This window comes from Skermanella aerolata KACC 11604 (assembly GCF_000936425.1).
Classification (GTDB): domain Bacteria; phylum Pseudomonadota; class Alphaproteobacteria; order Azospirillales; family Azospirillaceae; genus Skermanella; species Skermanella aerolata.
Genome location: NZ_AVFK01000006.1, coordinates 228,724 through 285,387 on the forward strand (window position 1 = coordinate 228,724; position 56,664 = coordinate 285,387).

Sequence of the window (56,664 nt, forward strand, 5' to 3'; positions counted from 1 at the left end):
GCGCCAGCAGAGCGCCGTCGGTCGGAGCGCCCTCCACGTGCCAGACGCCGTCCTGGCTGGTCAGGCCGGCATCGTTGCACAGCAGGGCGGCGCGGGCGATCTCCAGCAATGCCGGATCGGCGGCAGGGTCCGTGACCGGCGCACCGTCCCTGGCGAAGGCGCCTTCCGGTTCGTAGCCGGTGCCATCGACGCCATAGGCCGCCTCCGCCGTCGCTACCCGGCGTACCGTCAGCTCGTTGCGGGTCAGGGTGCCGGTCTTGTCGGAGCAGATGACGCTGACCGAACCCAGCGTCTCGACGGCTGGCAGCCGGCGGATGATCGCGTTGCGGCGCGCCATGCGGGTGACGCCGATCGCCAGCGTGATCGTCATGACGGCGGGCAGGCCTTCCGGGATAGCGGCTACCGCGATGCCGACGGCCGCCATGAACATGTCGGTCATGGGAAGGCCGCGCAGCCAGACGCCGACCGCGAAGGCGAGCGCCGCGAGCACCAGGATGGCGGCGGTCAGCCAGCGGCCGAACACCGCCATCTGCGCCAGCAGCGGCGTCGCCAGCGTCTCGACGCCGGCGATCATGGTGCTGATCCGGCCGATCTCGGTGGCGTCGCCCGTGGCGACCACCACGCCGGTCCCCTGCCCCATCGTCACCAGCGTCCCGGACCAGGCTGAGGACGTCCGGTCGCCGAGCGCCGCGTCCGGCTCTACCGGCTCGACCGACTTCTGGACCGGCACCGATTCGCCGGTCAGCGCCGATTCCTCGACCTGGAGGTTCCGCGACGATATCAGGCGGAGGTCGGCCGGGACGCGGTCGCCGGACGCCAGATGCACCAGATCTCCCGGCACCAGCTCTTCCGCCGGGATGGTCAGGCGTTTGCCGTCGCGAACGGCGCTGGCGTTGAGCGACAGCATGCTCCGGATGGCGTTCAGCGCCTGTTCCGCCTTGCCTTCCTGGATGAAGCCGATCGCCGCGTTGATCGCCACGACGCCGACGATGACGGCGGCATCGACGATTTCGCCCAGCAGGGCGCTGACCGCGGCCGCGGCGATCAGCACGAGGATCAGGATGTTGTTGAATTGGGCCGCGAACCGCCACAGCGCGCTCCGGCCGGCCGGGGGCGTCAGCCGGTTCGGGCCGTGCCGTGCTAGCCGCCTTGCCGCTTCCTCCGCGCTGAGGCCGTTCCGCCCCGTTTCCAGCCGCTTCAGCGCCTCCTCCGCCGCAACGGCGTGCCAGGCCTCGGCGGGCAGGGGCTGATGGGTTTGGCCTTCTGAAAATCGGGCCTCGTTCAGGGAGGCTTCTTTCGTACTTGAACCGCCGGTCATGATGTCCTCGTAAGGTCTCGGCTTCTGACTTGGATCGGGCCGGAAACGATGCAGGGTGACATCAGGTCGCAGCTTGGACCGGTGCTATCCAGGGATATAGCGCTTTTGTACAGTTCCGGTTTCGTTTGACTTGTCAATCCGTTTCAGATAACTATCTTGTCGTCAGTAGGCCCGACTCCCAGAGAATCTCCGATCATTCTCAAGTGCCCCACCCTGGGGTGCTTCCAAGGCCGATAGCCTCTCCCTCTGCCGCGCAGCCCATCTAACCGCGCCCGGCATGCAACTGCCGCTCCCGTCCCCCACAGGCTCCCGATGAACCTCCAAGAGTTGAAATGTAAGACGCCTGCCGAGCTATTGGCGTTCGCAGAAGAATTACAGATCGAGAACGCCAGTACCCTGCGCAAGCAGGACATGATGTTTGCCATCCTGAAGCAACTTGCCGAAAATGACGTTCCGATCTTCGGGGACGGCGTGCTGGAGATCCTTCAGGACGGCTTCGGGTTCCTGCGGTCGCCGGAATCGAACTATCTGCCCGGCCCTGACGACATCTACGTCAGTCCGAGCCAGGTGCGCCGCTTCGGCCTGCGCACCGGCGACACGGTGGAAGGCCAGATCCGCGCGCCCAAGGATGGCGAGCGCTATTTCGCGCTGCTCAAGGTCAACACGATCAATTTCGACAGCCCGGACAAGGTCCGGCATCGGATCAACTTCGATAACCTGACGCCGCTCTATCCCGAAGAGCGCCTCAACATGGAAATCGAAGACCCGACCAAGAAGAACTTCACCGGCCGGATCATCGATCTGGTGGCGCCGCTCGGCAAAGGTCAGCGAGCCCTGGTCGTGGCTCCGCCGCGTACCGGCAAGACGGTGATGCTTCAGAACATCGCCCACTCGATCGCCCAGAACCATCCGGAAGTCTACCTGATCGTCCTGCTGATCGATGAGCGGCCGGAAGAAGTGACCGACATGGCCCGCAGCGTGCGCGGCGAAGTCGTCAGTTCCACCTTCGACGAGCCGGCCGCCCGGCACGTTCAGGTCGCCGAAATGGTGATCGAGAAGGCGAAGCGGCTGGTCGAGCACAAGCGCGACGTGGTCATCCTGCTGGATAGCATCACCCGCCTCGCCCGCGCCTACAACACGGTCGTCCCCAGCTCCGGCAAGGTGCTGACCGGCGGTGTCGATGCCAATGCGTTGCAGCGCCCGAAGCGCTTCTTCGGTGCGGCTCGCAACATCGAGGAAGGCGGCTCGCTGACCATCATCGCGACGGCGCTGATCGATACCGGCTCCCGCATGGACGAAGTGATCTTCGAAGAGTTCAAGGGTACCGGTAACTCGGAAATCATCCTGGACCGCAAGATCAGCGACAAGCGGACCTTCCCGGCCATCGACATCACCAAGTCGGGCACCCGGAAGGAAGAACTGCTGGTCGACAAGGCCACGATTTCCAAGATGTGGGTCCTGCGCCGCATCCTGATGCCGATGGGTGTCACTGACTCGGTGGACTTCCTGCTCGACAAGCTGAAGCACACCAAGAGCAATTCCGAGTTCTTCGACTCGATGAATCAGTAATATCGAAGGGAACGTGCTTGTTGGGCCACGGCCCAACATCTTCCTGTCAGATTTCAGCTCGTTCAATAAAAAACTCCCTCCCCCAGCAATCCCGGGGGAGGGAGTTTTTTTATGTCGAACCGGCTTTTGATTTATGCCGTCGCGTTGGTCGGCTGCTGGCCGGCGGCCTGACGGCGGTACAGGTCGGTGAAGTCGATCGGGTTGATCATCAGCGGCGGATAGCCGCCGTCGCGGGTCGCATCGGCCACGATGGCGCGGGCGAACGGGAACAGCAGGCGCGGGGCCTCGATCAGCAGGACCGGCTTGATGTGCTCTTCGGCAAGGCCGGTGACGGTGAACAGGCCGGCATAGGACAGCTCCACCAGGAAGGCGGTGTTCTCGCCGATCTTGGCCTCGCAGCGCATCTCCAGGACCACTTCGTACAGCGTCTCGCCGACCTGCTGGCTGCGGACGTCGACGCCGACCGAGACCTGCGGGGCCGGCTGGCCGGGCAGCAGGGTCTGCGGCGCGTTGGGGTTCTCGAACGAGAAGTCCTTGACGTACTGGGCGTTGATGACGATCGGCAGGGCGGTGGGGCGGGTCTGGCCGGCGCCGTTCTGGTCGGACATGGTGATCTCCTCATGCGCGCGCGGGTTTCATCAGGGGGATGCGCGCGGATTGGCGTTGTGGCTAGCACGGAAGAGCGGCGCACCACAACGGCATGCCCGCCGTCGGGTGCGCCAATTTAGCGTCAGGCCGGCTGGGCTTTGGTCAGGCAGACCGAGGAGCCGCTTTCCGGATCGAATTCGACCACCGCGCAGTTGTCGACCTCGTGCCCGGTCATCGCCCGGATGAAGCCCCAGTGGCTGACGGATGCTACGCGGGTATGGTCTTCGAAGCCTCTGGCGATGGCGCGGAACTCGGCCGCGCGCAACGTAACACCGTCCTCGTCGATCTCGGTGTCGGGCCACCAGATCTCCGGGACGTGGTCGAGCGCCAGATGCGGCCAGCGCTTCTGCAATTCTGACCGGGGCGACCCTATGTCGCAGGTAAAGAACGCGTGCTCGCCCAGTACCGGCTGGACTTCGATCGGCAGTTCCAGGACCTCGGCGATGATGGAAGCGGTCTGGAGCGCCCGCGAGTAGGGGCTGGCGATCAGCCGGACCAAGCCGCGGCCGGCAAGCAGGGCTGCGGCGGCAAGGGCCTGGGTGCGGCCCAGGTCGGTCAATCCGGGATCGACGATACCGGGATCGGTGCGGGTCTGGGCGAAGGCGACGTTGAATTCGGACTGGCCGTGTCGGATCAGGAACATGGTGGCGGTATTACCGGCTGCTGTGGGGAGGACGCCAGCGGCTGTCGGGCGGTGGCAGGTCGCGCGGTTCGTCCGTTTGCGCTCCGGATGGCGATCCGGGCGCCGATCCGGGCGGCACTTCGCCGGACGAGGACTTGATCTCGCGGAACTCGCCGTCGATGACGCCGGGCTGGCTGGGGCGGGATGGGTTGGAAAAGGGCTTGGTCGGATCTACCTCCATTCCATCGACGAAGACCCGCATCTGGCCGCGGCGCTGGAAATGGGTAACGAGTCGCTTGCGCAGAAAATTCCGGAACGCGGGGATGAAAAGCAGTGCCCCGAACGTATCCGTAACGAAGCCCGGTGTCAGAAGCAGGACGCCGGCGGCGACGAGACAGAAGCCGTCGAACACCTCGGCGACCGGCAGTTCGTTCCGCGTCAGGGCTTCACGGGCGCGTTGCGCCGTGGCGAAGCCCTGGGAACGAAGCAATGCGGCCCCGGCGAAGGTGGTCAGCAGGATAAGCGCAAGGGTTGGCCATACTCCGATGAGGCCGCCGACCTGGATGAAGACGGCGATTTCGATCAATGGCAGGAGGATGAGTGCGATGAGGATGTACATGCGTGTCCTTGCTCTTTTCCCGGTAACGGCCTATCTACAAAAGGCGAAGTTTGTCGAAACCGGTACGGAATTCGACCGACACAGTACACATACGCTTTCGATGCGGTACAGTTAATATGCGCCCGGCTGACGTTCCAGGGCGAACCGACCAGGATAGATTCAATGGGCGAGGGGTTTTATTTCATCGATATCCTGATTTTCGCCATGATCGCGGCCTTTCTCGTGTATCGGCTGCGCGGCGTATTGGGGCGGCGTCACGGTGAGGAGCGCCAGCGACCCAACCCGTATACTTCCCGGCCTGGCCAGGAAGCTGGAGACAATGTCGTGACGTTGCCCGACAGGGCGCGCGTACCGGTGGACGTGCCGCCGCCTGCCCCGGACGAGCCCTACTCGCTGGCGGCGGGTATCGCGCAGATCCAGGCCAACGACCCGACTTTCGACGAGAAGGGCTTCGTTCAGGGCGCCAAGGCGGCGTTCGGGATGATCGTCACGGCTTTCGCCCAGGGCGATACGCCGACCCTGCGGCCGCTGCTGAGCGACGACGTCTACGACAACTTCGCCGCCGCCATCCGCAGCCGGCAAAGCTCGGGCGAGACCCTGGAAACGACAGTGACGAACATCCGCGAGGCCGACGTGACCGAGGCGCGGATGGACGGAAGGACGGCCTTCGTAACCGTCACCTTCATCAGCGAGCAGATCAACGTGACCCGCGACAAGGACGGCACCGTCATCGAAGGCGATCCGGAACAGCCGCTGGAAGTCGTCGATATCTGGACCTTCGCGCGCAATACCCGTTCGCGCAACCCAAACTGGACGCTGATCGAAACCCGCGTTCCGAGCTGATACGGCTCCCCCTGATCGGACCCACCCAATCGGTTGCGGTCCGCTCTTGCGGAAACCGACACGCCGCTGAACCTGTCCCGACTGAAGCTGATCGCCCAATGCCGACTGGATCGTCCCGGTGGGTCGGCACCGCCCTTGCGGCGGTGCTGATCGCATTTCTGACCGCCTGCGCGCCCGAAGCTCCCAAGGAACCGGTTCCGCCGAAGCTGACGATCAAGCCGGTCCGGTTCGAGGACCTGGAAGGATGGCGCGTCGACACCCAGGCCGGAGCCCTGGACGCCTTCGCCCGCTCCTGCGCCAAGCTGGTCATCCAGCCCAAGGAGCGCGCCCTTGGCGTCGCCGGCACCGTCGCCGATTGGGTGGCGCCCTGCACCGCCCTGGCCCAGGTCCCGCGCGGCGACGACTCCATCGCCCGCACCTTCTTCGAGACTTGGTTCCTCCCCTATTCGGCTGCCGACAACGACAAGCCGGAAGGCCTGTTCACCGGCTATTACGAGGCCGAGCTGCGCGGTTCGTCCCGTCCTGCCGGACGTTACTCCGTGCCGCTCTATCGTAAGCCGGACGATCTGGTCATGGTCGACCTGGGCGAGTTCCGCGACGCCATGAAGGGCGAGCGGATCGCCGGCCGGGTCATCGACGGGCGCCTGCGGCCTTACGAAGACCGCGCGAAGATCGAAGCCGGCGCCCTCAAGGGTCGCGACCTGGAAATGGTCTGGGTCGACGACCCGGTGGACGCCTTCTTCCTGCATATCCAGGGTTCCGGCCGCGTCGTCATGGAGGACGGCAGCGAGATGCGGGTCGGCTATGCCGGGCAGAACGGCCACCCCTATGTCGCGGTTGGCCGTGAACTTATCGCGCGCGGCGCCCTGACGAAGGAAAACGTCTCGATGCAGTCGATCCGGGAATGGCTGCACGCCAATCCCGGCGAGGCCGCCGGGCTGATGAACAAGAACCCGTCCTTCGTCTTCTTCCGGCCGCTCGACGGCGAGGGGCCGCTGGGTGCCCAGGGCGTCGCCCTGACGCCGGGGCGCAGCCTGGCGGTCGACCGCTCCTTCGTCCCCTATGGCCTGCCGGTCTGGCTCGACGCCCAGGATCCGCTTGACGGCAACGTGCGCCTGCGGCGGCTGTTGGTGGCTCAGGATACCGGAGGAGCGATCCGCGGCCCCGTGCGCGGGGACGTCTTCTGGGGCCATGGGAGCGACGCCGAGTTACGGGCCGGCAAGATGAAGAGTCCGGGACGCTATTTTCTGCTGATCCCCCGGACGGCCGCGCCAGTCGGGTAAGGCGGCGCGGATAAGGCGAATCGGCTGACGCGGATTGCCGCACGGACAGTCGATGCCTGTTGCCCCCTGTGGTATGACCACCTAATTAGACGGCGCACGGGACGATAACGGCGGGAAAACTGCGCGGCCAGCGCTTCAGGAGCCGCAGGGACGGAAGAACAATGGAAAACAAGACCAAGACCCCTCGCGTGGGGCTGTTCGTTACTTGTCTGGTCGATCTGTTTCGACCGACGGTCGGCTTCGCCGCCGTCAAACTTCTGGAAGCCGCCGGTTGCACGGTGGAAGTGCCGGCCAGCCAGACCTGTTGCGGTCAGCCGGCCTATAACTCGGGCGACAGGGCGGATACCAAGGACATCGCCCGCGCCGTGATCAAGGCTTTCGAAGAGTTCGACTACGTAGTGGCCCCGAGCGGATCGTGCGCCGGTATGATCAAGGAACATTACGGCGAACTGTTCGCCGATGAGCCGGAATGGGCTCAGCGCGCCGCCCATCTGAAGCACCGCACCTATGAGCTGATCTCGTTCCTGGTCGATGTCCTGGGCATCGAGGCGGTCGATGCCGAATACACCGGCACCATCACTTATCACGACAGCTGTTCGGGTCTGCGCGAGTTGGGCGTGAAGCAGCAGCCGCGCACCCTGCTGCGGTCGGTCGGGGGATTGACCCTGACCGAGTTGCCCGGCGCGGAGGTCTGCTGCGGCTTCGGCGGCACCTTCTGCATCAAGTACCCGGAAATCTCCAACAAGATGGTCGGCGAGAAGACCATCGATATCGCCCGCACCGGGGCCGATACGCTGCTGGCCGGCGACATGGGCTGCCTGCTCAACATGGCGGGCAAGCTGAAGCGCGAAGGGTCCGATATCAAGGTGCGGCACGTCGCCGAGATCCTGGCCGACATGACCCGCGACGTTCCCCCGATCGGAGACACCCGCGGCGCCTGATCGGCGCTATAGTCGGATACCGCCTTCAAGCCTGTTAAAGCACCGAGGAACGCCTGAGATGCAGAGCACGAGCCACGCTTTCAAGGACAATGCACACGGAGCGCTCGCCGACGAGCGCTTGCAGAAGGCCCTGGGCAAGATGAAGGTCGGCTTCCAGGACAAGCGGACGCGGGCGGTAGCACGCCTGCCCGAGTTCGACACCCTGCGCGACCAGTCGCGCGACATCAAGAACCATGTGCTGGAACACCTGGACCTGTACCTGGAGCGGTTCGAGGCCAACGTCATCGCCAATGGCGGCAAGGTCCACTGGTGCAGGACACCGGGCGAGGCGCGCGACGCCATCGTGGAAATCTGCCGCTCGGTCGATGCCAGGATCGTGACCAAGGGCAAGTCGATGATCGCGGAGGAGATCGAACTCAACGATCACCTGGAGAAGAACGGCCTGGAGCCGGTCGAAACCGACCTCGGCGAGTACATCATCCAGCTCCGGAAGGAAGCGCCCAGCCACATCATCGCCCCCGCCGTCCACCTCAACAAGGAGGACGTGGCAGAGAGCTTCATGAAGGCCCACGACAAGCTGGACCCGAATCGCTCGCTGGAGGAGCCGCGCGCCTTGGTGAACGAGGCGCGCGAGATGCTGCGCCAGAAGTTCCTGGCCGCCGATGTCGGGATCACCGGCGCCAACTTCCTGATCGCCGAGACCGGCTCTACCGTGATCGTGACCAACGAGGGCAACGGCGACCTGACGCAGACGCTGCCGAAGATCCATATCGTTCTCGCCAGCCTGGAGAAGATCGTCCCGACGCTGGAGGACGCAACTACCATCCTGCGGGTGCTGGCGCGCTCGGCGACCGGACAGGAGTTCTCGTCCTACACGACCTTCTCGACCGGACCCCGCCGGCCCGGCGACCTGGACGGTCCGGAGCAGTTCCATGTGGTGCTGCTGGACAACGGGCGGACGGCCATGCTCGGCACCGAGTTCCAGGAGATGCTGCGCTGCATCCGCTGCGGCGCCTGCATGAATCACTGTCCCGTCTACGGCGCCGTCGGCGGCCACGCCTATGGCTGGGTCTATCCCGGTCCCATGGGATCGGTGCTGACGCCCGGCCTGATCGGTGTGCAGGAGGCAGGGCACCTGCCCAACGCCTCCACCTTCTGCGGCAAATGCGAAAGCGTCTGCCCGATGCGGATTCCGCTGCCCAAGATGATGCGGCACTGGCGGGAGCGCGAGTACGAGAAGAAGATGTCGCCGCAGGCCTTCCGCAATGGGCTCGGCATCTGGGCGTGGTTCGCCAAGCGGCCCGATATGTACCGGCTAGGTTCCAGGATCGCCATGGGGGTCCTGGGCATGCTTGGCCGGCGCAAGGGCAAGTTCCGCTCTCTCCCGCTGGCGGGGGGCTGGACCGACTGGCGCGACATGCCGGCGCCCGAGGGCAAGACGTTCCATCAGCTTTGGGCGGAGCGGCAGCAGGGCAAGGCCAGCACCGGTGCTGCCACGACGGCTTCCTCCTCCAGCGACCGGAAGGCGGCCTGAACCATGTCCGAAGCCCGTACCCAGATCCTAACCAGCATCCGCCGCTCCCTGAAGCGGGACTCCGCATCGCCCGAGATGGTTTCGACGGTGGAGAACCGGCTGAAGGCCCATGCCCGCAACCTGGTGCCCCAGCGCTCCAACCTGTCGCCGTCGGACCGGATCGACCTGTTCGTCTCGATGGCAACGGAGGTCGCCGCCACGGTCGAGCGCCTTCCCAACCTTTCCCGCGTGCCCCATGCGGTAGCCGATTATCTGGCCAGCCAGAACCTTCCGGCGGAGGTCAAGGTGGCGCCCGATCCGCAGCTCGCGACGATCCCCTGGGACAAGCGGCCGACCCTAACCGTCACGACCGGCCGGGCAGCCGACCGCGACCTGACCAGCGTGACCGCGGCCTTCTCCGCGATTGCCGAGACCGGGACCCTGATGATGCTGTCGGGACCGGAACATCCCACGACGTTGAACATGATGCCGGATACCCATATCGTCGTGCTGCGTGCCGATCAGGTGGTCGGCAGCTACGAGGATGGTTGGGATGCGGTGCGCCGGCGTGATAAGGAAATGCCGAGGACGGTGAACTTCATCACCGGTCCTTCGCGGACCGGCGACATCGAGCAGACGCTTCAGCTCGGTGCCCATGGCCCTCGCCGGCTCCACATCCTGCTGATTGACGGCCCAAGCGTTTGAACGGCGCGGCGGCGGGTGACCCGGAGTCCTGATGATTAGAATACCACCCCGCCGCCGCCGCTCGGTCACGAAGGAGGAACATAGCCTGTGGCGCACCGTCATGCGCGATACCGAGCCCTTGCCCGGACGCGAGCTTGACGAAGAGCCTCAGCCTTCCTCCCTCCTGACCGTTGACCCGGTTTCGGTGCCGGTCCCGGGCATCGTGGCCTCGCCGCAGCCGACCGTGCCTGTTCAGCCGCGAACGATGCCCCTGCCCCAGCTCGATCCCTCGCGGTCTGCCGGGATCGACCGGCGGACTGACGACCGGCTTCGGCGCGGGCGGGTCGGCATCGACGGGCGGATCGATCTCCACGGAATGACCCAGTCCCAGGCGCATGCCGCCCTCAACTCCTTCGTCCTTCGGGGCTGGCACGAGCAGCGCCGATGCCTGCTGGTCATTACCGGTAAGGGTTCGACGGGGCGCGGCTCGGGTGGCCAGGGTATGGGCGTGCTTCGGCAGGTGGTGCCGCGCTGGCTGAACGAATCGCCTTTGCGCCCGCTCGTCCTTGCCATCCATCGTGCCCAGCCGAAGGACGGCGGCGAGGGTGCGCTTTATGTCTTGTTGAAGCGGCGGCGTTGATTTCGTGACTCCCTTCGGTGCCCATATTCGTGAGCTGCGCGCCAAGCGCGGTGTCACGCTCAAGCAGATGGCCGATGAGCTGGAGGTATCCTCCGCCTATCTGTCGGCCCTGGAGCACGGCAAGCGCGGTCAGCCCTCGATCATGCTGGTCCGCCAGATCTGCGCCTATTTCGAGATCTTCTGGGACGAAGCCGAAGCGCTGGAGCGGCTGGCGGAGATGAGCCATCCGCGCATCGTCGTGGACACGTCTGGCCTGTCGCCGAAGGCGACGCTGGTCGCCAACCTGCTGGCGGATCGCATCCGCACATTGGACGAGGGCGCCATCGACCGGCTGCTAGACGTGCTGAATCGGTAGGCGTTTTCGTTCAACTTTTGGGCCAATACCGGAGCGTCAGTTCGTCGTCACGGCACCGATGGCATCATCGGAACGTTGAAGCTTAGGACGATGCGAGGAGATGGTGATGATCCGACGGTTGGGTATTGTCCTGGGAGCGGTCCTTGTCCTGGCCGGCTGTGCCAATCCCCGGAGCGAGGCGGCGGCGCGGGCCGGTACGGAACTGGTCGGGATTCCGAAGGAGATGCTGTATTCCTGCGCCGGAGTGCCGGACCGGGAGCAGCAGGTCGGTGACAGGGAGCGGATCACCTATGTCAGGGGCTCGACATACACCCATGTCGAAGTCGACAACGACGACATCGTAATCGGTGGCCGCCGCCTGTTCCGCCCCCAGACGACCGTCCACCGCCAGAACTTCCAGTGCGAGGCGACCTTCACGCTTCATGACGGCGTGGTTGAAAAACTGGACTATTCCGAAGGTCGCGACCTGGAACTTTGTGGGACGATCGTCGAGACCTGTGTCGCGGTGGTCCCGGCGCCGCGTTGAATGACGCCGGGTTTCCGCCCGGCGTCATTTCTTCCTGACGGCACCGCGTGTTTCACGTGAAACGTCACGGCAGCAGGATCGACGACCCCTTGGTGGCACGGCTTTCCAGAGCCCGATGCGCTTCCGCCGCGTCCTTCAGCGGGAAGGTCTGGCGAACCTCGATCTTCACCTCGCCGCTGTGGACGACATCGAACAGGTCGGCGGCACTGGTCATCAGGTCGTCCCGTTTCGCCGTATAGACGAACAGTGTCGGGCGGGTGACGTAGAGCGAACCTTTGCCTGCCAGGATACCGAGATCGAGTGGCGGCACCGATCCGGACGACTGCCCGAACAGCACCATCAGGCCACGCGGCCGTAGGCAGTCCAGGCTGTTCATGAAGGTGTCCTTGCCGACCGAGTCATAGACGACAGGCACGCCGGCCCCCTCGGTGATCTCCTTGACCCGCTCCACGAAGTTTTCGCGGGTGTAGACGATGGGATGGGTGCAGCCGTTCTCGGCGGCAAGCGCCGCCTTCTCGTCGGAACCGACGGTGCCGATAACCGTGACACCCAGCTTGCGTGCCCACTGGCACAGGATCAGCCCGACCCCGCCGGCGGCGGCATGGACCAGGATGGTCTCTCCTGGCTGGACGGCATAGCAGGAGCGGAGCAGGAACTGGGCCGTCATGCCCTGAAGCATCATGGCGGCGGCCTGCTTGTCGTCGATCCAGCTTGGCAGCGGAACCAGCCGGTCGGCCGGCATCAGGCGCGCTTCGGAATAGGCGCCGAGCGGTCCTCCCGCATAGGCGACGCGGTCGCCGGGCGTGAAGCTGGTAACGCCCTCGCCGACCGCTTCGATCACGCCAGCCCCTTCCAGACCGGGGATGCACGGCGTCGGTGCTGGATAGAGACCACTCCTGTGGTAGATGTCGATGAAGTTGAGACCGACGGCGGTATGCTTCAGGCGAACCTGTCCGGGGCCAGGTTCACCGACCTCGATCTCCTCCCACTTCAGGACTTCGGGTCCACCCGGTTGATGAAACCTGATCGCATGAACCATCTTGCCCTACCCTTCTGTTTTCTTGGTTGAATGTGCCGATCAGGCCTTCAGGTGTTCCGTCAGGAAATCGGCTGTCCGCTGATTGGCGAGATCCGCCGATGCCTTGTCGTAGTGCGCGCCGCCGATGCGGGCGAAGGCGTGGTCGCAGCCGGGATAGAAGTGGACTGCGGCGCGGTTGACCTTGGACAACGCTTCGCGGATCTGCTGCTGGGACTCCGGCGGGACGAACTGGTCCTTCTCCGCGACGTGGGCGAGATAGGGCTTCGTGATGGCGCTCGCCTCGTCCAGGTTCTTCTCGATCCCGACGCCGTAGTAGGAAACTGAGCAATCCGCGTTGGAGCGGGTCGCCATCAGATAGGCGAGCTTGCCGCCCAAGCAGTAGCCGAGGGTGCCGACCGAGCCGTTGCAACCCTCGACCTCGCGCAAATAGTTCAGCGAGGAGATCAGGTCATCGACTCCCTTGACCTCGCTGAAGCCCTTGTACAGTTCGAACGCCTTGGCCCATTCCGCATCGGTCTTATCGGTGATCTGGATGCCGGGTTCCTGGCGCCAGAAAAGGTCCGGGCAGAGGGCGAAATATCCTTGAGCGGCAAGATCGTCGCAGAGGTCGCGCATCACGTGGTTGACGCCGAAGATCTCCTGAGCCACGACGATACCCGGACCGGTTCCACTGGCGGGCTTGGCAAGGTATCCGGTGAATGTGCCGCCGTCGGCCGCGTTGATTGTAACGTCGGTCATAACGCCCTTCTCTTTGCTGGAAAATTGAGTTGTGGGTTCAGCTGACGCGTGGACGATATAGGCGGAAAAGCGGCTTGTCACGCAACTGGTTAACCAAATATGGCGTCACGCAACCGGTTCGGCGGCCATTGCCATTTCATGGTTCAGCAGCCAGTCCTTGGTGGTCAAGCCGCCCAAGCCCGAGTAGCCGCCCTTCCCCGCTCCCGCGACGACGCGGTGACAAGGAATGACGATGGGCAGCGGATTGCGTCCGCAGGCGCCGCCGATGGCGCGGGGTGCCGATTCCAGCTGGCGGGCAAGGCCGCCATAGGTCGCGGTCTTGCCGCACGGGATCTCCACCATGGCCGCCCAGACCCGTTTCTGGAACAGGGTGCCATGGGGCTGCATCGGAAGATCGAAGCCGGGCCGTTCGCCGGCGAAATACTGGTGGAGCTGGCGGGCGGCTTCTTCCAGCACCGGGTCGGCATCGGCATGGGAGCCGGCGAGATTCCAATCCAAAGCCGTCAGAGCCCCGGCACTGCTGCTCAGGGTCAGCTTGCCTAGTGGGCTGTCGATGGTCAGGCGCTTCACGTCAGGGCGTTCGGCACCAAGGCGTTTGGCATCAGGGCTCCCCATGGCGTCACCTCCGTGTCAGGTTGATCTTCAGGTCGCCGGCATCGGTGATCGGCGCTGAACAGGTCATGTTGACGCAGACATAGGCCGTCGCCTTGCCGCCCGCCATGCCTTTGCCGCTGGCCGGATGACCGTCGGGCAGTTTGGCATCGGGACCCAGGATCGTCATCACGATATTGGGCGCCGAGGTATGCCGCACCGCGTCCAGCATGGCCTCGGTATCGGCAGCATCCGGCTCGCCCACGACGACGAGCTGGATCGCGGAGTATAGAAGCTCTGTGTTGTTCAGCAGGGTGGAAAGCGGGAAGAAGTTGCGCGACAGCTCACCGGAGAACGCCTGCACGAGTGCTTCGGCGCGTTGGCGCCAGTCCTCCTCTCCCGTCAGGTGGAATAGCCGGGCCAGCACACCGACCATCGTCCCGTTGCCGGCAGGAACCGCATTGTCATGGGCTGTTTTGGTGCGGACGATCAGCCGCTCCGCGTCGTCGGCGGTGAAGAAGTAGCCGTCCTTGTCCGCATCCCAGTAGTGCCGGTCCAGGATGGCGACCCACTCCCTGGTTCGATCGAGAAAGCGGTTCTCGCCGGTCACCTCGTACAGGGCAAGTGCCGCTCTGGCCATATTGGCGTAGTCGTCGAGCGACGCCGGGTTCTTGAGGGTGCCATGACGCCATGTGTGATGCAGCCGGCCATCCTTGCTCATGGTGTCGGCTACGAAGTCGAAGGCCTGCACGGCGGCATCGATCCAGGGCTGCTCGCGGAAGGCGAAGCCGCTCCGGGCAAGGGCCGCGATCATCAACCCGTTCCAATCCGCCAGCACCTTGTCGTCCCAGCCGGGATGGATGCGCCGTTCCCGGACCTGCCACAGGATGGAGCGCAGGCGCGCCAGTCCGGCCTCCTGATCCTCATCGCCGAGTTCGAGGTTCGCTGAGCGGTTCAGGATATTGGACTCTTCCCAGTTGCCGTGCTTGGTAACGTCGTAGACGAACTTGAAGGTCGCGGCATCCGGCCCGAGCACGCTGTCGATCTCCTGCTCGGACCAGACATAGAACCGGCCCTCCTCTCCCTCGCTATCGGCATCGAGCGTGCTGGCGAAACCGGCGACCGGTTTGCCGTCGGCGCCCAGAGCGCGCATCTCCCGCAGGACCCATTCGACGGTTTCGCGGATGCGCGCCTCGAATAGCTTATCGCCGGTCTCCTGCCAGACCAACGTCATCAAGTCGATCAGCTGGGCATTGTCGTACAGCATCTTCTCGAAGTGCGGGGCCAGCCACTTGTCGTCGGTCGAGTAGCGCGCGAAGCCGCCGCCGAGATGATCGTAGATCCCGCCCTGGCACATCTGGGTCAGCGTGTTGGTCACGGCTGTTTTGAACGGCATCCGCTCCGTCCGCTTCCACGCGTGCCACAGCAGCGTGAACAGGGACGTCTGCGGGAACTTGGGCGCCGACCCTATGCCGCCGTGGAAGGGGTCGACCTCCCGTACCAGACGCTCCGCGACCTGATCGAAGATGCCGGGCAGGATAGCGCCGCCGGATTGGTTCTCTGCCAGCTTTGCAAGAGACTCACCCAGTGCGGTGACGTTGCGGGAGACCTTGTCCGGCTCCTGGTGGAAGGTCGAGGAGACGCCGCGCAGCACTTCGGTAAAGCCGGGGCGACCGTATCGTGTCGTCGGCGGGAAATAGGTTCCGCCCCAGAACGGTTCGCCTTCGGGTGTCAGGAACATCGTCAGCGGCCAGCCGCCGTGCTGGCCGAGCAGCGCCAGGGCCGACTGGTAGATCGTGTCCAGGTCGGGCCGTTCTTCCCGGTCCACCTTGATGCTGACGAACAGATCGTTCATCACGGCGGCGATCTCTGGGTTCTCAAAGCTTTCATGGGCCATTACATGGCACCAGTGACACGCGGCATAGCCGACCGACAGCAGGATGGGTTTGCCTTCGGACCGGGCGCGCTCGAACGCGGCCTCTCCCCATGGCATCCAATGCACCGGATTGTCCTTGTGCTGGAGCAGATAGGGACTGGTCTCATGGGCCAGCAGGTTTGCGGACATGGTGCTCACCTTTTGTTGGTATCGGATTGTTGGTGTCGAACAGGCCGAGACGTGCAGGTGCCGTCGTTGCGCTCGCATATCCTGGCTGTATAGTGAAGCGCGCCGACGTGCGCTCTCAACCCCATTCTTCGATGGGCCGCCAAGCCCGACGTCGAATCCAGTGACAATCCATCAGGGGCCTGAAGCATGAAGATCACCGTCGACATCGATTGTACCCCCGAAGAGGCCAGACATTTCTTTGGACTGCCGGACGTCAAGCCGATGCAGGACGCCCTGATGCAACAGATCCAGGACCGGATGAGTGCCAATCTTCAGGCCATGGAACCAGAAGCCATGCTGAAGACCTGGCTGCCCGCCAGTCTCCAGGGGTTCGAGCAGATGCAGAAGATTTTCTGGAACCAGATGACGAACGCCATGGGCAAGGACGGCAAGAAGTGAGTGATCCGACACTTTTCTACACCAGCCATGTTTTCTGCTGCACCAATCGCAGGCCCGACGGCCACAAGCGAGGTTCCTGCGCCGAAAGGGGATCGGAGCCGCTGCGGAACTACATGAAAGCCAGAGCTAAGGAGTTGGGGCTGGAGCCCAAGATCCGCATCAATTCCGCCGGATGTCTGGAACGGTGCGAGCTGGGGCCGACGATGGTGATCTATCCCGAAGGCATCTGGTACACGTACCAGACCAAGGAAGACATCGACGAGATCCTTCAGACGCACGTGGTCGGCGGCGGACGGGTCGAGCGGCTGATGCTTCAGCCGAATGAAACCGAGCCGCGCTCCGCAACACCCGTCTGAGTTCATCGTGGTCCCAACCATCTTCGCGCCGGCCACGGCGCCGGGCCGTGGCGGTGTCGCGATCGTCCGGGTATCGGGACCGCTGGCTGGAACGGCCCTCACGGCCCTGACCGCCCGCCCCTTGCCCGCTCCCCGCATGGCCGCCTTCGTCCGGATGACGGTTCCGGAGAGCGGCGAATTTCTCGACCAGGGATTGGTGCTTTGGTTTCCCGCTCCCCACAGCTTCACCGGCGAGGACGTGGCGGAGTTCCATGTCCATGGCGGGCGGGCGGTCATATCAGGCGTGATCGACGCGCTGGCCAGCCTGCCGGGACTGCGGATTGCCGAACCGGGCGAGTTCAGCCGGCGCGGCTTCGAGAATGGTAAGTTCGACCTGACCGCCGCCGAGGCCATCGCCGATCTGGTGGACGCCGACACGGCGGCGCAGCGGCGGCAGGCCCTGCGTCAGATGGAAGGCGAGCTTGGCCGGCTCTACGATGGCTGGCGTCACCGGCTGACAAGGGCTCTGGCGCACCTCGAAGCCGACATCGACTTTCCGGACGAGGACCTGCCCGAGGGCGTGGGCGTCATGGTGCGCCCCGAACTGGAAACGATGGCGGGCGAAATCGCTAGCCATCTCAACGACAACCGGCGCGGCGAGCGGCTGCGCGACGGCATCCACATCGCAATCTTGGGAGCACCGAATGCCGGCAAGTCGAGCCTGCTGAACGTGCTGGCGCGGCGTGAAGCCGCGATCGTTTCCGAGCGAGCCGGGACGACCAGGGATGTCGTGGAAGTCCATCTCGACCTCGGCGGGTTCCCTGTCGTGCTGGCGGATACCGCCGGCTTGCGTGAAGCCGCCGACGAGATCGAGTCCGAAGGGATCAGGCGGGCGCTTGACCGCGCCGCCAACGCCGACCTGAAGCTGGCGGTGTTCGATGCCACTGCGTTGCCGGAGCTTGATGCCCAGACGATTGCGGTGGTGGACGATCAGACGCTTGTCGTGCTGAACAAGGTGGATAGTGCATCAGGAGGCATGATCCAGCAGATCGTCGGGCAACAAACGATGCCGGTTTCCGCCCGTACCGGAGAAGGCTTGGCCGACTTGCTTCAAGCCTTGACGGATGCAGTGCGGACCCGGTTCGAAGCGCCGGGCGTGCCGGCACTGACCCGCGCCCGTCATCGCGGCGCTTTGGAAGAGTGTGCCGCGTCGCTTCAACGTGCCATGACCGCCGACTTACCGGAGCTTGCCGCCGAGGATGTCCGGCTTGCCAGCCGCGCCTTGGGCCGGATTACCGGCCGCGTCGATGTCGAAGACTTACTCGATGTCATCTTCAGGGACTTCTGCATCGGTAAATGACGTGTGTTTCACGTGAAACACCGCATTGCACCCGCCTCTTCCTTTGACGCCGGGCACTGAAAACCATAGAGTGCCCGCCATGCGGAACTATGATGTGATTGTGGTCGGTGGCGGCCACGCTGGTTGTGAAGCGGCTGCGGCGTCGGCGCGCATGGGCGCGCGTACGCTCCTTGCTACCCACAAGCTTGAAACTATCGGCGAAATGTCCTGCAACCCTGCCATCGGCGGGCTGGGCAAGGGCCATCTAGTGCGGGAAATCGACGCGCTCGACGGCATCATGGGCCGGGTTATCGACCGCGCCGGTATTCAGTTCCGCATCCTGAACCGAAGCAAAGGGCCTGCCGTCCGGGGTCCCCGTGCCCAGGCCGACCGCCGTCTCTACCGTGAAGCGATGCAGGTGGAACTGGCGGGGCAACCCAATCTCGAGCTGTTGGGCGACGCCGTCGAGGACTTGATCCTGAACGACGACGGCAGCGTTTCCGGTGTGATTACCGCCAGCGGCGCTTCGATTAGCGCCGGCGCCGTCATCCTGACGACGGGTACATTCCTGCGCGGGTTGATCCATCTTGGCGAAGAGAAGATCCCGGCGGGCCGCGTCGGCGAAGCTCCTTCCCTCGGCCTGTCCGAAACGCTCAGCCGTGCCGGGTTCCCGCTCGGTCGACTCAAGACCGGCACACCGCCGCGTCTCGATGGACGGACCATCGACTGGACCGGTTTGGAATGCCAGCCGGGAGACGATCCGCCGCCACCCTTCTCGACCCTGACCGACAAGATCACGACTCCCCAGGTTCCCTGCCACGTCACCTGGACCACTCCGCTGGTCCATGAAACAATCCGGGCGAACCTGCACCGGGCGCCGATGTACTCGGGCCAGATCCAGGGCGTCGGCCCGCGCTACTGTCCCTCGATCGAGGACAAGGTCGTCCGGTTCGCCGATAAGGAACGGCACCAGATCTTCCTGGAGCCGGAGGGATTGGACGACGACACGATCTACCCGAACGGAATTTCGACCTCCCTGCCCCGCGACGTTCAGCTAGCATTGCTCAAGGCCATCCCGGGCCTCGAACACGCCGTGATGATCCGCCCCGGCTACGCGATCGAATACGACTATGTCGATCCGCGTGAGTTGACGCCGACGCTGGAGACGCGCCGGATGCCCGGTCTTTTCCTAGCTGGCCAGATCAATGGAACGACCGGCTACGAGGAAGCGGCGGCGCAAGGGCTGATGGCCGGCATCAATGCTGCCCTCAAGACCGGTGGCGGCGGGAGCTTCGTGCTCGACCGCGCCGACGCTTATATCGGCGTCCTGATCGACGATCTCATCACGCGCGGCACGACCGAACCCTACCGCATGTTCACCTCGCGCGCCGAATACCGGCTGGTGCTTCGCGCCGATAACGCCGACCAGCGGCTGACCGCGAAGGGAATGGCAATCGGTTGCGTCGGCTCCCTCCGGTCGGACAGTTTTGCCGCCAAGGCTGCCGCGTTGGAACAGGCACGTGCTCTGGTAGCTCGCCTTCAGGCGACGCCAAACGAACTTTCCCGCCAGGGATTGAACGTCAACCATGACGGCGTCAGGCGTTCCGCCGCCGATCTGTTGCGTTACCCGGACATAGATCTGGCGAAGCTCAATCGCCTATGGCCGGAGCTTAAGGAACTGCCGCACGACATCGCCGAGCAGATCGAGATCGACGCCCGCTACGCGGGATACCTCGACCGGCAGGAAGCCGACATCCGCGCCTTCCGCAAGGACGAGTCGCTGCTGCTGCCGGACGATCTGGACGTCGACGCCATCGGCAGCCTATCGACCGAGATCCGCCAGAAGCTCCGGCAGGCCCGTCCTGCGACACTCGGAGCCGCTGCACGCATCCCCGGCGTCACTCCGGCCGCGGTCATCGCCCTGCTCCGTCACGTGAAGCGTCGCGATGTCCGTATCAGCGCCTGACGCCGTGCTGGCCGGAGTTTCACGTGAAACACGTGAGAGGCTGGACCTTTATGCGGACTTGCTCCGCAAGTGGCAGCGCTCGATCAACCTCGTCGGTCCTCGCACGATCGGCGACCTGTGGAACCGCCACTTCACCGACTCGGCACAACTCCTTCCTCTGATCACGCCTGCCGCAACACCGGCAACCCGCGTCCTGGTGGACTTCGGCAGCGGTGCCGGTTTCCCCGGTCTTGTCCTCGCCATCCTCGGTGCCGGTGAAGTCCACCTGATCGAAAGCGACCAGCGCAAGGCCACTTTCCTAAGGGAAGTCGCCCGTGCGACAGGTACTCCCGTTACCGTCCATGCCAAGCGAATCGAGCAGGTTACCCCCTTCCCCGCCGATGTCGTCAGCGCCCGGGCACTCGCCCCCTTGGGCGACCTGCTCGCCTTTGCCGCCCCATTTCTCCGCGCTGACAGCATTTGTCTGTTCCCCAAGGGCCAGATGGCGGAGGATGAACTGTCCGCTGCCTCCAAGACTTGGAATATGACTGTCGATCGGATACAGAGTGTTACGGACTCCAGTGCCACAATCCTGCGCATAAGCCGGGTTTCCCGTGCCTGACGTTTCCCAATTCCCCACCGTCGCTCCAGAGGCCAAGATGTCCCGCGCCCGTGTCATCTCCGTTGCCAACCAGAAGGGCGGCGTCGGTAAGACGACGACCACCGTCAATCTCGCCACTGCTCTCGCTGCCGTCGGCAAGCGGGTCCTCATCATGGACATGGACCCACAGGGCAATGCCTCGACCGGCCTTGGCATCGACCGCTCCCACCGGTCGGTCGGCACCTACGACGTGCTGTTCGCCGAGGTCCGGGTCGAGAATGCCGCGATCGAGACACCGGTCCCCAACCTGTGGGTCGTGACCTCCTCGGTCGATCTATCCGGAGCGGAGATCGAGCTGGTCAGCACCGAACAGCGCGAATACCGGCTGCGGATGGCGCTCGCCCATAGTGCCTTGAACTTCGACTATGTGCTGATCGACTGCCCACCGGCCCTGGGTCTGCTGACGCTCAATGCGCTGGTCGCCAGCGACGCCGTCATGGTGCCGTTGCAGTGCGAATTCTACGCGCTGGAAGGCCTCAGCCACTTGATCCGCACCATCGAGCGGGTCAAGCGCGCCTTCAATCCGGGCCTGGATATCCACGGCGTCGTCCTGACCATGTTCGACAAACGCAACAACCTCTCCGACATGGTCGCGGCCGATGTGCGCGGCTTCTTCGGGGAAAAGGTCTACGACACCGTCATCCCGCGCAACGTCAAGGTTTCGGAAGCGCCTTCCCACGGCAAACCGGTCCTGATCTATGACCTGCGCTGCCCCGGCTCCCAGGCCTATATTCATCTGGCGAGCGAAGTTTTGAAGCGTGAGAAGAAAAGGCTGATTGCGTGATGGATCAGAATAAGCGCCGCTCCAGCCTAGGCCGCGGCCTAAACGCCTTGTTCGGGGAAACCGCACCGGAAGATTTCGAACCCTTGAAGAAGGGCGAAACCCCCCGGCACCTGCCGATCGAGTTCGTGACGCCGGGCCGCTTCCAGCCGCGCCGCAAGTTCGACCAGGAAGCGATTCAGAGCCTCGTGGATTCCGTCAAGGAGCGCGGTATCCTCCAGCCGCTGCTGGTCCGCCAGCACCCTGACGACGGCGCGATCTTCGAGATCATCGCCGGCGAGCGGCGCTGGCGCGCGGCCCAACTGGCGGGCTTGCACCAAGTCCCCGTCGTCATCCGCGAGCTGTCCGACCGGGAAGCGCTCGAGATCGCGCTGATCGAGAACATCCAACGCCAGGACCTGACGGCGCTGGAGGAGGCCGAAGGCTACAAGCGCCTGATGGACGAGTTCGGCCATACCCAGGAAGTCCTCGCCAAGGCGCTGGGGAAAAGCCGCAGCCACATCGCCAACATGCTGCGCCTGCTGACCCTGCCGCTTCAGGTCAAGCAGATGGTTCAGGAAGGCTCCCTGACCGCCGGCCACGCCCGCGCGCTGCTGTCGGTCGAAGACCCGGTGGCGACGGCTCAGCAGGTGATCGAGAGGGGCCTGAACGTCCGTCAGGTCGAACAGCTCGCTCGCGAAGCCCATGGCAATACGCGGGAGGACCCGGTCGCCCCGACTGCCGATGCACCGCCGATCGGCCCCGGCCCCGTTGCCCGCGCTGGTTCGGCACCTGTGGTGGCGTCACGGACTGCCAAGGACCCCGATACGATCGCCCTGGAGCAGGACGTCACTAACCGGCTTGGCCTTCGCGTCAGCATCAGCTCGCAAGGCCAGGGCGGCACCCTCAGCATCCAGTACCAGACGCTCGACCAGTTGGACGAAGTGATCGAGCGCCTGACCGGCCGCGCGAGTTGATTCGATGTTTGACCACCGCCCAACCTACGAGTTTCATCACCCGTAGGTTGGGCCGTGGCCCAACAATCTTCCGCGCTACAAAGCGCAATCAGCCAAGCTTCTGCGCCACCAGATCAGACAGCACGACCTCCGGCCGGGCGCCGACATGGCTAATGATCTCGGCAGCGGCGATGGCGCCGATGCGGGCGCTGTCGGTCAGGCTCCTGCCGCTGGTGTAGCCGTACAGGAAGCCGGAGGCGAACAGGTCGCCGGCGCCCGTCGTATCCACCAGACGCTCGATCCTGTCCGCCGGCACCTCGAAGATGTCGTCGGCGGTGACGACCACGGACCCCTTCTCGCTCCGCGTCAGCACGACGGTCTCACAGCGGCCCCGCACCGCCGTGACCGCCTGATCGAAGCTGTCGGTTTCGTACAGCGCCATGATCTCGTGCTCGTTGCCGAACAGGATATCGACATGGTTGTCGACCAGATCGGAGAACTCGGCGCGGTGCCGATTGACGCAGAAGCTGTCCGATAAGGTCAGCGACAGCTTACGGCCGCCGGCATGGGCCAGCTTCGCCGCCTTCAGGAAGGCTTCCTTGGCAAGCGGCTTGTCCCACAGATAACCCTCCAGATACGTCACCTGCGCGCTCTGGATCAGGGCTGCGTCGATGTCGTCCGGACCCAGCTCGACGCAGGCGCCGAGGAAGGTGTTCATCGTGCGCTGGGCGTCGGGCGTCACCAGGATCAGGCAGCGCGCCGTAGGAGCGCCATCGGTCAGGGGAGCGCTGTCGAACTGGACGCCGATTGCGCGGATATCGTGGCGGAATACCCCGCCGAGCTGGTCGTCGCTGACCTTGCCGATATAGGCGCCCTTGCCGCCGAGGGCGGCGATGCCGGCCATCGTGTTGCCAGCGGAGCCACCGGACATCTCGATCCCCGGACCCATCCTGTCGTACAGTTCTTCCGCACGGACGGCGTCGATCAGGGTCATCGCGCCTTTTTCCAGGCTGTTGGTTTCAATGAACGCATCGTCGGCATGGGCGATCACGTCGACGATGGCGTTGCCGATACCGACAACGTGGAGAGAGGCCTGGGACATGCGGGGACGTATCCTTGATCTGCTGAAATGAGAGGACTTGGATCTGGGCTGGAGTATAACCACCGTCATAGGCGGAACAAGTCTCCGTCCTCACCTCCCTTCCCGTCCTCACCCGCGATCACTGCTAGAACGTTCACGATGGTTCCGATGATAAAAGCCCTTGTCCGCGCCGTATCACAGCTTTCCGACCCCGCCGTCAGCCGCGTCGTCTGGCGAAGCGTCGTCGGCGCGATCCTGGGATTCCTCACCGTGGCCGGATTAGTCTGGATCCTGCTGTTCCAGACCCGGCTGACCGATTATCCCTGGCTGGACAACACGATCGACGTGCTGGGCGGCTTGGCGGTCTTTGGACTGGCCTACCTGTTCTTTCCGGCGGTCGTCGTGGCGATCTCCAGCCTCCTGCTGGAGCGGGTGGCCGAAGCGGTGGAGCGGCGGTACTATCCGGGTCTTCCTCCCGCCCACGGCCAAAGCCTTTGGACCGAGATCTTCGGTGCCCTCCGCTTCCTGGTCGTCGTGGTCGCACTCAACCTGCTGGTTCTGCCCGCCTACCTGATTCCGGGCGTAAATCTGATGATCTTCTACGTCCTCAACGGCTACCTGCTCAGCCGGGAATACTTCGAGTTGGTGGCACTTAGGAGAATGACTCCGCAGTCGGCGAGGATCATGCGTAAGGCTCATACGGCGAAGCTGTTCGCCGCCGGAGTCATCGTGGCGTTCTTTTCCACGATTCCCTTGGTCAACCTGATGGTTCCGGTTGTCGCGACAGCGTTCATGGTGCACATTTTCCAGGGGCTCACAGGAAACTTGCAGCGAACCGCCAAAGAGTAATAAAGAATTAACCATGACGGCTCAGTTTAGCGACAGCCGTCATCCACCCTGCCTTTTGGGGGCCATCGATAATGTTTCGACGCAAGTCACCGCCCGCCGGACCGCTGAATACCGAAGGCGCATCGCCGGTTGAGCCGGCTGTATCCGAAGCCGTGGCCTCCGAGCTGCCGCCGCGTTCTCCGTTTGCCGATAAGGGACCCGATATGTCGCCGACCAAGCCTCCCGCATCCAATGCCACCTTCAAGCCCGAGATTCCGCGCCGCGTGGTTGAGATTCCGGGTGCGCCGGTGCGCCGGCCGTTGAGCGAGAGCCTGTCGGCCCCCACGTCCGGGCCGGGTTCCACGGGTGGTTCGTCCCTCTCCTCCGGCTCCAACGAAATGCGCAAGCTGATCGTCGGCCGCGACATCTCGCTCTCCGGCGAGATCACGGCCTGTGACGTGCTGGTGGTGGAAGGGACGGTCGAAGCCAAGCTGCGGGATGGCCGCAACATCGAGATCGCGGAATCCGGCCTGTTCAAGGGCAGCGTCGAGATCGACGAGGCCGACATCGCCGGCCGCTTCGAAGGCGACATCAGCGTCCGCGGGCGTCTGCGCCTGCGCTCCACCGGCAAGATCAACGGATCGATCCGCTACGGCGAGCTGGAAGTCGAAGCCGGAGGCCAGCTCATGGGCGATATCCAGGTGCTGACCGCCAACAGCGGCTCGATCACCCGCGTTCCCGCTTCGTCTGAGCCGGCGACTGCCGAGGCGGCCCAGCCGTCACCCTATGCCGCCGTCCGCACCGGCGGAGCCGAATAAGCGTAAGAAGGGTCCGTCCCTTCGGCAGGCGTTCCAGAAGAAAAGCCCGCCGGCAGCAATGCCGGCGGGCTTTTCCGTCTTCGGGAAAACGGCAGAGGTCAGAACATGTGTCCGCTGCGCTCCGCCTTGGTCCGGAGATAGGCGGCGTTGTGCCCGTTGCTGGGAAAGACATGCGGCACCCTGTCCACCACCTCGATCCCGCAGCGCGCCAACTGGCGCAGCTTGTCTGGGTTGTTGGTCAGCAGCCGCACCTGGGGGAAACCAAGCTGGCGCAGCATCTCGGCTGCGGGAAGGTAGATCCGCTCGTCGGCGTCGAAGCCCAGCATCTCGTTGGCCTCGACCGTATCGAAGCCGTCGTCCTGAAGCTGATATGCCCGCAGCTTGTTGACGAGACCGATGCCCCTGCCCTCCTGCGCCAGATAAAGCACGACGCCGCTGCCGTGACGGGAGATCTCCGCGATGGCGCCGCGCAACTGGTCGCCGCAGTCGCAACGGAGCGAACCCAGCAAATCGCCTGTGAAGCATTCCGAGTGGAGCCGGATCAGGACAGGGCCGTCGTCTGCCGACGGTTCGCCGATGACGATCGCCAGATGCTCGACGCCGCCGTCCGGCGGCCGAAACGCCAATATCCGCGTGTTCTCGGCATCCACCAGCGGGACCGACGCGTCGCCGACCAGCGTCAGGGTCCGTGCGGCATGGGTCTGGTAATCCAGGATGTCGCGTGCTCGCACCATCATCAGGTCGTTCTTGTCCAGCCAGTTTTCCAGCGTGACCCCGCGCGGAAGACGGACGGAAGCCGCCACCACCGCCGGCAGCAGGCGCGCCAGCTTGGCAAGCGCTACTGCGGCGCCCTCGCGGGTTTCAAGCTCGGCCGCTTCGACCGTCATGGCACCGTCGGCGTTCGGACCGGCGCGCCTGGTCGGGTCCACCAAATCGTGAATGACCTCCGCCGTCAACCCGGCGCCGAGTGCCAGCTTCAGCACCGGCGCCGAGGACGTTTGCAATCCGATGGCCGCCGCGCGGGGCCTGGTGACCGCCAGTACCGGGACGGTCCCGGCCATGGCCTTGATCCTGTTCAGCGCCGGAGCGGAGACGGCCTCCACCGAAAGCGCCAGAGCGATGCCGCCCTCCATATCCTCGACGACGACCGGATCGCCCCGGCGCAGTTCGCAGATCGCGCGGTCGACTGCGCGCAGCGCCGTCTGGTCGAGGGGCTGGGAAAGGTCGTCCTGCAACTTCGCGAGCCTGGAGGAGGTCATTTTTTCTTTTCTTGCTGTATCTGAAAGGGTGCCGCGTGTCTTTGGGTAAATCTCATGATGAAGTCCGGCCGCCGGGATCGGACGCGAAAAGTCATTTCGGCTTCCCGGCACCGTTCTTCACCAGCCAAAGCGTATCGACCGTGAAGGAGAAAAGCAAAAGACCAAGTGCCGCTGCCGCCGCAAGGCTGCTCAACGGCTGGACCATGAGAGGCGTCAGGCAGACCAGCAGCACGGCTATCTGAACCACGCAGATCACTCGCCTGCGCTGGCTGAACGGCAGTTCGGCGTTGAGCCAGGGCCATACCCAGCCGGCAGCGACGAAGACATAACGCGCCAGCCCTATCGCCAGGACCCAGACCTCAGCCTTGCCGCTCTGCCACGCGAGCAGCGCCATGATTCCCATCATCAGGGTGTCGAAATTGATGTCGAGATGCTGGCCGTACCTGCTGGCCATCCGGCTGCGCCTCGCAATCCAGCCGTCCACACCATCCAGCACCAGCGCCAGCAAGGCTGCGGCGGAGGCTGCCCACAGGGTCCCGGTGTCAAGACCTGTCACGACTGGCACGGTGCCGCCGAGCAGGCTCGCCACCATGCCGCGCGCCAGGGTGATCCGGTTCGCCGACCCGAAATGTGCATGGGGAGCATGCTTGTCCAGATGGATCAGGCTCAGGACGGCGACCAGGGCGTAGCAGACCGCCACGTAGCCGGTATAGATTTCAGGCAGCCCGCCATGTCCCGCCAGCATCGATGCGGCGCCGATCGTCACCAGCCCTCCGACCACCGTATGCACGGTAACGCTGATCGTCAGTCTGGATGCTGGCGTCGTCGATCCTATGCGACTTCGGAGAGGGCGGTCGGGCAGGCGGTAAGTCATTGCAGATAGCTGGTGTGCAAAACGGATGGGTAAAGGGCATATGCCCTGTCGAAACAGGCGTGCAGGACTTACCTTTTAAGGAGGGCTGTGAAAATCTTGAGAAGGGGATATCTGTCATTGCCGCAAATGATGACCAGCGAATGCCCCGGCTCCCCTTCCCCGCAACCGCCCGACCCGGATACGGTCTGGCGTGCCATACTCGACATCCGTCATGGCGGATCGGCGCCTGCCGATATTCCTGCGCTCACCCATCCTTTGCTCAAGTTGACTCCGGAACGGGATCGGACCGGACCCTGGCAAAGCGCCCGGCCGCTCGATGCCGCGGGAAGTTTCCTGTGCGATCTCTATCTGCCGCTCTGCGCCGCTGCGTCAGGCCGCAGCTATGCCGTGGCGCATCTCGGGCAGAGCCTCGACGGGCGCATTGCGACCCTGTGCGGCGCTTCGCAATGGGTCACGGGTCCGGAGGACATCGTCCATAACCACCGGATGAGGGCCTTGTCCGATGCGGTGCTGGTCGGGGCCGGCACGGTCCGGCACGACGATCCCAAGCTGACGGTGCGTCACTGCGCCGGCGACAATCCCGCGCGGGTCGTCGTGGATACCAATCGCCGGCTGGAGAGCGGCTATGGCGTCTTCTGCGACGGCGCCGCTCCAAGCCTGCTGCTGTGCGCCGAGGATCTGGCCCGTCCTGCCGAACGTGTGGGCGATGCCGAAGTAATCGGCCTGCCGCGCCTTGGGCAAGGGCTTGACCCGGCAAGCATTCTGACGCTGCTGAAAGAACGCGGCTTGCGCTTCGTCTTCATCGAGGGCGGCGGCGTCACCGTGTCGCGCTTCCTCCAGGCCGGCTGCCTGGACCGGCTTCAGGTCACCGTGGCGCCCCTGATCCTGGGCTCGGGAAGACCCAGCTTCACCCTGCCGGAAATCGACACCATCGACGGCGGCCTGCGACCCCGTTCCCGGCACTTCGTCCTGGGGTCGGACATCCTGTTCGATTGCGCTCTCCGTGACTGACGGCGATATCGAACTCCGGGCGACGGCATTCTGGACCGTCGTCCCCGGCCGTGGCGAACTGCGGAGGTCCGTCCTCTCGTCTCCCGGTCCCGGCGACGTGCTGGTACGGGCGCTGGTCAGCGCCGTCAGCCGGGGAACCGAAAGCCTCGTGTTCCAGGGCCGGGTGCCGCCCGAGCTTGCCGGCACCATGCGCTGCCCCTTCCAGGAAGGCGATTTCCCCGCACCCGTGAAGTACGGCTACTGCATGGTGGGCGAGGTGCAGGCAGGTCCGGAGCACCTGATTGGTCGGCGCGTCTTCTGCCTCCACCCTCACCAGGACCTGTTCGTCGTACCCGCCGATATGGCGGTTCCGATCCCCGAAGCGGTCCCGACCGACCGGGCGGCGCTGGCCGCCAACATGGAGACGGCGGTCAACATCCTGTGGGACGCCCTGCCCCCGGTCGGCGCCCGCATCGTGGTGATCGGGGCTGGGGTCGTCGGCTGCCTGACCGCATGGCTGGCCGGGCGCGTGCCGGGAGCGCGGGTCGAACTGATCGACGTCAACCCAGCCCGCAAGGCCGTCGCCGATGCCCTTGGGGTCCGATTCGCCCTCTCTGAGGAGGCGACGGGCGACTGCGACATAGTGATCCACACCAGCGGCAACCCGGCCGGCCTGACGACGGCGCTGGCGCTTGCCGGATTCGAGGCGACCATCGTGGAGGCGAGTTGGTACGGCACCCGCCCGGTGGCGGCTCCGCTCGGTGCGGCCTTCCATCCGCGCCGTCTACGGCTGGTTTCCAGCCAGGTCGGTTCGGTGGCGCCATCGATGCGGTCGCGCTGGAGCTACCGGGACCGGCTGGGTCTTGCACTTGATCTGCTTGAGGATTCCCGCCTTGATATCCTCTTGACCGGCTCGTCAATGTTTGCTGACCTAACGGATGTTTTTCCCCGGTTGACGCTGCATCCGGGCGATGAGCTTTGCCATTTGATCCGCTACCATCGGGCATGAGACCTGACATAACCGATTGAAGAAACACGGAGGACTTGCCCGATGTACAGCCTGACAGTGCGCGACCACATCATGATCGCGCATAGCTTCAAGGGCGCCGTATTCGGCCCAGCCCAGAAGCTTCACGGCGCGACGTTCATCTGCGACCTGGAAATGCGCCGCAGGAGCCTGGATGCCGATGGGCTGATCGTCGATATAGGCATGGCGTCGGCGCTGCTGTCGGAGGTGCTGAAGCCGCTGAACTACCGTAACCTGGACGAGGTTCCGGAACTTACCGGATCCAACACCACGACCGAGTTCCTGTGCGGCGAGATCCACCGCCGCCTGAGTGCCCGGATCATGGACGGTGCGCTGGGAGAAGGTGGCAAGGAACTCGACAGCCTGAAGATCACGCTGCACGAATCCCACCTTGCCTGGGCGACCTACGAGGCCCCGCTTACCCCGGTGGAAGCTGGGAAATGAGCGCCGAACTCCATCTGGTCCTTCCAGGAGCGCTGGATCAGAAAACCGGCGGTTATCTCTACGATGCGCGCATCGTCGCCGGGTTGCGGGCTCGCGGCATCCAGGTCCATGTCCATTCGCTCCCCGGCACTTATCCGCTGGTCGATCAGGAAGCGATCTTCGAGGCCGACCGCGTCCTGGCCGGACTGCCGGACGGCGCCCTTGTCGTGATCGACGGTCTAGCGCTGCCGGGCGTCGCCGGCAGCCTGATGGTCGAGAACCACCGTCTGCGCCTCGTGGCGCTCGTCCATCACCCCCTCTCCCTCGAACTTGGGCTGAGCGAGGCCCAGGCACGCACGCTCAAGCTGATCGAGCAGGGCAGTCTGGCGCGGGTCCAGCGGATCGTCGTAACCAGCCCCGCGACGGCGGAGACGCTGCTCGCCGACTTCCACGTGACTAGGAGCAGGCTGGGCATCGTGGAACCCGGCACCGACCGGCCGGAAGCGCCGGCAGCGGGCTCGGGCACGGATGAATTGAACCTCCTTTGCGTCGCTACCGTCACCCCGCGCAAGGGTCATCTGATCCTGGTGGAAGCCCTAAGCCGATTGACCGATCTGCCCTGGAGGCTGATCTGCATCGGCAGCATCACCCGTGATCCCGTTGCGACCGCCGCTGTCCAGGATGCGATAGCGCGTCATGGGCTGACCGGCAGGATCGCTCTGATGGACGAGATCGAACCGGCGGCTCTTCAGAGCCAGTATCATGCCGCCGACGTCTTCGTGCTGCCGTCCTACTACGAGGGTTACGGCATGGCGCTGGCCGAGGCCTTGTCCCACGGGCTGCCGATCGTCAGCTCGAATGCCGGCGCCATTCCGACGACGGTCCCGGCCGATGCCGGCGTCCTCGTCCCACCCGGCGACGCCGCCGCCCTGGCTGCCGCCCTGCGCCGGTTGCTGACAGATGCAGGTTTGCGGTCCAGCCTGACGGCAGCCGCCAGGGCTGCCGCTTCGGCGCTGCCGACCTGGGAAGACGCGGCCGACAGGTTCGCCGCCGAACTGGCCGGGCTCGAGCCGGCTTTGCGCAGGTCCCTTGCCAGGGCGTGACGACGACGGCGGGGCCATGGGCGCCAGCGGCGGCTTCGATCCCGGCTGGCTCCGGCTTCGCTCTGCCTTCGATGATCCGGCGCGGGTCGAGCGTCTGACCAAGCTTTTTGCCGGCTCGCTGCCTGAAAATCCCCGCCTGCTCGATCTGGCCGCCGGAACCGGCGCCAATCTTCGCTATCTGGCACCCCGCCTTGGGCGCGCCGGTCAGCGCTGGGTGCTTGCCGACCATGACCGGGTGCTTCTGGAAGCGGCTGGCGGGGAAGTGGCGCGCTGGCGGCAGCAAGCCTCCGCCCTTCCTTTCGAGTGGGAATGCCGGCAGGTTGACCTTGTGCGCGATCTCGACGCTCTTGACCCGGCTGCCTTCGACGGCATCGTTTCCACGGCTCTCTTCGATCTCGTCTCAGCCGACTGGGCCGAACGGTTCGTCCACTGGCTGGCGCAGGCTCCAAGGCCCGTCCTGTTTACCCTCAGCGTCGACGGCCGGCTGGCATGGGCGCCGGAAGATCCGGCCGATGACGAAATACGCGGCTGGATCGAAGCTCATCAGGCGACCGACAAGGGTTTTGGACCCGGCCTTGGCCGCCATGCTCCATCGTTGCTCGCCGGGCTGCTGGCGGAACGCGGATTCGACGTCTTCACCGCCGAGAGCGACTGGAATATTGGCCCCGCCGATACCGCCATGCACGGCGCTCTGCTCGAGGGCTATCGGAACGCGGCGCTGGAGATCGCACCGCCGGACCGTGCCGACACCATCGAAGCCTGGACGCAGAGCCGGCTGAAAGACGCGGCACAGAGTGGATTGACTGCACTGGTCGGGCATGTCGATATTTTTGCACGCCCGCGCTGAAAGTCTTTGACAGCATAAGCTCCGGCACAGTATCTAGCGGCTCCGCGCTGCCCAGGTGGCGGAATTGGTAGACGCGCAGGTTTCAGGTACCTGTGGCCGAAAGGTCGTGGAAGTTCGAGTCTTCTCCTGGGCACCATCCTCTCTGAAGGATCCGTGGGGTTTTCCCACGATCCCGGCGCCCCATGTACCCTCCTGGCACCGTTTTTCCGGTGCCGGTTCTCAACAGGAGGATGACATGGCCAAGGCTGTCTGGAATGGTAAGGTTATCGCCGAAAGCGACCGCTTCGAACTGGTCGAAGGCAACGTCTACTTTCCAGCCGATACCATCAAACGCGATTATTTCCAGCCATCGAATACGACTACGGTGTGTCCCTGGAAGGGCACGGCGCATTACCATTCGATAAGCGTCGATGGCGTCGAAAACCGCGATGCCGCGTGGTACTATCCCGATCCGAAAGAGGCGGCTGCCGCGATCAAGGACCATGTCGCGTTCTGGCGCGGAGTCGAGGTTCAGCGCTGAGCCTTCCCGGATTTACATGCCGGGAACCAGACAGGGGTAATAATGACGCCGGGCAAGAAAATTCTGCTGGTCGATGACGATGTGGCATTGCGCCAGTCCCTGGCCGAGCAACTCCAACTGCTCGAGGAATTCGAAACGGTCGAGGCGGGCGACGCTTCGGCCGCTCTTGCCATCGTCCGCCAGAATTATTTCGACGCGATACTGCTGGACGTCGGACTGCCCGACATGGACGGCAGGGAGTTGTGCCGGGTCATGCGGCGCGAAGGCGTGCGAAGCCCCATCATCATGCTGACGGCGGCCGGCAGCGATAGCGACGCGATCCTGGGACTGGACAGCGGCGCCAACGACTACGTGACCAAGCCGTTCCGCCTGAGCCTGCTGCTGGCCCGCCTGCGAGCCCAGTTGCGCCAGTTCGAACAGAGCGAGGATGCCGTCTTCGCCATCGGCCCCTATACGTTTCGCCCAAGCGTGAAGCTTCTGATGACCGAGACCGGCAATAAGAAGATAAGGCTGACCGAGAAGGAAACGGCGATCCTCAAATATCTCTACCGTGCCGGTGAGAAGGTCGTCGGTCGCGATACGCTGCTGGGCGAGGTCTGGGGCTACAATGCTGGCGTCACGACCCATACGCTGGAAACCCACGTCTACCGCCTGCGCCAGAAGATCGAGCGGGATCCGTCGAATGCCGAGATCCTTGTGACCGAGCCGGGCGGCTACCGGCTAGTGCCCTGATTTCCCTGCCTCGAGGTGAGGTGTAATCAAGAAATACAGGCCGGTCTGTATCAAGTGATCGTGTCGGTCAGTATTACAAATTTTTAAGAATTCGCGACTCGATTTCAAAAGTCTTCCTTCCGCTCCCCACTTGGTTATGATGCCGCGTCTCGTGAGGCCATGCCCTTGGGGAGTATCTTCCCTGTGAACAGCGCTTTTCCAGCCTTAGTCATGCCGACCGTGGCACCCGTACAGGAGCCCTTGCTTCTGTCCGTCGTCATCCCCGTCCACAACGAGGCTGACAATGTATTGCCGCTGCTGGCGGAGATCCGGACGGCGCTGGCCGAAACAGGCGACTACGAGGTCATCTTCGTCGACGATTGCAGCGATGACGGAACGGCGGGACGTCTCGCTCTGGAGCGGGGCATCGCGGCATCCGGTTCCGGAGCGGCCGTACGTGTCCTGCGTCACGCCAGCCGATCGGGCCAGAGCACCGCGGTCTGGACGGGCGTACGCGCGGCGCGCGGCGTCTGGATCGCGACGCTCGACGGCGACGGACAGAACGATCCGGCCGATATCCCGAACCTGCTGAACCGTGCCTTCGCCGATGGCGGACCGGAACTGGTCGGCGGGTTGCGCCGCAAGCGGCGCGACGTTTGGTCGAAGCGGGCCGCGACGAAGATCGCCAACGGATTGCGCCAGAAGGTCCTGAGCGACGGCTGCATCGATACGGGGTGCGGCATCAAGGTGTTCCGGCGCGACGCCTTCCTGGCGCTGCCCTTCTTCGGCGCCATGCACCGTTTCCTGCCGGCGCTGTTCCAGATCCACGGCTACCGTGTCGACTATGTCGAGGTCAATCACCGTCCACGCCGCCGTGGCGTGTCGAAATACGACAACCTCGGCCGTGCGGTCATCGGCATCGTCGATCTCTTGGGCGTTTTATGGTTGAAGCGTCGTACCCGCTTGCCGGCCGCCATCATCGAAGACGGCATCGAACAGGCTCACTGAGCGGAATGGGTGGAGCAATGCTTTCCGTCTGGACGGCGATCGGGTTCCTGGGGCAGGCGCTTTTCTCCATGCGCTTCCTGATCCAGTGGATCCAAAGCGAGCGGATCAAGCGCAGCATCGTGCCGGAAGCCTTCTGGTATTTCAGCGTCGCCGGCGGCGTCACGCTGCTGGCCTACGCGATCTACCGCCAAGACCCCGTCTTCATCCTGGGACAGGCTTTGGGTCTGGTGATCTACGCCCGCAACATCTGGCTGATCCGGCGCAACAGGCGCGAGAAGGCGGATACCATTCCCGAAGTCGGAAGCGCATCGCCATCGTGAGGGCGCTGATCAGCGATACCGCCGGCCGGTCCATTACTTGGCCCAAGCGCACAGCTCTGGCCGTTGCCCTTGCCGCTCTCTGCCTTCTGCTCTTCCTGCCCGGCTTCTTCAGCCTGCCGCCGATGGACCGGGACGAAGCGCGCTTCGCGCAGGCGACGCGCCAGATGCTGGAGAGCAGGGACTTCGTCGATATCCGCTTCCAGGGCGAAGCGCGTCACAAGAAGCCGGTCGGCATCTACTGGATGCAGTCGGCGGCGGTGACGCTGGCGGGAGGGCCGGAGCAGACCGCCATCTGGGCATACCGGCTGCCGTCCCTGATCGGCGCCACCGTTGCCGTGCTGCTGACCTTCTGGGTCGGCAGCAGCCTGTTCGGACCGGTAGCAGGGTTCATCGGCGCCGTCATGCTGGCCGGTACCGTCCTTCTGGGGGTGGAAGCGCGTACGGCCAAGACCGACGCGGCTCTGTTCGCGACGATCCTCGCCGCCCAGGGGGTGCTGGCTAGCATTTGGCTGCGCCGGGATATGCGGGACGGCCTGGGGCTGGGTTCGGTCCTGCTGTTCTGGACCGCGCTGGGCGTCGGCATCCTGCTGAAGGGGCCGATCATCCTGCTGGTCACCGGCGGCACCGTCCTTTGGTTGTCGGTGGCGCAGCGCGGGATAGGCTGGCTGGCGCCGCTTCGGCCCAAGCTGGGGCTGTCGGTGATGCTGGCTCTCGTGGCGCCGTGGCTGATCCTGATCACGATCAAGACCAACGGCTCCTTCTTCGCCGAATCGGTCGGTCACGACATGATGGCCAAGGTGGCGGGAGGGCAGGAGTCCAAGGGCTTTCCGCCCGGCTACTATACCCTGCTGTTTCCCGTCACCTTCTGGCCCTGGTCGCTGCTGGCGCTGCCAGCGTTCCCATGGGTGTGGAACAACCGGCGCGATCCAGCGGTGCTGTTCTGCCTCGCCTGGATCGTACCGAGCTGGCTGGTGTTCGAGGCGGTGCCGACCAAGCTGTTCCATTACATCCTGCCGACCTATGCGGCGTTCGCTCTGCTGACGGCACGGGCTGTCCTGGACGGCTTCGGCAAGGCGCGGCCCTGGTTGACAGGGACGGCGAACGCGCTGTTCGCGGTGACAGCCCTGACGCTGACCGGCGCCATGGCAGCCTTGCCGATCATGGTCGAGAAGCGTTTCGACCCACTGTCGATCCTGCTGGCGCTGGTCACGCTGGCGGTGCTGGCCTACGGCGTCGTCCTGTACCGAAGGGAGTGGCTGCGGCGTTCGGTAGCCGCGCTGACGGCGGGTGCGTTCGGACTCTATCTCCTGGCGTTCCAGGTTGTGTTCCCGCAACTGGAGACCATCTGGCTCAGCCCCCGCATTGCGGAGGCGGTAGAGCGGGTGCGGCCCTGTCCCGACAGCGTGCTCGTGTCCGCCGGTTTCACCGAACCCAGCCTCGTCTTCCTGACCGGCACGGGTACCGTGTTGACGGGGGATGGTGCTGCGGCGGCCAAGGCTTTGGCAGGAGATGCCTGCGCCCTGGCTCTGGTCGACCAGAGGCAGAACCAAGCCTTTCTCGATCAGGCCGTAGTGGATAACATTCAGCCAGTACCGACTGCAACAATCAGTGGTTTCAATTACTCTCGTGGAAGGAGTTTGGTGCTGTCACTCTATCGCCGTTAAAGCGTAACTTTCCTCTAACCTTTACCGCGTATTGATTGCTCCTATCGATAGCGGAGGTGAGTTCCTTCGCTTCCATGTCCGATTATCGGCAACAATTGGGTCGCAATGCACAGCCGGTTTTCCGCAGACTTGCCGCTGGCGCGGTATTCGGTCTGGTGCCTTCTCCTCCTGCTGCCGGGCCATGTTTTCCTAAGTTATCTAGACCGTGCCGTCTACGACCTGATCCAGGGGGCGGAACCGCACGTATTCTTGTTCTTCCGTGCCGTGACGGAACTCGGCGACAGCAAGTGGACGCTCGTTCCTACCGGTATCCTTGGCCTCCTGCTTGTTCTTGCAGGGCGGTATGGCTTTTCCGGCCACCGTCCTGCCGCCGTGTCTAACTGGCTGGCTTCAGCGTCGTTCTTCGTGTTCTGCTCGGTCGCCCTGTCAGGCATAGTGGTGAACGTCATCAAGGTCGTGGTCGGGAGAGCGCGGCCGAAGCTGATCGACCAGAACGGCCTCACTGGCTTCGAACCGTTCACTTTCGACGGCGCTCTTCATTCTTTTCCCTCGGGACACACCAATACGATCTTCGCCCTGGCGCTTGCTGTCTCGCTGCTGGTCCCGCAGTGGCGCGGCGGTCTGCTGGCCATGGCGAGCGTCGTCGGCTTCAGCCGGATCGCGGTAGGGGCCCATTTCCTGACCGACGTGATCGCGGGCGCCGCTCTGGCCGTGCCGACGACGGTGTGGCTGCGCCGGCGTTTTGCCGACAACGGACTGGTCTTTACGAAGGGTGGGATGGATGGGTACGCTCTGCTCTGGCCGGGACGGCTGATTCCGATCGCTGTCGCCCGCTTCGTCCGGAAACGGGTAGTGCCGATCGGCGAACCGGCGCCGCGAAGGATCGGGCCGGCGTGACGATGACAAAAAAGCGGCTCCGTGGGCCAATGCCTGACGGAGCCGCCGAGTTGCTTTACATGGAGGAACCGCACCACAGATGCGATACCCTTGTTATAGGCTTTTTTGGTTAACGTGAGCTTAAGGTTAACAAGAAAAATGCGAGCCTTTACTTTTTCCGGCAAGGCCTTCAGCTCTGCTTGCCGCGTCCCGTCTTGTTCTGGAGCTCGTCGATGCGCCGCGAGGCATCCGCCTTGTTGAGCGACGGATCGAACTCTTCCTTCGCCTCTTCGCTCAGCGTCTTGAGGTACGAAGCCTGGGCTCCGGTCATTGGTTCGTCGCCGGTGGTCCATTCCGACGGGTCCTTCTCCGTGTTGGACGGGGTGCCGTCGTCCGGAGACTTCGGGTCCGCCGCGTTGTCGTGGTCGTTCCTGGCGCTGGCCATGGTCGATCGCTCCTGTCAGTACATGTCTAGCATATCAACAGGCTAGTGTTGTTCTTGTTTCGTTGCTATCTGGAATTTTTCTCGACTCCGCACCAACCCCCCGCCAAATTAGAGCCCATGTGCGCAAAATATAACGAACGGCCAGCCCTTTGAGGCCGCCGGCTTCCGCAGACTTCACCGTCCGGTTCTGGGGCGTCCGAGGCAGCATACCGGCGCCCGGTCCCGAGACGATGAGATATGGTGGCAATACGACCTGCATCGAAGTGAGGTGTGGCGGACACCTGATGATCTTCGACGCGGGCACGGGCATCCGGGCGTTCGGCAGCCAGTTGGCGGGTGAGGCGCCGGTCGATCTCGACCTGTTCTTCACCCACACCCATTTCGACCATGTCGCTGGCCTGCCGTTCTTCGTCCCGGCCTTCGACCCTCGCAACCGGCTGCGCCTGTGGGCGGGTCACCTGTCGCCGCCGCAGACGATCCAGTCCGTGCTGTGCGACATGATGATAGCGCCCCTGTTCCCGGTGCCTCTCTCCGCCTTCTACGGCTCCTGCACGTTCAACGACTTCCAGTGCGGCGCCGTGCTGCAACCGCGTCCTGATATCCGGATCGTAACCGGACCCCTCAACCACCCGAATGGCTGCTGTGGCTACCGGGTGGAGTTCGGCGGGCGGGTGCTGGCGATCGTGACCGACACCGAGCACTTGGCCGAAGGCCATGACGACGCCGTGCTGGAATTGGCGCGCGGGGCCGACGTCATGGTCTACGACGGCATGTACACGGACGCGGCCTATCCCAAGCATGTCGGTTGGGGCCATTCCACATGGCAGCAGGGCTGCCGGGTGGCCGAGGCTGCCGGGGTAGGGCGGGCGGTGATCTTCCACCACGAACCCAACCACGACGACGTAATCATGGACGGCATCGCCGTGGCGGCGGAGGAGATGAGGCCCGGAACGCTGGTGGCGTTCGAGGGGATGGTGCTGGAACTCTGACCGGAGGCTTCCTCACCGATAGGGGTCGGCGGCATCGCGCAGGCCGTCGCCGAGGAAGTTGAAGGCAAGGACCACGACGATCACCGGCACCACCGGCAGCATCAGCCAGGGGTACAGAGCCACGACGTTGATGTTCTGCGCCTCGTTCAGCAGGACGCCCCAGCTCGTGATGGGGGGGCGCAAGCCCAGGCCCAGGAACGACAGCGCCGTCTCCCCCAGGATCATGCCGGGGATCGACAGCGTCGCGGAGGCGATCAGGTGGCTCATGAAGCTGGGCAGCAGGTGGCGGCCGATGATGCGCCGGGGGCTGGCGCCCATCAGCTGGGCGGCCGTGCAGAAGTCTTCCTCCCGCAGGGCCAGCAGCTTTGAACGTACCGCGCGGGCGAGGCCGGTCCAGTCGAGCAGGCCCAGGATCAGCGTGATCCCGAAATAGATCAGGATCGGGCTCCAGGTGACGGGCAGGGCGGCGGACAAGGCCATCCAGAGCGGCAGTTCCGGAAAGGAGCGCAGCACTTCGATGAAGCGCTGGGTCACGTTGTCGATCCAGCCGCCATAGTAGCCGGCGACGCCGCCGATCACGATGCCGAGGACGAAGCTGATCGTGATGCCGATCAGGCCGACGGTCAGCGAGATCCGAGTGCCGTAGAGGATGCGGCTCAGCATGTCGCGGCCCAGCCGGTCGGTGCCGAGCAGGAACAGGGTGCCGCCCTCCGACGGACACATCAGATGAAGACTGGCAGGGATCATTCCCCAGAAATCGTAGCCATCGCCCCGGCAGAAGAACCGGATGGGCTGAACGTCCGTCCTGTCCACCGTATAGACTCGCTGGAGCGTGTCCATGTCGAGCCGGTAGTCGAAGCCGTAGACGAAGGGTCCGACGAAACTGCCCTCGTGGAACAGGTGGACCGACTGGGGCGGGGCGTAGATGTGGTGGATGTGCCGGCTGTCCAGCGCGTAAGGCGACAGGAACTCCGATATCAGGATCGTAAAATACATGACCGCCAGGACCACGCCGGACACGACGGCGAGGCGATGGCGCTTCAGCTTCCACCACATCATCCGCCATTGGGACGCCATGTAGTAGCGTTCCTGCTCCGGCGACATGTGTTCGACCGCATAGGGGTCGAACGGTGCGGTGGAGACGTAGTGGTCGAGCCGGTCGGCGGTCATCGGTTGGCTCCCCCTTCAAGCCGGATGCGGGGGTCGAGCATCGCCAGCGCCACGTCGGACAGGAACACGCCGACGACCGTCAGCAGCGCCAGGAACATCAGGAACGATCCGGCCAGATACATGTCCTGACTGCGCAGCGCGTCCAGCAGCATCGGTCCCGTCGTCGGCAGCGACAGCACGATGGAGACTACGGCGGCCCCGGAAACGATCTGCGGCAGCAAATTGCCGATGTCGGAGATGAAGGGGTTGATCGCCATCCGGAGCGGATATTTCCAGAGCACCCGGGCGGGCGACAATCCCTTGGCCCTTGCGGTCACGACATACTGCTTGTGCAGTTCGTCCAGCAGGTTGGCGCGCAGCCGCCGGATCATGCCGGCGGTGCCGCTGGTGCCGATCACGATCACCGGAATCCAGAGGTGCTCCAGCACCGAAACCATCTTTCCCCAGCTCCAAGGCGCATCCATGTAGACAGGGTCCATCAAGCCGCCGATGGATGTCCCGAACATCACGTTGGCAAAGTAGAGCAGCACCAGCGCCAGCAGGAAGTTGGGCGTGGCCAATCCTAAGAACCCCAGGAAGGTCAGCCCGTAGTCGCCGAGGCTGTACTGGTGGGTCGCCGAGTAGATCCCGATCGGGAACGAGACCACCCAGATGAAGATGATGGTGGCGAAGGACACGACGATGGTCAGCAGCATCCGGTCGCCGACCACGTCGGCCACCGGCCTGTTGTATTCGAACGAGTAGCCGTAGTCGCCGGTCAGCATGCCGCCGAGCCAGACGAAATACTGCTCGATCATCGGCTTGTCCAAGCCGTAGGTCTCGCGCAGGAACTGGAGCCTGCTCTGGTCGATCGCCTCGCCCCGGCTTTCAAGCTCCGTCACCAGCGTCGTCAGGTAGTCGCCCGGCGGTAACTGGATGATGACGAAGGTGATGGCGCTGATCGCGAGCAGGGTAGGGATCATCACCATGATCCGTCGCACGAAGAAGCCCAGCATGGTGATCGGTCGTCCCTTCCTAAACCTGAGCAATCAGCTCTTTCGAGCGAACCAGAACGTATCGGGCCGGTAGATGCCGAAATGCGCTCCCGGGTCCCAGCTGAAGATGCCCTCGTCCGGCACGTTGCGCAGCGTGGAGCGGACGACGACCGGCTGGAGCGTGCCGTTGATCAGCCCGATGGTGAAGACGTTGTCGGCATGGATGGCGAGGATGCGGTGCCAGGCATCGGCGCGGGCCGCCGTGTCCTTGGCCGTCCGCCATTCCGTCATCAGGTCCATCAGCTCCATCGGCTGAGGCATGTCGGGTTTTTCGCCGGCCGTGCCGCCGGTCTGGTAGAACTGGCCCCATTTCGGCCATTCGTACTGGTTCTGGTCCATCGGCACGAACTCGGTCGGCGCCATGTCCGCTGTCGGGATGCCGTTATCGACGCCCTTGGCGATGGCCATCATGGTCTGGCCTGCGTAGATGCGGTTGCGCAGCACCTCGAGCTGGGACGGCTTGGTGAACAGCTTGACCCCGATCTTGCGCCAGCTGTCTGCGATCAGTTCGAGCACGTCGACTTCCTCGGTGCTCTCCCCGGCCGTCTCGACGATGATTTCCATCGGGCGGCCGTCGGGCAGCAGCCGGACGTTCTCCGAACCGCGCTTGGTCAAGCCTATTTCGTCCAGCAGCCGGTTGGCCTGCGCCACGTCGTAGTTGGTCCAGGCCTTCTGGTATTCCGGCTTGAACAGGGGAGAGCGGGGCAGGACCGTATTGTTGGAAGCTTGGGCAAGCCCGTAGTAGATCACCTCGTTCAACTCGTCCCGGTCGATGGCGAGGGACAAAGCCCGGCGCAGCCGGACGTCGCGGAACAGCTTCCGCCATTCCGGGTCGGCTATGTTCATGTTGGGGAAGAGCGCCAGATGGGCGCCGCTGCCGACTTTCCAAAGATCGACCTTGTAGTCGTTCCGCTTCGCCGCCTGCTTCAGGAAGGTGTAGTTGTCGAAGCGGATATAGCGGGCCTGAAGATCGGCCTCCCCGGCGCCGGCCTTGGCCGGGATGATCTTGCTGTCCGCGATCTGCACCAGGATGCGGTCGATATAAGGAAGCTGGTGCCCCGCCTCGTCGATGCGGTGGTAGAAGGGATTGCGGACGAAGACGAACCGCTCGGCGGGGGCCGCCGTCGTATTGACCCAGGGCTGGAGCGTCGGCATATCGGGGTTGTCGTTGTCGTAGGCGTTGTCCATGCGGTTATGGAGATGCGCCCAGCTCTTCTGTCCCGCTTCCTTGACGCGCGCCTTCAGCTCCGCCGCCTCGGCGTATTTCACGTGAAACTTTTTCAGGTAGGCCGAAGGGCCGAAGATCTCCAGGGGGCGGGCCGCCGCCAGGGCCGGCAGGAAGACCGGGTTCGGCTCCTTCCAGGTGTAGCGGACGGTCGTCTCGTCCAGGACCTCGAACTTGGGCGGTTCGCCGCCGGACAGCATCTCTGGCGGCGGGGTGAAGGGCGGCAGGTCGGGGTTCAGGATGACGTCTTCCCACCAGTAGCGGAAATCTTCCGCCGTGAAGGGGGAGCCGTCGGACCAGCGGTGCCCGGGCCGCAGGTGGAGGGTGAAGACCTTGTTGTCCTCGGCCTCGACGGACTTGAGGATATCCGCCTCAAGGTTGAGGTCCGTGTTGTATGCGACCAATCTGGCATAGGAGTACGCGAAGAGAATGCGTACGTCCTTGGCCCGCGACATCATCATGGTCAAGTCGCCGCCGGGCTGTCCGGGTTTTCCGCTATCGTCATCGAACGTCACTAAATGTGGTTCGGACGGTATCCGCTGATCTACCGGGGGCAGTTTGCCGCTGGCGACTTTTTCAGCCAGAAAGGGAGTTTCCAGGGCGGCAAAGGAAGGCGATGCTGCCGGCAGGCCGAACAGGAGGACGAGCAGGAGAGTGGGAAACCAAGCGCGGATGCGGGTCATGAAGCCAGCTCCAGCAATGCGGGGTGGGCCTTGGCGCGCACGAGATGACCGTTGCCCAGATCGATCATGCCGGGATGATTGTCGCCGTCGATCGTGAAGGGGGGAGCCCAGGCGCCGGGATCGGATGCGCGGCCCTCCCTCAGCAGGGCCAGATCGAGCCGGGCATTGGGATCGGGGTCGGGGACCGCCGTCAGCAGGGCGCGGGTATAGGGATGGACCGGATTTCGGAACAGGGCGGCACGGGGCGCTATTTCCACGATCCGGCCCCGGCACATCACCATGATCCGGTCGGCGATATAGTCGACCACGGCGAGGTTGTGGGAGATGAAGAGATAGGTCAGCCCCAGCTTGTCCTTCAGGTCCTTCAGCAGGTTGAGGATCTGGGCCTGGATCGAGACGTCGAGGGCGGACACCGGCTCGTCGCAGATCAGCAGGTCGGGCCGCAGCGCCAAGGCGCGGGCGATGCCGATACGCTGGCGCTGGCCACCCGAGAAGCTGTGCGGATAGCGCTTCAGGTGCCTGACATCCAATCCCACGAGGTTCATCAGCTCCTTGACCAGCGCCCGGCGGTGCTCCGCGTCTCCGATATCGTGGATGATCAGGGGTTCGGCGACGATGTCGTACACCGTCATGCGCGGGTTCAGCGAACTGAACGGGTCCTGGAAGATGAATTGCAGGTTGCGGCGGAACTTGATCAGCTTGTCGCCTTCCAGGCCCAGCACGTCAACCGTGCTGCCCCGGTCGTTGAACAGGATGGAACCGGTATCGGGCGTCAGCGCCCGCATCAGGATCTTCGACAGCGTAGTCTTGCCGCAGCCGGACTCGCCGACCAGCCCCAGGCATTCGCCCCGGCGGATCTCGAAGCTGACATCGTCGACGGCCAGCACGCCGCCGCCGGCGGGCTTGCGGCTGAACCAGCCGGACTTGCGCGTTTCGAACCGCTTGGTGATGTTGCCGACGCTCAGCAGCGGGCCGGCGGCGTCGGCACCTGCCGGCCAGGGCTCGGAAGTAGCATCCAGCATCTTGCCGCCAGCCGACTTGATCTCCCGGATCGGCACCAGCCTTTCGCCGGGATGCATGTGGAATCGCGGCACGGCGCGCAGCAGGGCCTTCAGATAAGGATGGCGCGGCTCCGCGAAGATGTCGCGCATCTCGCCGGCTTCCATCACCTCGCCCCGGTACATCACGACGACTTCCTCGGCGACGTTGGCGACGACGCCGAGATCATGGGTGATCATCAGCACGGCCATGCCGAGTTCGCCCTGAAGGTCGGCCAGCAGCTTCAGGATCTGCGCCTGGATGGTGACATCGAGGGCGGTGGTCGGCTCGTCCGCGACCAGCAGCGAGGGGCGGCAAATCAGCGCCATCGCGATCATCGCGCGCTGGCGGAGACCGCCGGACAGTTCGAAGGGATAGGTGTCCACCGCGCGCTTCGGGTCGGGGAAACCTACCAGCCGCAGCATGTCCACGGTCAATTCGCGCGCCTGGGCGCTGTCGACGTCGCGGTGGAGCATGACCGCTTCGCCGACCTGGTTGCCCACCGTATGGAGCGGCGACAGCGAAGTCATCGGCTCCTGGAAGATGATCGAGATGTTGCCGCCCCGGATCGACCGCATCTTGCCGCTTTCCGGGTCGAGCTTGGCGATGTCGATGGTCTTCGGGAACTCCGGGTCGGAGAACAGGATCTCGCCCTTCGTGATCCGGGCCGGGCGGGGCAGGATGCCCATGATGGCCTGCGCCACCACCGACTTGCCCGATCCGGACTCTCCCACCAAGGCTACGGTGCTGCCCGGCCGGACCCGGAATGAGATGCCGCGCACCGCCCGGATGACACCTTCGGCGACGCGGAATTCAACATGCAGATCGCGGACGTTCAGCAGATCGGTCATTGGGCCTCTGTGGTGGAAGTCTCGCGGGTTGAGAATGATCCGGCGGTAGAACCATGGGGAAAGCCGGTGGGTTCGCTTTCCACGTCGATCCCGATTGCCAGGAAGTTGCTGACGGTCGTGTCAGTCATGCCGATCCCCTTGCCTCTGGCGACGCCGGCCACCCGCTCGGCGATCTCGTCGAAGCCGTCGAGCGTGGATTCGATCCTGACCGTTTCGCCGGCGCCTGTTCCCTTCAGTCTGAGCTGCATCCAGCCTAACCCGCGGTCTCTACGAGTCGAATAATAGTTTAATCGTACCTGAGCCAAATGTTCCCACGGAATCGAACCCCCGAGCGGACCGCGGGCATAAATGCCGGTATTGTCCATTTCAATGACGGTCATGTGACGCTGGGCCGTCCGTGCCGCGAATAGTACGAACAATCCGGCGGCTACAGCCAGCGGCAGTGCCACCCAGGGACTTAGGGGCAGCAGGAGTGGTGGAAGTCCGGTCAATACAAGACCGGCGGTGGCGCGGGCGTAATCTCCCAGCAACGGACCGGAGGGATAGCGGTAGCGGGTCAAGACTGGCTCCCGAAGATATCGCGGGCATTCCGCCAGCAAGCGGCGGGATGCCGGGAGATGGCGGCGGCGTAGGCGGCCAGGAAGTGGTCGCAGTCCGCGTCATGGACGAGGTGGTGGGTCAGGAGGCCGGTCGGCTCAAGCGGATCGGCGGCACCGTTCCGCCGGGCAGCGAGATGGCGGACCGTGGCGGCGATGACCGCATCCGTCCCGGCGAACCCTCCGCCGCCGTGCCAGTCCATGATATCGACATGGGTGTTGATCTGGCACAGACCCGGCGCGGGGTGGGACTGGGCGCGCGGCGTGAAGGTGGACAGGCCGGTGTAGCCGAGGCCGGGAAGCCGACCGATCAGGTCGGGTGAAATCCGGTTCCACGGCGGGACGAGGACGGGAAGGGGGTCGAAAGGAGCCAGCAGGTCCCATCCGGTCCTGAGATCGCCAACGACGCGCGGGACGGGGCGGGCGGCGCCGAGTTCGGCCTTCTTGGCCGGCGCCGTCTCGTGGTTGGTGTGGGACAGCCCGTGCTGAAGGACGGCGGCCTCCGGCCAGTCGCGCAGTTCGGCGGCCAGTTCAGGTGTCGCTCCGGCGGGGATGACGGCCAGGGCTATCGGAGTGCCGGCGCTGAGGCCGCGCAGCCGGTCGAGTGCAGGGGTGGGGGCGGCGGCATCGTCGTCGCGCCACCAGAAATCGGCGGTCCGGCCTTCCGTACACCAGCGGTCCAGTTCAAGGGTCAAGGCATCCCAGGCGTCGTTCACGACGCGGCCTCGATCAGCAGGCGAGCGGTGGCGGCGGCACCATCCAGCGCAGGCGTGAAGGGGGGAGGGGGAGGCGCTTCGAGCGCGCGGGCGATGGCGGCGCCGAGGGTTTCGGCGGTCAGCCCGGCTTCGTCCGCGACGTGGAGCAGGCCGCGCGCCTCGAACAGGCGAGCGCGGTCGGTCTGTTCGGTCTCGTTGCCCGCCGCGAAAGGAACGACGACGGCGCGGCAGCGGGCCTGGAGGATGTCCATCAGCGTGTTGTAGCCGGCTTGGCTGATCGACAGCGTGCAGCGGGCCAGCAGGTCGGGGAAATCGGGGCGAGCCCGTTCCACGATGACGCCATCGGGTGCGGCTGTGCAAAGAGCCTGGAACTCGGTCTCGTGGATGTCGGGGCCGGCGAGCAGGCGCCAGCGGATGTCGGCGAGCGCCGTCAGCGGGCGGGCATCGATCGCGGCGCGCAGTAGGGGGAGCCCGACGGCTCCCCCCCCGACCGAGACGACGACTTCGCCATGGCCGTCGCCGTGCGGTTCTGCGGGTTTGCGGGTCGGGGCGACGTAGCCGGTGTAGCGGATCAGGTCGCGGATGGTGTTCGCCGGCGGAAACGTGGCCTCGAACGGCACCAGTTCGGGATCGCCGTGGACCAGCACGAGATCGAGATGACGGCGGGCGATCTCGGCCATTTCGGCTTCGCGCGCCGGGTTGTCCTTGGCGACCAGGATGTCGCGGACCGATGCGGCCATGAGGGGACGGGACGGCCTCTTGCCCAAGCGATCCAGCAGGGGGAGGAGTTCGAAGCGGAACTGGCGGCGGCCGAAGGGGTAGGTTTCCAGCAGCAGGAGATCGGGGCTGATCTCATCGGCCAGCGCCAGCAGGGCGGTGCGGCGGTGTTCCTTCCAAGCGTCGTCGAGCGGGCGGCCGCCTTCGGTTACCAGGAGCTTGAAGCTTTTGTCGGCGGCACGGGCGGGGGGGAGTTGCACGACGCGAACATCGCCATAACTGACACCGCCGACGGGGAAACCGCCGGAGGCCACCGTAACGTCCAGCCCGGCATCGGCCATCGCACGGGCGATTAGGGCCGCCCGGCGGACATGGCCGATGCCGAGGAGATGCTGGACCCAGATCAGGGCCTTCATGAGGATAGCCGCGCGATGATTACATCCCCCGACCCGTCGTTAGATATACGCAAATGTCATCATTCCTGTTCGTGGCATTGGCTTGAACCAAAAGCGGAAGGTGTTTGATTGGTCAGGAAAGTTAGATGTCGGGCTGAAGAGGCCCGACCTACGCGAGCGTGCTTTTGTACCCAACATCTCCGGCCTCCTGAACGTGCTTTGTAGGTCGGGCCTCTTCAGCCCGACATGGCGGCAGGAACTCACCGGTCGATCCGAGACTTGATCTAAAACGAAGTATATAGGAATTTAGTCAAATTTCCAAACCTATGTTCAACTCGGCGACGGTTGGCGTGCCGTCGGGCAGCAGGGTGAAGCGGTGGGCGCAGCCGTCGAGCAGCTTGTGGGCCGGCTTGTCCGTCATGTCCCAACCCGTGGCGAGCGCATAGATTGCGCGGATTACGCCCTTATGGGCAACCGCTCCGGTTGGGTGAGAGCGGGTGGCGGTTTCGGTAAGCCAGGGGCGCAGACGGTCCTGAACATCGCGCGGGCTCTCGCCTTCGGGTGCGCGGAAATCGAGGCCGCAGGCCTCCCATGCCGCCATCAGGTCGCCAAGCTCCGCCCGCAGGTCCGTCAGGGTGCGGCCCTCCCAGGTTCCCCAATCGGTTTCCACGAGACGGGGATCGAAGGTCGGGTCCAATCCCAGTAGGCGTGCCGTCCCGGCGCAGCGGGACAGGGGGCTGGCGACCCAGGTCCTGTCGCGCAGGTGGTCGGGCAGGACCCATTTGCGCACGACGGCTTCACCGTCCGGCGACAGGGGAATGTCGGTGCGGCCCTGGATCAGGCCTTCGGTGTTCCAGGCGGTCGGACCGTGGCGAAGGATCAGGAGGTCGGTCATCGGGAACCCGCTATCTGTTTCAGGAGCGCGTCGAGCGTCCGGGACGCGCCCGCGAAGCCGTGTTCCGCCGCGGCGATCCGTTTCGCCGCAGATCCCATGGCGGCACGGCGCGATTCATCGGTCAACACGGATGCGACCGCTTCGGCAAAGGCCGTTTCGTCACCGATGGGGGTCAGCAGCCCGGTAACCCCGTCACGCACGATGTCGGGAACGCCGCCGGTCCGGCCGGCGACGACGGGCAGGCCGGCGGCCTGGGCTTCCAGCAGGGCCATGCCATAGGCTTCGTTGATGGCAGGCCAGACCATCAGGTCGGCGGCGGCGTAGCACGCGGCGAGCCGGTCGGGCGGCAGGGCGCCGAGGAAGCGGAGGCGGTCGGGCGGGATCTTGCCGAAGCTTTCCTCGACGCAAGTACGCCGGGGGCCGTCGCCGACGACCAGCAGGCGCCAGTCACGGGAGACCAGCCGCTCGAGCGCCCGGGCGAGGATGCGGAAGGAGCGTTGCTTGTCCCCGCCGCGCATCATGCCGACGGCGAGCAGCCAGGGAGCGTCGGGGTCCAGGTCGAGGGAATGGGCGAGGGCGGCACGGTCTGCGATGCCGTCGCGGGGGGATGGAGGTTCGACGAAGGGGCGGAGCACCGACAGACGGTCAGGCGAGGCCAGCAGCGGATGGAGGCATTCGGTATCGGCCGTCGTCAGGGAGATCACGGCATCTGCCTGGGCGATGGCCTGCGCCGCCGCCCTGTGGCCGAGGTCGAAGCGTCCTCCCGCCTGCTTCGGCGCGTAGGAGGCCTCCGCGATCACATAGGGGATGCCGAGGGACCGGCTGACGGCCGGGCCGAGCCAGTCCGGGGCCTTGTGGTAGAGGTGGTAGGTGAACCACAGGTCGGGGGGCGCTTCGCGGAGACGCCGGGTCAGGCGGCCAGCGAGGCGGGCGCCCAAGGTGCCCAGGCGTTCGTGGCGGTTGGGGCTGATACCGTCGTCCCAGCTTCGAAAGTCGCTCGCCAGGGCGACGTCATGGCCGGCATGCTCCAGCGCCGCGATCAGCAGCCGCGCCATCCGGCGGTCGCCCGAAGGCGTCGGGTGGTTCGGTGGCTTCAAAGGGGCGTAGAAGGCTATCCGCATGATGGCTTGGTGTCACGCCCCGGTTTCGTCGGGACGGCTTATTCCTACAGCATTGCTTGTCCCCTTTCCCTCCGGGAGAGGGTCAGGGTGAGGGGCTTGCATGGCAGGAGGCTTGCTGGTTGCGCTTCCCCTCACCCCGACCCTCTCCCCGAGGGAGAGGAGGAAGAATTCGGGTTGATTCAGCAACCCCGCCAGCCGATCCAGCCCGGCTTCGGCGCTGAAATGCGAGCGGACCCGTTCCCGCCCGGCGGTGGCCAGCCGGGTGCGGATGGCTGGATCGCGGGCGAGGGCGACCAGCGCCTCCGCCAGCCCCGCTGCGTCGCCGGGATCGACCAGGACGCCGGTTTCGTCCTCGACGATCAGTTCGGGGATGGCGGCCATTCTGGTGGCGGCGACGGGCAGGCCCATGATCTGGGCTTCCATCAGGACGTTGGGCAGCCCGTCGCGGTCGCCGTCGCTGGCCATGCGGCTGGGCAGGAAGAACAGGTCGGCGGCGATCAGGTTGGCGATCACGACGTCCTGCGGCTGGGCGCCCAGCCAGTCGATGCGGTCGCTCAGCCCGAGCCGTTCGGCCTCGGCCTTCAGGGCCTTTAGCCCGGCGCCGCCGCCGATATGGACCCAGCGCCAGGACAGGTCCGGCGGCAGCAGGGCCAATGCCGCCAGCGCCACGTCGAAGCCCTTCTTCTCGACCGCGCGTCCGATTGAGAGCAGGATCAGCGGGTCGGCGGGGTCGCCGCCCGTACGGGGAGGACGCGATGCGGGCGGCAGCGGGAAGCGGCCGAACTCCAGCCCATGGTAGAGCAGTTCCATCCGCTCAGCCACCGGCGACAGACCGGCCAAATGCGCGTGGCCCATGCGGGTGCAGGTGACGCCCCAGCAGGCATCGGCCAGCTTCTCGCGTTTCTCCCACTCCGGGATGGTCCAGATGTCCTTGGCGTGTGCTGAAAAGCTCCAGGGCAGCTCCGTCAGCAGGGCCGCGTAGCGGGCGACGCTGGAGGGTGTATGGAGGAAATGGGAGTAGATCCGCCCGGTATCGGGCGGCAGTTCCGCTGCAAGCACCATGGCCTGGCCAAACCGGCGGACCCGGTTGCGCGTGCGATCGCGCGCCAGATCCTTCAGCCAGATTTTGCGGGCATGGTTCCAGCCGGGCAGGCGCCGGGCGGTCTTCAGCGCGCGGGCGACCCGTGCCGGCTCGTCATGGAGGTATTCCGGCAGGTAGGTGACCGGCGCCTCGAGCTGGGCGTGCAGGGCATGGGTGGCCTTGTCGGTCGGATGGCGAAGCGAGAACAGATTCAGCTTCAAGCCGCGCCGTTCCAGCCCGACCAGTTCCTGGGCGATGAAGGTTTCCGACAGCCGGGGCCAGCCCTTCAGGACGACGCAGATCGACTTATCAGTGACGGGCAAGGGTCAGGCCCGCCGGCGGAACAGAGTGCGGCGCGCCGGGCGGCGCGGTTCCGACAGATGCCGTTCGGCCAGCCGGTTGACGTTTTCCAGCCCGTCGAGCAGACCCGGGATGATCACGTCGCTGGGCGCCTGCTGCTGCGGCAACTGGCGCAGCGCCGTCGCCATGGCATGGGCGTCGCGGACGCCGTCGTCGGGCAGCATGCTGACGAGCCCAAGCTCCTGCGCGCGGCTGGCGCGGATGAACTGTTCCAGCCTGGGCACCATGCGCGGCACGATCAGCGCCTTCTTGTCGAACGACAGGATCTCGCAGAAGGTGTTGTAGCCGCCCATCGCGACGACGCCTGATGCCTTCGCCATCAGGCTTTCGAGCTGCGACTCGAATGTCAGCGCCTCGACCATCGGCAGCGCCGCCGCCCGCGCCAGGAACTCGTTCTGAAGCTCCCGGTTCATGAAAGGGCCGAGCACGATCAGGGCGCGATGGGGCAGCTTGCGGTCGGCCTCGTAGGCGCGCAGCACCCAGTCGACCATGTCCTCGCCGTCGCCCCCGCCGCCGGGAGTGACCAGGATGAACGGGTCTTCCGGCATGTCCGGCAGGTCGGCATGGGGGGAAGCGCTGCGTTCCAGGTAGCCGGTATAGACCATCTTCCTACGGACCGACGGCGGCACCTTGATGCCATCCAGCGGATCGCAGATCTGCGGCAGGCCATAGACCCACAGCTCGTCGTAGAGCTTGTCGAGCGCGGGGAGCACCTTCTTCCGCTCCCATTCCGGGGCCAGCGCCGATGGTTCGTCCATCACGTCGCGCAATCCCAGGACCAGCGGCGTGCCCCGCGCTTTCAGCATCTGGAGGGTTTCGAGGACCTCGCCGCGCAGGCCGAGCGGCTCCTTGTCCACGATGAATAGATCAGGGTCGAAGATTTCCGCCGTGTGGCGGATGATCGAGGCCCGCATGGCCAGCATCTCGTCGATGTCGATATGCAGGTTGAGCGAGGTGTACTCGCCGTTCCGCAGCTTGATGACGCCGGGAATGCGGACGAAATCGACCCGGCTGCGGAAGTCGAAGCTGCCGATGATCGGCGAACCCGACAGGATCAGGACTGAAAGGTTCTTGTGACGTTCTACCAATGCGTGGGCGATCGTCCGGCAGCGGCGCAGGTGACCGAGGCCGAAGGTGTCGTGGCTGTAGATCAGCACGCGACTGTGCTCGCGGCCCTGAACTGTGCGATTGCTCATGCGCGGTCACTCATCGCGTCATCCTCGGCATCCTGTCGAGCTTCCGGATGTTCCGCCGCTTGGCCGGATCTGAAGCCCTTTGGGATCAATGCTAACGTCAGTCTCTAGCAGAATACCTGGGTATCGACCATGTGAATTGCCGGGTGCCAATCCATCAGGTACTCTTGTTTCCACTTTTTCCCCGCCCTGACGATTCGGGCTGGGCCATCGTTTCGGATATCAGAGGTATGGAAAAGAGCATCTTTCGCTTCGTGCTGCGATATAGTACGCGGCAGCAGGTGGTGATTCTGCTGCTTACCCTATCTTCATTTCCGTTTCTTTACTATTCTCTTGAACTGCCTAAGCAGATTGTAAACGACGCCATCGGGGGCCAGAATTTTCCTAAGGAATTCTTCGGCTACCAGTTCGAACAGGTGCCGTATCTAGTTCTGCTGTCACTTTTGTTTTTGACGCTGGTAGTGGTCAACGGCGTCTTCAAGTTTCGCATCAACACTCTCAAGGGACGGCTGGGCGAGCGGATGCTTCGCCGGCTGCGCTACGAGCTTTACGCCCGCGTGATCCGTTTTCCGCTGCCGCGCTTCCGCAAGGTCAGCCAGGGCGAGATCATCCCCATGATCACGGCGGAGGTCGAGCCTCTGGGCGGCTTCATCGGCGACTCGATAGCCTTGCCGGTGTTCCAGGGCGGCACGCTGCTGGTCTACCTTACCTTCATCTTCATGCAGGACCCGATCCTGGGAGCGGCGGCGGTTTCCCTCTATCCGTTCCAGGGATGGCTGATCCCGCGGCTTCAGCGCAAGGTCAACCAGCTCGGCAAGCAGCGTGTCCGGGCGATGCGCCAGATCTCCGACCGGATAGGCGAATCGGTGTCGGGCATGCCCGAGATCCATGCCCATGATACATCCGCCTGGCATCTGGCCGATCTCTCCCATCGCTACGGCGATGTCTACGATATCCGCTTCGAGATCTTCCAGCGCAAGTTCTTTATCAAGTTTCTCAATAACTTCATAAATCAGCTGACGCCGTTCTTCTTTTATCTGATCGGCGGATACCTGGTGATCAAGGGCAGTATCAGCTTCGGTTCTCTCGTCGCGGTGCTGGCGGCCTACAAGGATCTGGCAGGCCCCTGGAAGGAGCTGCTCGACTATTATCAGATGAAGGAGGATATCCGGATCAAGTACGAGCAGGTGATCGAGCAGTTCGACCTGCCCGAACTGATGCCGGCGGCATTGATCGCGGCGGACGCCGATCCGGGGCAGCGGCTGACCGGCGCCATGGTGTTCAGCAACGTCTCGTTCGGCGAGGATACCGGCCCGAAGATCCTGGACAATGTGAGCTGTACGCTGCCGCTGGACGCCCATACCGCCATCGTCGGCGGCCCTGGACGCGACGAGTTCGCCATGCTGGTGGCCCGCCTGCTGATGCCGACGGGCGGACGCATCCGGGTCGGCGACAAGGACCTGTCCCAGTTGCCGGAGGCGGTCACCGGCCGGCGGATCGCCTATGTCGGGCAGACGAGCTACATGTTCACCGCAAGCTTGCGCGACAACCTGTATTACGGGCTGCGCCACCGGCCGCTGAAGCCGTCGGAACTGGACGAGCGCGCCCAGGCGGAGTGGAAGCGCCGTGCCCACGAGTCCAAGGAGGCCGGCAACACCGACTTCCCGCTCGACGCCGACTGGATCGACTATCAGGCGGCTGGATGCGACGGGCCGGATACCCTGCGCCGTCGTACCATGGAGGTGCTGGCGATGGTCGACCTGTCGGACGACGTCTACGGCCTTGGGCTGAACGGCACGCTGAACGGCGAGAACTGCGGCGATGTGGTCAAGCGCATCCTGGAGGCGCGGACGGCGCTGCGGGCGGAATTGGCCCAGCCGTCGATGCGGTCGCTGGTCGAAGTCTGGAACCCGGAACGGTACAACAACAACGCCACTGTGGCCGAGAACCTGCTGTTCGGCAGTCCGGTCGGGCCTGTCTTCGCGATCGACAGCATGGCGGAGAACACCTACGTGCTGGAAGTCCTGGAAAAGGTCGGCATGACCGGTGATTTCCTGGACATGGGCGTTCAGGTGGCGCGGACCATGATCGAGTTGTTCGCCGATCTGCCGCCGGGCCATCAGTTCTTCGAGCAGTTCAGCTTCATCAGCTCGGAAGACCTGCCGGACTTCCAGCCGATCGTGGCTAAGGCCGACAAGGACGGTCTGGACAGCCTGAAGCCGGAGGAGAAGCGCCGGCTGATGGCGCTGCCGTTCAAGCTGATCCCCGCCCGGCACCGCCTGGGCCTGATGAACCCCGACCTGGAGCGCCGGCTGCTGGAAGCCCGTCAGGTCTTCGCCCGCGATCTGCCCGACGCCCTGCGCGGCTGTGTCGAGTTCTTCGTGGAGGACGCGTACAACGCGGCGTCGACCATCCAGGACAACATCCTGTTCGGGAAGGTCGCGTACGGGCAGGCGCAGGTCGGCGGCAAGGTCGGGCGGCTGATGGCTCAGGTCATCGACGAACTGGGCCTGCGGGAAACCATCCAGGAGATCGGCCTGGACCATTATGTCGGCGTGGCCGGGTCGCGTCTGTCCAGGGCACAGCGGCAGAAGGTGGCGCTGGCGCGCGGCATCCTGAAAAACCCCGACCTGCTGGTGATCAACGAGGCAACCGCCGGTCTGGACGGCGCCAGCCAGAGCCAGATCCATAACGCGATCCTGGAGGAACGCCAGGGGCGCGGGGTGGTGTGGGTATTGCATAGGCCAAGCATCGCCCGGCGGTTCGACCAGACCCTGGTGCTGCGCGGCGGGCAGCTTGCCGAGCACGGCAGTTATCAGGATCTGGACAAGCCGGGTACAGTCATGCACGAGTTGCTGGCGGCCGAGTGACGTGTAAAGGCGGGATACGCCATGGAGCCGAACAGCAAGTGTGCGGCATGAACGCACCGTAACAGGAGACGCCGACGTGAGCCTTGCCGAAGAAGTCGAGCTGCTGCGCAGGATACCCATGTTCGCCAACGTGGAGATCAGCAAGCTGAAGCTGCTGGCCTTTACCAGCGAGCGGGTCTCTTTTCATGCGGGTGACGTCCTGTTCCAACAGAACGAAATGGGCAGCAGCGCGTTCATCATCGTGTCCGGAGAAGCGGATATCACGGTCGATACGCCGGGCGGCCCTCTGGTCGTGGCCCATGTCGGCCGCAACGATTTCATCGGCGAGATCGCGATCCTGTGCGATGTGCCGCGGACGGCCAGCGTCGTGGCGCGGACCGATATGACGACGCTGTGCATATCGAAGGACCTGTTCTTCCGGATGGTGACCGAGTTTCCCCAGATGGCGGTCGAGATCATGCGCGTGCTGGCGCAGCGGCTGGAGAACACGACCCGGCAGTTGCAGGAAGCGGTCTCCGGCGCCAAGCCGGGCTGACATGCCCGGGCCGATGTGGCTGGGCCGATGTGGCTGGGCCGATGTGGCTGAGCTGACGTTATCGACGTACGGAATATTTGAAGAAGGGTTTCCATGAGCCGGTTGGACAGTTTCATCAGGCGCGTCACCGCCCAGCGGGATTGCCTGAACGCCGCGGCCGTTCTGGTCCGCGACCTGCCCGGCCCGGTGCTGGAGTTCGGCCTCGGCAATGGCCGGACCTACGATCACCTGCGCTCGCTGCTGCCGGACCGCCAAATCTTCGTGTTCGAGCGGCAAGTTGCGGCGCATCCGGACTGCATTCCGCCGGACGAGTGCCTGCTGCTGGGCGACTTGCACGAAACCCTTGACGGGGCGGGGGCCGTGATCGGCGCACCGGCGGTCCTGGCCCATGTCGATATCGGCTCGGGCGATCCCGCCGCCAACGCGGAGCTGGCGGCCTTCCTGGCGCCGCGCCTGCATAAGCTGATGTCGACGGGCGGGATCGTGGTCAGCGACCAGGACCTGGGCATCGCCGAGTGGGAGCCGGTGGCGCTGCCGTCGGGGGTCAGGCAGGGGCGCTACTTCATGCGGCGGGTCTGACCGGAGATGGACGGTATCGGCTCGTTAGGACCGTGCTCGTCGGGCTGAAGAGGCCCGACACCTGACGTTCCAGACAGGTCAAGCTTAAAGACCGTCGGCATTATTGCATAATCGGCTTCGACTAAAGCCAGACGTCTCATCTCATCGAATTTTAACAAACCTCCCTAGTATACTAACGGATTGCGGCGTACCGAGGTGCGCGCCTAATCAAGAATTCCGTTGGGGGGCTCAATCATGGCGGACGGGTCATTCTTGCCACCGACCAGGGCTTTGACGACCGAGACCGAGGCTGCTATCGGCGAGCTGGCACGGGAAGTCGGCAACCTGGGTGTGGCGTTCGCCGATGTGGCGGGACATGTCGAGGATGTCAGCGGCCGTATCTCCCTTCAGGTTTCCGTCCTGGACGAGTTGCGCGGCGAAGCCGCCGCCATGTCCGCCGGGACGGGCAACGTCAACGCCGCGGCGGTCGCCGCGCGCGCGGTGACCGCCAATGCACAGGACCAGGTGGCATTGGGCCGCGGGCAGGTTGACAACGCGCTGTCGGGCCTGCGGACCTTGACCGAGGACGTGACGGCGATCGAGAAGCAGTCGGGTGACTTGACCGAAGCGCTGAACCGCGTCGGCCGGGTCGCGAACGAGATCAGCGCCATCGCCAAGCAGACCAACCTGCTGGCGCTCAACGCGACGATCGAGGCGGCGCGGGCGGGTGAGGCCGGGCGAGGCTTCGCGGTGGTGGCCCACGAAGTCAAGGCGCTGGCCGGCAAAACAGCGTCGGCGACGCAGGAGATCGATTCGACCCTGCGTTACCTGACCGAACAGGTGAAGGCGCTGGCGGCGCGCGGCACCGGAGCCGCCGTGAAGGCTTCGGCCGTCGGCGTTGATGCCAACCGGCTGGGCGAGCTGATGGTGACCCTGGCCGACGCCATCGGCGACGTCGACCAGGAGCAGGATCGGATCGAGGACGCGGCGGGGGAGATCGCTGCCAGCATCGGGACGGTCGAGCGGCGCATCGTCGATCTTTCCTCCGCCGTCACCCAGTCCAGCGGCAACCTGAACCACGCGCGCGACCGGCTGAACGGCCTGCTGGCTTCCAGCGAGAAGCTGATCGGGCTGTCGACCCGGCTGGATGTGGAGACGGTCGATACGCCGTTCATCCGCGCCGTTCAGGAGAACGCGGCGCGCGTCACGGCGATCCTGGAGCAGGCGATCGACGCGGGCACGCTGACGATGGAGGCGCTGTTCGACGATACCTACAAGCCGGTGCCGGGCACGTCGCCCGAGCAATGCGTCACCCGCTTCAGCGATCCGGCGGACCGGCTGCTGGGGACCTGTCTCGACAGCGTGCTGGAGGTGTCGAACCGCATCGTCTTCTGCAACGTGACGGACCGCAACGG

57 protein-coding genes and 1 tRNA gene (2 of these 58 cut by a window edge) are annotated in these 56,664 nt (G+C 64.7%); 35 read left to right on the forward strand and 23 right to left on the reverse strand.

Annotated features, from left to right (window positions below):
- Positions 1-1,318 carry the beginning of an HAD-IC family P-type ATPase gene (locus tag N826_RS10505; protein WP_084720640.1) on the reverse strand. 1,454 nt of this gene lie to the left of the window's left edge, so the window shows 1,318 of its 2,772 coding nt (coding positions 1-1,318); it begins with the start codon at positions 1,316-1,318; the stop codon falls past the left edge of the window.
- Positions 1,319-1,630: 312 nt separating this feature from the next.
- Here N826_RS10505 and rho point away from each other — a divergent pair, with 312 nt between their 5' ends.
- Positions 1,631-2,887: a transcription termination factor Rho gene (rho, locus tag N826_RS10510; RefSeq protein WP_044428354.1), complete on the forward strand. Its 1,257-nt coding sequence runs from the start codon at positions 1,631-1,633 to the stop codon at positions 2,885-2,887.
- Positions 2,888-3,018: 131 nt separating this feature from the next.
- Here rho and secB read toward each other — a convergent pair whose 3' ends face one another.
- The 3 genes from secB to N826_RS39855 all read right to left on the reverse strand — a co-directional run bounded on the left by secB (position 3,019) and on the right by N826_RS39855 (position 4,776).
- Positions 3,019-3,495, reverse strand: a complete 477-nt coding sequence (gene secB / locus N826_RS10515) for a protein-export chaperone SecB (RefSeq protein ID WP_044428356.1) — start codon at positions 3,493-3,495, stop codon at positions 3,019-3,021.
- 122 nt (positions 3,496-3,617) lie between these two features.
- Positions 3,618-4,178 (reverse strand): histidine phosphatase family protein, encoded by a 561-nt coding sequence (locus tag N826_RS10520; RefSeq protein ID WP_044428358.1) that lies wholly within the window; start codon positions 4,176-4,178, stop codon positions 3,618-3,620.
- A 10-nt stretch (positions 4,179-4,188) separates the two neighbouring features.
- Complete coding sequence (locus tag N826_RS39855; RefSeq protein ID WP_052831011.1) at positions 4,189-4,776, reverse strand: FxsA family protein; 588 nt, start codon at positions 4,774-4,776, stop codon at positions 4,189-4,191.
- Positions 4,777-4,938: 162 nt separating this feature from the next.
- On the opposite strand from N826_RS39855, the gene N826_RS10530 reads away from it, so the two are divergent.
- The 8 genes from N826_RS10530 to N826_RS39860 all read left to right on the forward strand — a co-directional run bounded on the left by N826_RS10530 (position 4,939) and on the right by N826_RS39860 (position 11,561).
- Positions 4,939-5,619 (forward strand): Tim44/TimA family putative adaptor protein, encoded by a 681-nt coding sequence (locus N826_RS10530; RefSeq protein WP_044428360.1) that lies wholly within the window; start codon positions 4,939-4,941, stop codon positions 5,617-5,619.
- 98 nt (positions 5,620-5,717) lie between these two features.
- Positions 5,718-6,902: a murein transglycosylase A gene (gene mltA, locus N826_RS10535; protein WP_044428362.1), complete on the forward strand. Its 1,185-nt coding sequence runs from the start codon at positions 5,718-5,720 to the stop codon at positions 6,900-6,902.
- Positions 6,903-7,063: 161 nt separating this feature from the next.
- A complete protein-coding gene (locus N826_RS10540; protein WP_044428364.1) occupies positions 7,064-7,843 on the forward strand; it encodes a (Fe-S)-binding protein in 780 nt (259 codons plus the stop codon).
- Between the two features lie 58 nt (positions 7,844-7,901).
- Entirely contained in the window at positions 7,902-9,377 is a 1,476-nt protein-coding gene (locus N826_RS10545; RefSeq protein WP_044428367.1) for a LutB/LldF family L-lactate oxidation iron-sulfur protein, read from the forward strand.
- Positions 9,378-9,380: 3 nt separating this feature from the next.
- Positions 9,381-10,061, forward strand: a complete 681-nt coding sequence (locus N826_RS10550) for a LutC/YkgG family protein (RefSeq protein ID WP_044428370.1) — start codon at positions 9,381-9,383, stop codon at positions 10,059-10,061.
- Positions 10,062-10,092: 31 nt separating this feature from the next.
- Positions 10,093-10,680: a Smr/MutS family protein gene (locus tag N826_RS10555; protein ID WP_044428373.1), complete on the forward strand. Its 588-nt coding sequence runs from the start codon at positions 10,093-10,095 to the stop codon at positions 10,678-10,680.
- Positions 10,681-10,684: 4 nt separating this feature from the next.
- Entirely contained in the window at positions 10,685-11,035 is a 351-nt protein-coding gene (locus N826_RS10560; RefSeq protein ID WP_044428375.1) for a helix-turn-helix domain-containing protein, read from the forward strand.
- 106 nt (positions 11,036-11,141) lie between these two features.
- On the forward strand, positions 11,142-11,561 hold the full coding sequence (locus N826_RS39860; RefSeq protein WP_052831012.1) for a hypothetical protein: 420 nt from the start codon (positions 11,142-11,144) through the stop codon (positions 11,559-11,561).
- A 64-nt stretch (positions 11,562-11,625) separates the two neighbouring features.
- On the opposite strand, the gene N826_RS10570 is transcribed toward N826_RS39860, so the two are convergent.
- The 4 genes from N826_RS10570 to N826_RS10585 form a co-directional block, all read right to left on the reverse strand.
- Positions 11,626-12,600 (reverse strand): quinone oxidoreductase family protein, encoded by a 975-nt coding sequence (locus N826_RS10570; protein WP_044428378.1) that lies wholly within the window; start codon positions 12,598-12,600, stop codon positions 11,626-11,628.
- Positions 12,601-12,639: 39 nt separating this feature from the next.
- On the reverse strand, positions 12,640-13,338 hold the full coding sequence (locus N826_RS10575; protein WP_044428379.1) for a dienelactone hydrolase family protein: 699 nt from the start codon (positions 13,336-13,338) through the stop codon (positions 12,640-12,642).
- Positions 13,339-13,443: 105 nt separating this feature from the next.
- Positions 13,444-13,953, reverse strand: a complete 510-nt coding sequence (locus N826_RS10580) for a methylated-DNA--[protein]-cysteine S-methyltransferase (protein ID WP_244619487.1) — start codon at positions 13,951-13,953, stop codon at positions 13,444-13,446.
- A 4-nt stretch (positions 13,954-13,957) separates the two neighbouring features.
- On the reverse strand, positions 13,958-15,994 hold the full coding sequence (locus tag N826_RS10585) for a thioredoxin domain-containing protein (RefSeq protein ID WP_044428381.1): 2,037 nt from the start codon (positions 15,992-15,994) through the stop codon (positions 13,958-13,960).
- A gap of 186 nt (positions 15,995-16,180) precedes the next feature.
- Between N826_RS10585 and N826_RS10590 the strand changes: the two genes are divergently transcribed.
- From N826_RS10590 to N826_RS10620, 7 genes are all read left to right on the forward strand, one after another.
- A complete protein-coding gene (locus tag N826_RS10590) occupies positions 16,181-16,432 on the forward strand; it encodes a DUF6489 family protein (RefSeq protein ID WP_044428382.1) in 252 nt (83 codons plus the stop codon).
- On the forward strand, positions 16,429-16,788 hold the full coding sequence (locus N826_RS10595) for a (2Fe-2S) ferredoxin domain-containing protein (RefSeq protein ID WP_044428384.1): 360 nt from the start codon (positions 16,429-16,431) through the stop codon (positions 16,786-16,788). Before N826_RS10590 ends, N826_RS10595 begins: the two co-directional genes overlap by 4 nt.
- 7 nt (positions 16,789-16,795) lie before the next feature.
- Positions 16,796-18,127, forward strand: coding sequence for a tRNA uridine-5-carboxymethylaminomethyl(34) synthesis GTPase MnmE (gene mnmE / locus N826_RS10600; RefSeq protein ID WP_147040349.1), 1,332 nt, complete (start codon positions 16,796-16,798; stop codon positions 18,125-18,127).
- Between the two features lie 79 nt (positions 18,128-18,206).
- Positions 18,207-20,072, forward strand: a complete 1,866-nt coding sequence (gene mnmG / locus N826_RS10605; protein ID WP_044428388.1) for a tRNA uridine-5-carboxymethylaminomethyl(34) synthesis enzyme MnmG — start codon at positions 18,207-18,209, stop codon at positions 20,070-20,072.
- Positions 20,053-20,673, forward strand: coding sequence for a 16S rRNA (guanine(527)-N(7))-methyltransferase RsmG (gene rsmG, locus N826_RS10610; protein WP_044428389.1), 621 nt, complete (start codon positions 20,053-20,055; stop codon positions 20,671-20,673). Before mnmG ends, rsmG begins: the two co-directional genes overlap by 20 nt.
- A 37-nt stretch (positions 20,674-20,710) precedes the next feature.
- Complete coding sequence (locus N826_RS10615; RefSeq protein WP_084720641.1) at positions 20,711-21,496, forward strand: ParA family protein; 786 nt, start codon at positions 20,711-20,713, stop codon at positions 21,494-21,496.
- Positions 21,496-22,449 carry a ParB/RepB/Spo0J family partition protein gene (locus tag N826_RS10620; protein WP_044428394.1) on the forward strand — a complete coding sequence of 318 codons (954 nt, stop codon included), beginning with the start codon at positions 21,496-21,498 and terminating at the stop codon, positions 22,447-22,449. Before N826_RS10615 ends, N826_RS10620 begins: the two co-directional genes overlap by 1 nt.
- Before the next feature lie 88 nt (positions 22,450-22,537).
- Here N826_RS10620 and N826_RS10625 read toward each other — a convergent pair whose 3' ends face one another.
- The gene (locus N826_RS10625; protein ID WP_044428397.1) at positions 22,538-23,530 is read right to left on the reverse strand and encodes an adenosine kinase; all 993 of its coding nucleotides are present in this window, start codon (positions 23,528-23,530) and stop codon (positions 22,538-22,540) included.
- Between the two features lie 147 nt (positions 23,531-23,677).
- On the opposite strand from N826_RS10625, the gene N826_RS10630 reads away from it, so the two are divergent.
- Both N826_RS10630 and N826_RS10635 read left to right on the forward strand, forming a co-directional pair.
- On the forward strand, positions 23,678-24,358 hold the full coding sequence (locus tag N826_RS10630; protein WP_044428399.1) for an EI24 domain-containing protein: 681 nt from the start codon (positions 23,678-23,680) through the stop codon (positions 24,356-24,358).
- Positions 24,359-24,561: 203 nt separating this feature from the next.
- Positions 24,562-25,155: a bactofilin family protein gene (locus N826_RS10635; RefSeq protein ID WP_244619486.1), complete on the forward strand. Its 594-nt coding sequence runs from the start codon at positions 24,562-24,564 to the stop codon at positions 25,153-25,155.
- Positions 25,156-25,253: 98 nt separating this feature from the next.
- Here the strand turns inward: N826_RS10635 and ribA are convergent, their stop codons facing one another.
- Positions 25,254-26,414, reverse strand: a complete 1,161-nt coding sequence (gene ribA, locus N826_RS10640; RefSeq protein WP_044428404.1) for a GTP cyclohydrolase II — start codon at positions 26,412-26,414, stop codon at positions 25,254-25,256.
- 91 nt (positions 26,415-26,505) lie between these two features.
- Positions 26,506-27,180 (reverse strand): CDP-alcohol phosphatidyltransferase family protein, encoded by a 675-nt coding sequence (locus tag N826_RS10645; protein ID WP_169789320.1) that lies wholly within the window; start codon positions 27,178-27,180, stop codon positions 26,506-26,508.
- A gap of 234 nt (positions 27,181-27,414) precedes the next feature.
- On the opposite strand from N826_RS10645, the gene N826_RS10650 reads away from it, so the two are divergent.
- The 12 genes from N826_RS10650 (at position 27,415) to N826_RS39865 (ending at position 36,798) form a co-directional block, all read left to right on the forward strand.
- On the forward strand, positions 27,415-28,299 hold the full coding sequence (locus N826_RS10650) for a RibD family protein (protein ID WP_244619499.1): 885 nt from the start codon (positions 27,415-27,417) through the stop codon (positions 28,297-28,299).
- Complete coding sequence (locus tag N826_RS10655; RefSeq protein ID WP_211099250.1) at positions 28,292-29,287, forward strand: zinc-dependent alcohol dehydrogenase; 996 nt, start codon at positions 28,292-28,294, stop codon at positions 29,285-29,287. Before N826_RS10650 ends, N826_RS10655 begins: the two co-directional genes overlap by 8 nt.
- 42 nt (positions 29,288-29,329) lie before the next feature.
- Positions 29,330-29,749, forward strand: a complete 420-nt coding sequence (locus N826_RS10660) for a 6-pyruvoyl trahydropterin synthase family protein (protein ID WP_044428409.1) — start codon at positions 29,330-29,332, stop codon at positions 29,747-29,749.
- Positions 29,746-30,831 carry a glycosyltransferase family 4 protein gene (locus tag N826_RS10665; RefSeq protein WP_044428412.1) on the forward strand — a complete coding sequence of 362 codons (1,086 nt, stop codon included), beginning with the start codon at positions 29,746-29,748 and terminating at the stop codon, positions 30,829-30,831. Before N826_RS10660 ends, N826_RS10665 begins: the two co-directional genes overlap by 4 nt.
- Positions 30,818-31,678, forward strand: coding sequence for a class I SAM-dependent methyltransferase (locus N826_RS10670; RefSeq protein WP_147040347.1), 861 nt, complete (start codon positions 30,818-30,820; stop codon positions 31,676-31,678). Before N826_RS10665 ends, N826_RS10670 begins: the two co-directional genes overlap by 14 nt.
- A gap of 49 nt (positions 31,679-31,727) precedes the next feature.
- Positions 31,728-31,814, forward strand: a tRNA-Leu gene (locus N826_RS10675).
- A 99-nt stretch (positions 31,815-31,913) separates the two neighbouring features.
- Complete coding sequence (locus tag N826_RS10680) at positions 31,914-32,198, forward strand: DUF427 domain-containing protein (protein WP_044428417.1); 285 nt, start codon at positions 31,914-31,916, stop codon at positions 32,196-32,198.
- Positions 32,199-32,240: 42 nt separating this feature from the next.
- Positions 32,241-32,930: a response regulator transcription factor gene (locus tag N826_RS10685; RefSeq protein WP_044428419.1), complete on the forward strand. Its 690-nt coding sequence runs from the start codon at positions 32,241-32,243 to the stop codon at positions 32,928-32,930.
- Positions 32,931-33,170: 240 nt separating this feature from the next.
- Positions 33,171-33,917 carry a glycosyltransferase gene (locus tag N826_RS10690; RefSeq protein WP_308518233.1) on the forward strand — a complete coding sequence of 249 codons (747 nt, stop codon included), beginning with the start codon at positions 33,171-33,173 and terminating at the stop codon, positions 33,915-33,917.
- Positions 33,918-33,934: 17 nt separating this feature from the next.
- Positions 33,935-34,237, forward strand: coding sequence for a lipid-A-disaccharide synthase N-terminal domain-containing protein (locus tag N826_RS10695; protein WP_084720644.1), 303 nt, complete (start codon positions 33,935-33,937; stop codon positions 34,235-34,237).
- The gene (locus tag N826_RS10700; RefSeq protein ID WP_244619485.1) at positions 34,234-35,901 is read left to right on the forward strand and encodes an ArnT family glycosyltransferase; all 1,668 of its coding nucleotides are present in this window, start codon (positions 34,234-34,236) and stop codon (positions 35,899-35,901) included. The genes N826_RS10695 and N826_RS10700 overlap by 4 nt, the downstream gene beginning before the upstream one ends.
- Positions 35,902-36,030: 129 nt before the next feature.
- A complete protein-coding gene (locus N826_RS39865; protein ID WP_169789321.1) occupies positions 36,031-36,798 on the forward strand; it encodes a phosphatase PAP2 family protein in 768 nt (255 codons plus the stop codon).
- A 169-nt stretch (positions 36,799-36,967) separates the two neighbouring features.
- Here the strand turns inward: N826_RS39865 and N826_RS10710 are convergent, their stop codons facing one another.
- A complete protein-coding gene (locus N826_RS10710; protein WP_044428428.1) occupies positions 36,968-37,222 on the reverse strand; it encodes a DUF3072 domain-containing protein in 255 nt (84 codons plus the stop codon).
- Between the two features lie 149 nt (positions 37,223-37,371).
- Between N826_RS10710 and N826_RS10715 the strand changes: the two genes are divergently transcribed.
- Positions 37,372-38,211, forward strand: coding sequence for an MBL fold metallo-hydrolase (locus N826_RS10715; RefSeq protein WP_044428430.1), 840 nt, complete (start codon positions 37,372-37,374; stop codon positions 38,209-38,211).
- Between the two features lie 12 nt (positions 38,212-38,223).
- On the opposite strand, the gene N826_RS10720 is transcribed toward N826_RS10715, so the two are convergent.
- The 11 genes from N826_RS10720 to N826_RS42965 all read right to left on the reverse strand — a co-directional run bounded on the left by N826_RS10720 (position 38,224) and on the right by N826_RS42965 (position 51,289).
- Positions 38,224-39,381, reverse strand: coding sequence for an ABC transporter permease (locus N826_RS10720; RefSeq protein ID WP_044428433.1), 1,158 nt, complete (start codon positions 39,379-39,381; stop codon positions 38,224-38,226).
- Positions 39,378-40,409 carry an ABC transporter permease gene (locus N826_RS10725; protein WP_345769875.1) on the reverse strand — a complete coding sequence of 344 codons (1,032 nt, stop codon included), beginning with the start codon at positions 40,407-40,409 and terminating at the stop codon, positions 39,378-39,380. Before N826_RS10725 ends, N826_RS10720 begins: the two co-directional genes overlap by 4 nt.
- Positions 40,410-42,323 (reverse strand): ABC transporter substrate-binding protein, encoded by a 1,914-nt coding sequence (locus tag N826_RS10730; protein WP_052831020.1) that lies wholly within the window; start codon positions 42,321-42,323, stop codon positions 40,410-40,412.
- Positions 42,320-44,212 (reverse strand): ABC transporter ATP-binding protein, encoded by a 1,893-nt coding sequence (locus tag N826_RS10735; RefSeq protein ID WP_044428435.1) that lies wholly within the window; start codon positions 44,210-44,212, stop codon positions 42,320-42,322. The genes N826_RS10730 and N826_RS10735 overlap by 4 nt, the downstream gene beginning before the upstream one ends.
- Entirely contained in the window at positions 44,209-44,772 is a 564-nt protein-coding gene (locus tag N826_RS41625) for a hypothetical protein (protein ID WP_186818076.1), read from the reverse strand. The genes N826_RS10735 and N826_RS41625 overlap by 4 nt, the downstream gene beginning before the upstream one ends.
- On the reverse strand, positions 44,769-45,524 hold the full coding sequence (locus N826_RS10745; protein WP_044428438.1) for a polysaccharide deacetylase family protein: 756 nt from the start codon (positions 45,522-45,524) through the stop codon (positions 44,769-44,771). Before N826_RS10745 ends, N826_RS41625 begins: the two co-directional genes overlap by 4 nt.
- Complete coding sequence (locus N826_RS10750) at positions 45,521-46,657, reverse strand: glycosyltransferase family protein (RefSeq protein ID WP_044428440.1); 1,137 nt, start codon at positions 46,655-46,657, stop codon at positions 45,521-45,523. Before N826_RS10750 ends, N826_RS10745 begins: the two co-directional genes overlap by 4 nt.
- Before the next feature lie 289 nt (positions 46,658-46,946).
- Positions 46,947-47,531 carry a histidine phosphatase family protein gene (locus N826_RS10755; protein WP_044428443.1) on the reverse strand — a complete coding sequence of 195 codons (585 nt, stop codon included), beginning with the start codon at positions 47,529-47,531 and terminating at the stop codon, positions 46,947-46,949.
- Positions 47,528-48,652, reverse strand: a complete 1,125-nt coding sequence (locus tag N826_RS10760) for a glycosyltransferase family 4 protein (protein WP_044428445.1) — start codon at positions 48,650-48,652, stop codon at positions 47,528-47,530. The genes N826_RS10755 and N826_RS10760 overlap by 4 nt, the downstream gene beginning before the upstream one ends.
- Positions 48,653-48,664: 12 nt before the next feature.
- Positions 48,665-50,056, reverse strand: coding sequence for a glycosyltransferase family 4 protein (locus N826_RS42960; protein WP_063772233.1), 1,392 nt, complete (start codon positions 50,054-50,056; stop codon positions 48,665-48,667).
- Positions 50,057-50,059: 3 nt separating this feature from the next.
- Entirely contained in the window at positions 50,060-51,289 is a 1,230-nt protein-coding gene (locus N826_RS42965; RefSeq protein WP_044428446.1) for a glycosyltransferase family protein, read from the reverse strand.
- 227 nt (positions 51,290-51,516) lie between these two features.
- On the opposite strand from N826_RS42965, the gene N826_RS10775 reads away from it, so the two are divergent.
- From N826_RS10775 to N826_RS10790, 4 genes are all read left to right on the forward strand, one after another.
- The gene (locus N826_RS10775) at positions 51,517-54,156 is read left to right on the forward strand and encodes an ABC transporter ATP-binding protein (protein WP_044428449.1); all 2,640 of its coding nucleotides are present in this window, start codon (positions 51,517-51,519) and stop codon (positions 54,154-54,156) included.
- Between the two features lie 76 nt (positions 54,157-54,232).
- Positions 54,233-54,691: a cyclic nucleotide-binding domain-containing protein gene (locus N826_RS10780; protein ID WP_044428452.1), complete on the forward strand. Its 459-nt coding sequence runs from the start codon at positions 54,233-54,235 to the stop codon at positions 54,689-54,691.
- Positions 54,692-54,784: 93 nt separating this feature from the next.
- Positions 54,785-55,270 (forward strand): class I SAM-dependent methyltransferase, encoded by a 486-nt coding sequence (locus tag N826_RS10785; RefSeq protein WP_044428455.1) that lies wholly within the window; start codon positions 54,785-54,787, stop codon positions 55,268-55,270.
- Positions 55,271-55,504: 234 nt separating this feature from the next.
- Positions 55,505-56,664, forward strand: partial view of a methyl-accepting chemotaxis protein gene (locus tag N826_RS10790; protein ID WP_044428456.1) — the 5' portion only. The gene runs 259 nt beyond the window's last position; only the first 1,160 of its 1,419 coding nucleotides appear in the window; its start codon is at positions 55,505-55,507; its stop codon lies beyond the right edge, outside the window.

Excerpts from the sequence above, each read along its gene's own strand:
- N826_RS10650 (WP_244619499.1), top strand. The coding sequence starts at position 27,415 with ATGATGACCAGCGAATGCCCCGGCTCCCCTTCCCCGCAACCGCCCGAC.
- N826_RS10550 (WP_044428370.1), top strand. The coding sequence starts at position 9,381 with ATGTCCGAAGCCCGTACCCAGATCCTAACCAGCATCCGCCGCTCCCTG.
- N826_RS10680 (WP_044428417.1), top strand. The coding sequence starts at position 31,914 with ATGGCCAAGGCTGTCTGGAATGGTAAGGTTATCGCCGAAAGCGACCGC.
- rsmG (WP_044428389.1), top strand. The coding sequence starts at position 20,053 with ATGTCCGTATCAGCGCCTGACGCCGTGCTGGCCGGAGTTTCACGTGAA.
- N826_RS10615 (WP_084720641.1), top strand. The coding sequence starts at position 20,711 with ATGTCCCGCGCCCGTGTCATCTCCGTTGCCAACCAGAAGGGCGGCGTC.
- N826_RS10520 (WP_044428358.1), bottom strand. The coding sequence starts at position 4,178 with ATGTTCCTGATCCGACACGGCCAGTCCGAATTCAACGTCGCCTTCGCC.
- N826_RS10625 (WP_044428397.1), bottom strand. The coding sequence starts at position 23,530 with ATGTCCCAGGCCTCTCTCCACGTTGTCGGTATCGGCAACGCCATCGTC.
- N826_RS10585 (WP_044428381.1), bottom strand. The coding sequence starts at position 15,994 with ATGTCCGCAAACCTGCTGGCCCATGAGACCAGTCCCTATCTGCTCCAG.
- N826_RS10735 (WP_044428435.1), bottom strand. The coding sequence starts at position 44,212 with ATGACCGATCTGCTGAACGTCCGCGATCTGCATGTTGAATTCCGCGTC.
- N826_RS10755 (WP_044428443.1), bottom strand. The coding sequence starts at position 47,531 with ATGACCGACCTCCTGATCCTTCGCCACGGTCCGACCGCCTGGAACACC.
- N826_RS10620 (WP_044428394.1), top strand. The coding sequence starts at position 21,496 with ATGGATCAGAATAAGCGCCGCTCCAGCCTAGGCCGCGGCCTAAACGCC.
- N826_RS10570 (WP_044428378.1), bottom strand. The coding sequence starts at position 12,600 with ATGGTTCATGCGATCAGGTTTCATCAACCGGGTGGACCCGAAGTCCTG.
- N826_RS10660 (WP_044428409.1), top strand. The coding sequence starts at position 29,330 with ATGTACAGCCTGACAGTGCGCGACCACATCATGATCGCGCATAGCTTC.
- ribA (WP_044428404.1), bottom strand. The coding sequence starts at position 26,414 with ATGACCTCCTCCAGGCTCGCGAAGTTGCAGGACGACCTTTCCCAGCCC.
- N826_RS10665 (WP_044428412.1), top strand. The coding sequence starts at position 29,746 with ATGAGCGCCGAACTCCATCTGGTCCTTCCAGGAGCGCTGGATCAGAAA.
- N826_RS10785 (WP_044428455.1), top strand. The coding sequence starts at position 54,785 with ATGAGCCGGTTGGACAGTTTCATCAGGCGCGTCACCGCCCAGCGGGAT.
- N826_RS10710 (WP_044428428.1), bottom strand. The coding sequence starts at position 37,222 with ATGGCCAGCGCCAGGAACGACCACGACAACGCGGCGGACCCGAAGTCT.
- N826_RS42965 (WP_044428446.1), bottom strand. The coding sequence starts at position 51,289 with ATGAGCAATCGCACAGTTCAGGGCCGCGAGCACAGTCGCGTGCTGATC.
- N826_RS10695 (WP_084720644.1), top strand. The coding sequence starts at position 33,935 with ATGCTTTCCGTCTGGACGGCGATCGGGTTCCTGGGGCAGGCGCTTTTC.
- N826_RS10555 (WP_044428373.1), top strand. The coding sequence starts at position 10,093 with ATGATTAGAATACCACCCCGCCGCCGCCGCTCGGTCACGAAGGAGGAA.
- N826_RS10720 (WP_044428433.1), bottom strand. The coding sequence starts at position 39,381 with ATGACCGCCGACCGGCTCGACCACTACGTCTCCACCGCACCGTTCGAC.
- secB (WP_044428356.1), bottom strand. The coding sequence starts at position 3,495 with ATGTCCGACCAGAACGGCGCCGGCCAGACCCGCCCCACCGCCCTGCCG.
- N826_RS10760 (WP_044428445.1), bottom strand. The coding sequence starts at position 48,652 with ATGCGGATAGCCTTCTACGCCCCTTTGAAGCCACCGAACCACCCGACG.
- N826_RS39860 (WP_052831012.1), top strand. The coding sequence starts at position 11,142 with ATGATCCGACGGTTGGGTATTGTCCTGGGAGCGGTCCTTGTCCTGGCC.
- N826_RS39855 (WP_052831011.1), bottom strand. The coding sequence starts at position 4,776 with ATGTACATCCTCATCGCACTCATCCTCCTGCCATTGATCGAAATCGCC.
- mltA (WP_044428362.1), top strand. The coding sequence starts at position 5,718 with ATGCCGACTGGATCGTCCCGGTGGGTCGGCACCGCCCTTGCGGCGGTG.
- N826_RS10575 (WP_044428379.1), bottom strand. The coding sequence starts at position 13,338 with ATGACCGACGTTACAATCAACGCGGCCGACGGCGGCACATTCACCGGA.
- N826_RS10685 (WP_044428419.1), top strand. The coding sequence starts at position 32,241 with ATGACGCCGGGCAAGAAAATTCTGCTGGTCGATGACGATGTGGCATTG.
- rho (WP_044428354.1), top strand. The coding sequence starts at position 1,631 with ATGAACCTCCAAGAGTTGAAATGTAAGACGCCTGCCGAGCTATTGGCG.
- N826_RS10580 (WP_244619487.1), bottom strand. The coding sequence starts at position 13,953 with ATGGGGAGCCCTGATGCCAAACGCCTTGGTGCCGAACGCCCTGACGTG.
- N826_RS10750 (WP_044428440.1), bottom strand. The coding sequence starts at position 46,657 with ATGAAGGCCCTGATCTGGGTCCAGCATCTCCTCGGCATCGGCCATGTC.
- N826_RS10730 (WP_052831020.1), bottom strand. The coding sequence starts at position 42,323 with ATGACCCGCATCCGCGCTTGGTTTCCCACTCTCCTGCTCGTCCTCCTG.
- N826_RS10635 (WP_244619486.1), top strand. The coding sequence starts at position 24,562 with ATGTCGCCGACCAAGCCTCCCGCATCCAATGCCACCTTCAAGCCCGAG.
- mnmG (WP_044428388.1), top strand. The coding sequence starts at position 18,207 with ATGCGGAACTATGATGTGATTGTGGTCGGTGGCGGCCACGCTGGTTGT.
- N826_RS10545 (WP_044428367.1), top strand. The coding sequence starts at position 7,902 with ATGCAGAGCACGAGCCACGCTTTCAAGGACAATGCACACGGAGCGCTC.
- N826_RS10540 (WP_044428364.1), top strand. The coding sequence starts at position 7,064 with ATGGAAAACAAGACCAAGACCCCTCGCGTGGGGCTGTTCGTTACTTGT.
- N826_RS10590 (WP_044428382.1), top strand. The coding sequence starts at position 16,181 with ATGAAGATCACCGTCGACATCGATTGTACCCCCGAAGAGGCCAGACAT.
- N826_RS10775 (WP_044428449.1), top strand. The coding sequence starts at position 51,517 with ATGGAAAAGAGCATCTTTCGCTTCGTGCTGCGATATAGTACGCGGCAG.
- N826_RS10530 (WP_044428360.1), top strand. The coding sequence starts at position 4,939 with ATGGGCGAGGGGTTTTATTTCATCGATATCCTGATTTTCGCCATGATC.
- N826_RS10630 (WP_044428399.1), top strand. The coding sequence starts at position 23,678 with ATGATAAAAGCCCTTGTCCGCGCCGTATCACAGCTTTCCGACCCCGCC.